The sequence below is a fragment of the Mesorhizobium sp. AR07 genome, assembly GCF_024746815.1.
Classification (GTDB): Bacteria; Pseudomonadota; Alphaproteobacteria; order Rhizobiales; family Rhizobiaceae; genus Mesorhizobium.
Map to the genome: position 1 here is coordinate 6,384,257 of NZ_CP080525.1, position 55,754 is coordinate 6,440,010.

Sequence of the window (55,754 nt, forward strand, 5' to 3'; positions counted from 1 at the left end):
CGGCACTTCAGTTTGTCCGCAAACTGAGCGGAACGACGCGGCCCTCGAAACAGAACCAGCACGCGTTCGACCATGCCGTCGAGGCCATCGCGGCGTCGGCGCGCGAGCTTCTCGATTCCCTCGAGACCCATCAGCATCCTCGCAATCGCGAGGAGGTGGCAGCCAAGTTGCGGGCAAAAGCGGCGGTCCGTTTTGCCTAATGCGGCTAAGCAGGCACGGCCGCTGACAAGGAGAGTCCATGAGCTTCTTCCCTGGGAAAGACCCTGAAGTCGGCGATGCTTTTGCCAGCGACCAGATCGAGCTGATGGTCATACCGAACGCCAAGGACATTGGCGGTTTCCAGGTGCGCCGCGCTCTGCCGACCGCCAAGAGGCGGCTGGTCGGGCCTTTCATCTTCTTCGACCGCATGGGTCCGGCGATCCTGCGCGCCGGCCAGGCGCTCGATGTCCGTCCGCATCCGCATATCGGGCTGTCGACGGTGACCTATCTGTTCGACGGCAAGATCAGACATCGCGATTCGCTCGGCACCGAAATGGTCATCCAGCCCGGTGACGTGAACCTGATGACCGCCGGCCGCGGCATCGTCCATTCCGAGCGCACGCCGGAGGAATTGCGTGGTGCGCCGATGTCGATCTCCGGCCTGCAGACATGGTTGGCATTGCCGGATGGCAAGGAAGAAGTGGCGCCGGTGTTCGAGAACACCGCGGCACTTCGGCTTCCCGAGATCGATGCCGAAGGTGTCAGTGGGCGCGTTGTCATCGGGGACTTCCAGGGATTGCGGTCCCCGGTGAGAGCCGACTCCGAGACGCTCTACGCCGACCTGAGACTGGCGCCTGGGGCCAGCGTGAAAATCCCGGCCGATGCGGAAGAACGCGCCATCTATACGCTGGAAGGCGAGGTCTCGATTTCAGGTGATGTATTTCCGGCTGAGCGCTTGTTGGTGTTCCGGCCCGGTGACGAGATCGTCGTATCGTCGCAGGCAGGGGCACATTTCATGCTGTTTGGCGGCGCTTCGCTTGGCTCGCAACGCTACATCTGGTGGAATTTCGTCTCGTCCTCCAAGGAGCGTATCGAACAGGCCAAGCAAGAATGGAAGACGGGCCGCTTCGATATCGTTCCCGGCGATGAGGAAGAGTTCATCCCATTGCCGGAAAGCTAAGCCCGATCCGCGTCACTGACACGCATTTACATTCGTTGGCCGGCGGCCTATTTCGCCCTTGAACAGAAAGCCCGAGCAGGCCTACCCGTGAACGCAACGCCGCATACGCCGCTTCTCGACAGGGTCCGCATCCCGGCCGACCTGCGCACGCTTGCCGAGAGCGAGCTGCCGCAACTGGCATCCGAGCTTCGTGCCGAACTGATCGACGCGGTGTCCCACACCGGTGGCCATCTTGGCGCCGGCCTTGGCGTGGTCGAGCTGACGGTGGCACTGCACTATGTCTTCAACACCCCGGATGACCGGCTGATCTGGGATGTCGGCCATCAGGCCTATCCGCACAAGATCCTGACCGGCCGCCGCGACCGCATCCGCACATTGCGCCAGGAAGGCGGCCTGTCCGGTTTCACCCGTCGCGCCGAGAGCGAATACGATCCCTTCGGCGCCGCCCACTCCTCGACATCGATATCGGCGGGTCTCGGCATGGCCGCCGCCCGCGACCTCTCCGGCGGCCGCAACAATGTCATCGCCGTCATTGGCGACGGCGCGATGTCGGCCGGCATGGCCTACGAGGCGATGAACAATGCCGGCGCGCTCGACGCTCGCCTGATCGTCATCCTCAACGACAACGACATGTCGATCGCGCCGCCTACCGGCGCCATGAGCGCCTATCTGGCGCGCCTGGCCTCGGGCAAGACCTATGTGGGCCTGCGCGACTTCGGCAAGAAACTGACCTCCCATCTCGGCAAGCGGGCAGATCGCGCGATTACCCGGGCGGTCGAACATGCACGCGGCTACGTCACCGGCGGCACGCTGTTCGAAGAGCTCGGCTTCTATCATATCGGCCCGATCGACGGTCACAATCTGGAACACCTGATCCCGGTCCTCAGGAATGTCCGCGACAATGGCGAAGGCCCGGTGCTGATCCATGTCGTCACCCAGAAGGGCAAGGGCTATGCGCCGGCGGAAGCCGCCGCCGACAAATATCACGGCGTCAACAAGTTCGATGTCATCACCGGCGCGCAGGCCAAGGCGCCGGCCAACGCACCGGCCTACACCAAGGTGTTCGCCGAAAGCCTGGTTAGGGAAGGCCGCGAGGACGACCGCATCGTCGCCGTCACCGCCGCCATGCCGAGCGGCACCGGTCTCGATCTGTTCGGCGAAGCGTTTCCGTCAAGGACCTTCGATGTCGGCATCGCCGAACAGCACGCGGTGACCTTCGCCGCCGGCCTTGCCACGGAAGGCTACAAGCCGTTCGCGGCGATCTATTCGACCTTCCTGCAGCGCGCCTACGACCAGGTCGTCCACGACGTCGCTATCCAGAAATTGCCGGTGCGTTTTCCCATCGATCGCGCCGGCTTCGTCGGCGCCGATGGCGCCACCCATTGCGGCGCCTTCGACACCACTTTTCTGGCGACCTTGCCGGGTTTCGTCGTCATGGCGGCGGCCGACGAGGCGGAACTGCGCCACATGGTGCGCACCGCGGCAAGCTACGATGACGGCCCGATCGCCTTCCGCTATCCGCGCGGCAACGGTGTCGGCGTCGACATGCCCGAGCGCGGCTCGGTTCTCGAAATCGGCAAGGGCCGCATCGTCAAGGAAGGCACCAAGGTGGCACTCCTGTCCTTCGGCACGCGGCTGCAGGATTGCCTCATCGCCGCCGAGGAGCTTGCCGCTGCCGGGCTTTCCACCACGGTCGCGGACGCGCGTTTTGCCAAGCCGCTTGACGAGGATCTGATCCGCCGGCTGGCCCGCTCGCACGAGGTCCTGGTGACGGTGGAAGAGGGCGCCATCGGCGGCTTCGCTAGCCATGTGCTGCAATTCCTCGCTCATGAGGGCCTGCTGGAAAGCGGCCTGAAGGTGCGCCCGCTGGTGCTGCCCGACGCGTTCACCGACCACGCCAAGCCGGAGAAGATGTATGCCGATGCCGGGCTCGACGCCGCCGGCATCGTGCGCACCGTATTCGTCGCCCTTGGCCATACAGCCCGCGCCCAGCGCGCCTGAATCAAAATCTCAACGACTTGAACCGGTTCGCCGGCTTGATGCCTTAACGCATTGTTAACGCTTTCCTTTGGCGCTTTGCTTACCGCGTCTCTTGGCCGTTTTTCAACGGCGCCCTGCTAGATCGTGATCAGGCAGGGAGACAATAACAATGAAGACGCTTCTGTGCGGCGTGGCGCTTTCAGCGGTCATTGTTGCGGCGGCCGCTGCCGAAACGCGCTATGATCGCAGCCTTGAAAAGGCGGCCATGGGCATCATCGCCGGCAAGATGGGCGATCTCCGCGGCGCCTTTTCCTACAAGCAGGTGCCGCAACTGGTAGTCGTGCCAGACCCTGGTGCGGCGCCTGCGGTCCCGCCCGAGCACCCACGCGAGCAGGCCTCGGGGGATCGGGACGACGGTTTGTCTCCAGCCATAGAGCGCCAGGTTTCGCGAACCATCTTCTAGCGCCCTTGCCATCGTCGTCGGCTTTCGCCATGAAGACCGATGAATTCGCCTCTGCCAGCCAGCATCCGCCAGCGGCTCGACGACCTGCTCGTCCAGCGCGGCCTGTTTGTCAGCCGCTCGCGTGCGCGCGACGCTGTCGAACGCGGCACGGTGACGGTCGACGGCGTCATTGCCCGCAAGCCCGGTCAGAACGTCTCGCCGCAATGCCTGATTGCCATCGATGATCCCGCGCAGGGCTATGTGTCGCGCGCGGCGCTCAAGCTGATCGGCGGGCTCGACCATTTCGGCCTCGATCCCGCCGGCCGCGAAGCGCTCGACATCGGCGCCTCGACCGGCGGCTTCACCCAGGTCCTGCTCGAGCGCGGCGCTGCCCATGTCACCGCCATTGATGTCGGTCATGGCCAGATGCATCCCGATATCGGCGGCGATCCGCGTGTAACTGTTATCGAGGGCCTGAACGCTCGCGATCTTATCGTCGCCGATCTTGGCGGCCGTATCCCGGATTTCATCGTTTCCGATGTCAGCTTCATTTCGCTGAAACTGGCGCTGCCGCCGGCGCTTGCCATTGCCAAGGCTGGCGCCGCCGCCATGTTTCTGGTCAAGCCACAGTTCGAGGCGGGCCGCGAAGCGATCGGCAAGGGCGGCCTGTTGAAAGACCCCTACGATGCCGCCCGTGTCGCCGGCCTGGTGCAGGATTGGCTCGACGCGGTTCCCGGCTGGCGCTCGCTCGGGCTGCATCTGTCGCCCATCGAAGGCGGCGACGGCAATCGCGAATTCCTGCTCGGTGGGATCAAGGATCGATGAGCGCGCGCTTCAGCATCAGGAAACTCGGCGCCCAGGGCGACGGCATCGCCGAGACCGAGAGCGGCGATCTGTTCATTCCCTTCACATTGCCCGGCGAAACCGTCACCGCCGCGCGCGAAAAAGACCGCGCGATGCTGATGGCGGTGCTTGAGGCTTCGCCGCTGCGCATCGATCCCGCCTGCCGCCATTTCACCGAATGCGGCGGTTGCGCGCTCCAGCATTTCGAAGCCGAAGCCTATCGCCAGTGGAAACGCGAGAAGGTGGTGCACGCCCTGAAAGGCAAGGGCATCGATGGCGACATCGGCGAACTGGTCGCCTGCGCCCCGCACACGCGCCGCCGTGTCGTGCTCGCCGCGCGGCGCACCGATACGGGCATGCTGCTCGGCTTCAATCGCCATCTGTCGCCGGAGATCATCTCCATATCGGAATGCCCGATCTCACTGCCCGAGATCGTCAGCGCATTCGATAGGCTGAAGGCGCTCGCCGAATTGATCTGCGCCACCACCAAATCGTTCCGGCTGGCGGTCACCGTGACCGGTTCGGGCCTCGATGTCGCGGTCTACGAGTCAGGAAAACTGGGTGAGAACCAGCGTCGGGTCGCCTCCAACTTCGTCTTGGCTCAGGGATTTGCCAGGCTGTCCATCGATGACGAGATCATCATCGAGCCACGGAAGCCCGTGGTCACGTTTGGCGGTGTTGCCGTTGCCATTCCGCCCGGCGCCTTCCTGCAGGCAACCGAGGCCGCCGAACAGGCGATGGCCGATATCGTCGTCGGCCATTTGAAGCGTGCCAAGAAGGTCGCGGATCTTTTCGCCGGTTGCGGCAGCTTTGCCTTGCGGCTTGCGGCCAAATCGGAAGTCCATGCAGTCGAAGGCGACGCGGCCGCCCTTTCGGCGCTTGACCGGGGATCGCGCTTCGCGACCGGCCTGAAGCGGGTGACGGGCGAACGCCGCGACCTGTTCCGCCGCCCACTGACGTTCAAGGAATTGAACGCCTTCGACGGCCTCGTGTTCGACCCGCCGCGGGCAGGCGCCGAGGACCAATCTAAGCAGATCGCCCGCTCGGATGTTCCCTTCGTTGCCGCTGTATCCTGCAATCCGGTGACGCTGGCGCGCGACCTGCGCATCTTGCTGGACGGCGGCTACACCTTGAAAAGCGTCACGCCGATCGACCAGTTCCTGTGGTCGCCGCATGTCGAGGCGGTCGCCCTTCTGGAGAAGCCGAAACGCAGGCGTGCCTGAAGCCGGACAATGATCACGTTTGGTTGAGACCGGAATAGCGCCGCAAAGCCGCCTTGTTGCGCCCGCCTAGTTGGAGTTCCCGCGCGGAGGAGGCCCTTCCGCGCTGTCGTTGCTCTCACCTGACGGTTGATCGTAATGCGGACGGTCTCGAAGTATCTTGCTTTCTTCCTCGCTCTCTCCATCTTTGCGCTCGGGTCGACGGTCGGCGCTGTCGCGCAGAGCGAAAAACGCCTTGCCTTCGTCATCGGCAACGCAGCCTATCCGTCCGGAGCACTGGCGACGCCGGCCAACGACGCCGGCCTAATCGCGCAGACATTGCAGGCGGCGGGGTTCGACGTTGTCGGCGCGCGCGACGTCGACCAGGAATCGCTGCGTGGCGCCTACCGCGATTTCCTCGCCAAGGTGACGGCAGCCGGTCCCGACGCGGTGGTGGTTGTCTATCTCGCCGGCGAAGGGTTGCAGTTCGAGGGCGAGAACTATTTCGCACCGGTCGATGCTCAGATAGCGAATGCCGCCGACGTGCCGATGGCGGCGGTGCGGGTTTCCGATCTGACCAAACCGCTCACCGCATTGCCGACGAGGGTCAACATCGTCGTGCTCGATGCGGCGCGGCCAAATTCCTTCGCGCAGTCCAACCAGCCGCTTGCCGGCGGCCTGGCGCTGGTCGATCCCGACCCGAATATGATGATCGCCTTCAATGCCGCCCCGGGCACGGTAGCGCCTGAAGGCAAGGGGCCGTACGGTGCCTATGCCCAGGCGCTCGCCGAGATGATCCGCGATGGCGGCCTGCAGCTGGGCGACGTTTTCGACCGGACCCGGCTGCGGGTCAACGAAGTGACTGATGGCGCGGAGGTGCCCTGGAACGCCTCCAAGATCACGCAGCCCTTTGTCTTCTTCGACCGCGGTCCGGACGCGCCTGCGCAGCAGGTTTCGGCAGCGGAAGTCAGGACCACGCGGGCCAAGGCGATCCGCGACTTCGACGCGCATGACGCCTATGTCGCCGCCCTCGACCGCGACACGATGCGCGGCTACGAAGACTTCCTGGTGGCCTATCCCCACGATCCGATGGCCAAGCGCGTGCGTGCGATCCTGGCGGCGCGGCGTGAAGCCATCACATGGCGCCAGACCTGGCTGCGGGATACGTCCGAAGCCTACTGGTCCTATCTCGAGCGCTACCCGCACGGCCCCCACTCCTGGGATGCCCGCCGGCGGCTGGAGCATTTCGAAGCTGACCTGGAGCCGCCGCAGAGCTTTACCGTCTATGACTATGATGTGCCGCCGCCGCCGCCGGAAGAGATCGTCTACGTCGACCGGCCCGTGCTCTATTTCGATGATCCCGAGTTTGGCTTCGATCCGCCGCCGCCCGTGGCCGTGATCTTCCTGCCGCCGCGGCCGCGCGACTTCATTGAATTGCCGCCACCGCCGCCGCCGGTTGGAATATTCCTTTTGCCGACGCCTGTCTTTGTGCCGGTGCCGGCCTGGGTGAACCCGCCGCAGGACATCTTGCCGCCGCCGAACAATGTCATCTTCAACAACATCCACAACACCACCATCGTCAACAACAACACGACGATCAACGAGAACCAGGGTGGCCTCACCACCGGCCAGAAACTGACCGCTGGCGCCGTCGGCCTCGGTGCGGCGGCACTGGCGGCCAAGGTGGCGCTGCCGGCCTTCCTGCAGAAAAAGGAAGCCACGCTGGCCAAGGTCAATCCGGGCGGCCCGCCTTTGAAGCTTGTCCCTAAGGGACAACAGACCGGAAGCCCGCCGCTGTCCAAAACAGCGCCGGCGGACAAGCTGGCCGGTCACGCCTTGCCCGGCGCCGACGGCAAGACGCTGCCGCTCGTCAACGGCAAGCCGGTTCTCAATGGCAAGCCGGCCCTCAATGGCCAGCCGGTCCTTAATGGCAAGCCGGTCCTCAATGGTCAGAACCTGCCAAACGACAAATCCGGGAAGCGCAAGCAAGGTGTTGCCGCCGCAAACGCCGCGGCGAGCGCCAATGGAGCATCTCCGGCGACGAATGGACCGGGCAATGGACAAGGCAAGGGCGCCAAGTTGCGCAAGCTCCCGGCTGGCGGCGGCACGCCCGTTGGCACCGGACAGAACGCCCAACCGAAACAGAACGCCCAACAGAAACTGAAGGCCAGCAGCGGTCAGGTCGCGGCCGGCGGCAAATTCAAGAAACCTCACGGCCAGGATGTGAGCAATCCAGGCTCGACGAACGGTTCGGTCAACGGGCAGGGGAAGGCACCCAAGTTCCGCAAGCCGCCGACCGATGCCGGGCCGGCGGCCAACAAGGTCCCGAACAGCAATCCGCAGCGTCAGCTGAAGCTGCAGGACAAGCCGAAGGTACAGGTGCTGTCAAAACCGCAGAAGCCGCAATTCCAGGCGCAGCGGCAGCCATCGATACAGCAAAAGCCGCAGCCGCAGCCGCAGCCTGGAAAGAAGCCGCCATGCGGACATCCCAACGAACCTGCCTGCAAAAAATAGGCGGGCGCTCATCACAACTGCGTGGTCGGCCACTGCCAAGATTGCGCGGTGTCCAGACTCGCTGATACCAGTCAAATCTGGGCAGGGGGCGCTCAAGGAGAGACTATAATGAGGATTGCAAGCGTTCTGACGTCTATCGCCCTGGCGGGGTTCATCGCGACGGGAGCCGCCGCGGCAGCGACGACAGCGGCCACCACGACCACAACGGCGCCAGCCACAACCACGACCGCACCGACGAAGAAGTCGGCGCCTGCTATGACACCTCAGAAAACCGCGATTTCGAAGCAATGTTCCGCACTTGCGGACGCCCAGAAGCTGCACGGCAAGGCACGCGAAAAGTTCCGGGCTGACTGCAAGAAGAACGGCGGCAAAGCCGGCTGATTATCGGCTATCCCCGGCGAAGGTGTCGCGCCCGCGTGCCTTGCCGGGGAGGCTCGGAGCAATTCTGGAAACGGCAATGGTCAGACCTCGCGGACGCTGTCTTGCCCCGCGGCCCGCGCGGCTTTGATGAACTTGCGGTCGAAAGTCGCAAGTCCGACGCAGTGCGCGGATTTGCCCAGATGCAAGGCATCCGCGAAATCCATTCCCGTTTGGGCCAGATCGAGCGCGGAGGAGACGGTGGCGGCATCCTCCATCTCAACGGTGGGGAGCCCACCGAACGCCCGCAGGCCCCGAACGATTTCGGCCTGGCCGTAGCCATAGGCGCTGCGCAGCACCCATTCGGCCTCCAGGATCACCGTAGTGGCTACAAAGACCGGTTGGCCGTCGATCAACTGACGAGCGCGCGGTGACTGCTCGGGGTGATCGCCTGTAAGGTAACGAACGATGACGTTGGTATCAATCGCGAGCATGGCGACGCCGCGCCTCGGCGAGCACGCCCGCGTCCATTTCTTCCAGCGTCTTGGGTTCGCCGCTATGTGGCAGGGAACCAAACACGTCTTCTGGCCGCGTCTCGGCAAAAGCCGGAGCCGGCTTCAAAAGCACGCCCTCCGGTGTGTCCTCGACCTGCAGGCGTGTGCCTGCGCCCCATTCCCTGCGTTTCCGGATGACGCTGGGCAGGATGACCTGCCCCTTGGTCGAGACGGTAGTTACGAGCTTTTCCGGAGCAGCCATGGCAGTTCAGCCTTGATGTAAGACAACTGTAAGATAGCCGGAGATTACGCCGGCTTCAAGGCTATGAAGCCTCGACGGCCGATCAATCAAACCCGCGTGCCGCCCACCGTCATCTGGTTCATGCGCAAATGCGGCTGTCCAACGCCGACCGGGACGCCCTGTCCGGCCTTGCCGCACATGCCGATGCCGGTGTCGAGCTTCATATCGTTGCCGATCATGGAAACGCGGTGCATGGCATCCGGCCCGTTGCCGATCAGCATCGCGCCCTTGATCGGCTGCGTCACCTTGCCGTTCTCGATCATGTAGGCCTCGGTGCAGCCGAACACGAATTTTCCCGAGGTGATGTCGACCTGGCCGCCGCCGAAGGAGACGGCATAGATGCCGTTCTTGACCGAAGCGATGATTTCGTCAGGCTCCATGTCGCCCGCCGTCATGTAGGTGTTGGTCATGCGCGGCATCGGTTGGTGGGCATAACCTTCGCGCCGGCCGTTGCCCGTCGCCTTCATGCCCATCAGCCGGGCGTTCTGGCGATCCTGCATGTAGCCGACCAGCTTGCCGTCCTCGATCAGCACGTTGCGGGCGGAAGGCGTCCCTTCATCATCGACAGTCAGGGAACCGCGCCGCTCGGGCATGGTGCCGTCGTCGACGATCGTCACCCCCTTGGCGGCGACCTGCTGGCCCAGCAGGCCGGCGAAGGCCGAGGTCTTCTTGCGGTTGAAATCGCCTTCCAGCCCATGGCCGACGGCTTCGTGCAGCATGACGCCCGGCCAGCCGCTGGACAGGACGATATCGAAGGTGCCGGCCGGCGCCGGTATGGCCTCGAGATTGACCAGCGCTTGCCTCAGCGCCTCCCTGGCGGCGTGCTTCCAGCTGTCCTCGACGAGAAAATCGCCAAAGGCCTTGCGTCCGCCCATGCCATAGGAGCCGCTCTCCTGGCGGTCGCCGTCGCCGACGACGACCGAAACGCTGACCCTGACCAGCGGGCGGATGTCGCGCACCACCTGGCCGTCGGCGCGCACGATCTCGACGTGCTGCCACGATGAGGTCAGCGAGGCCGAAACCTGGCGCACGCGCGGATCCTCGGCGCGCAGCCAGGCATCGATTTCCTGCAGCAGCTTTGCCTTGGCCTCGAAGGAGGGCGAGGGGATCGGATTCTCGTCGCCATAGAGATGGCGGTTGGTGCGGGCGGGTGCCGCGGCCAGTGTGCCGGAATAGCCGCCCTTGACGGTTGAAACGGCGTCGGCCGCGCGCAGCAGAGAGGCCTCGGACAGGTCGCTGGAATGGGCGTAGCCGCTGGCCTCACCGGCAACGGCACGCAGGCCGAACCCCTGGTCGGTGTTGAAGTTGGCGGTTTTCAGCCGGCCATTGTCGAACATCAGCGCTTCGCTTTCGCTGTATTCGAGGAACAACTCGCCATCGTCGGCGCCGTTGATGGTCTCAGTGACGATCTGCTTGATGCGATCGTCTGAAATGTCGAATTGGCCGATCAGGCTGTTCATGGCGCGTCCGTTCACAGGAGGAATAGTTCTTTGCCACGATGTAGGCGCGAAGGCGCGCCGAGACAATCGTCCCGCCGCGTTGTGAAGACAAATGCGACCGCAGACCGTCAGGACCGGGTCTTTGGCAAGCGCCTGACGGTCAGGGCAGGGCGGCGAAGCCGTCGGCGAAACCCTTGAGGTCGACTGGGATGCCGATGCCTTCTTCCGGGGTCTGGAAGACGATGAAGGTGGCCGACGTGCCGGTCTTCAGCGTGTCGAGCAAGGGCTTTTCGAGAATGACCTCGGCATAGCAGCCGTCCTGGAAACAGCGCACGAAATAGGCGCGGCCAATGTCCTTGCCGTCGACATTGAGGCCGAGCCCGTTGGGCAAAAGCACGCCGAGCGGCGCCAGCACGCGCAGGATTTCCGCCTTGTTGTCGGCGGTGCGCAGCACGACGACCGACAGCCCCATCTCGGGCCGGTCCTCGGCGACGACGTTCTGCATCATCACGCATTGCTCTGATGTGGCGCCGGCCGGCGTGTCGCAGATGATCGACCACGCGCCATGCGTCGAGCGGACAGTGCCGCTCGGCTGCACGGCATTGGCCGTACCGTAGAAGCCTGTCGCGGACAAGACGGCGAGAAAGATGACCTTCGCCAAGGTTCTCGAAAGCCCAAGTCTCGAAAGCCAAGAGTTCATGACGGCTCCATTGCGAATCACGGCACTTTAAGCCGCGCCAAAGCCAAGTAAAGGACGAGACCGCAGCCGGTCTGCCCCGAAAAAGCCAATACGGCGCTTTTCCCTGCCAATTTCGCCCGAATTGCGACGCTTGGCACGCCCAGCCGGCGGGAAGGTGCGGTTGCCCGAATATACGCGATTCGGGGCCGTTGCCGTTGCCTTCAAAGGCACATCCGGGCTTGCGCGCAAAAATGCCGCACGGTTTCGTCCGCTCCTTTCTTGCGGAGGGAAAAAGAGTATGGTTTGAACCAGCTTGAGACGGTCGGGATTCCCCTCCCGGCATGGTTCGATATTCTCGTGGGCACAGCCGCGAGAAACTGGGAGACGATGAGGGCGATGAGAAAATTCCTAGCAGGCGCAATTGCCGCTGCCGCGTTTTTCGCCGGCGCATCCGCCCATGCAGATCAGCCCAGGGACTGGGAGACCGGCTTCCAGGCACCGGCGACCGATATGATGCGGCAGATCGAGTGGTTCGGAAACTACACGATGTGGTTCATCATCCCGATCACTGTCCTGGTGCTTTTTCTGCTCGCCTACTGCATCATCAAGTTCCGGGCGAGCGTGAACCCAGTGCCTTCCAAGACCAGCCATAACACGCTGATCGAAATTATCTGGACGGTTGGACCGGTCGTCGTGCTGCTTTGCATCGCCATTCCTTCGTTCCAGTTGCTGACCGCGCAATACACACCGCCGGAAGAAGCCAAGCTGACGATCAAGGCCACCGCCAACCAGTGGAACTGGGACTACGAGTACCAGCTCGACAAGACGCTTTCGTTCAATTCCGCGATCCTGCAGGAGGCCGACCGGGCCAAGGCCGGCAAGCAAGACCGCGCGGTCTATCCGCGGCTGCTCGCCGTCGACAACGAGATGGTCGTGCCGGTCAACACCATGACCCGCGTGCTGGTGACCGCGGCGGACGTCATCCACTCCTTCGCCATGCCTGCCTTCGGCATCAAGATGGATGCGGTTCCCGGACGGACCAACGAGACCTGGTTCAAGGCCAACAAGGAAGGCCTTTACTACGGCCAGTGCTCGCAGCTCTGCGGCAAGGACCATGCCTTCATGCCGATCGCCATCCGCGTCGTCTCCGACGCGCAGTACAACAGCTGGCTGGCAGCAGCCAAGACCGACCTGCCTGGGGCCAACAAGGCGCTGATGGCCGAGGTCGACGGCGTGAACAAGGTAGCGGCCGCCGGCAACTGATGCCGCGGCCAGAAAAAGATTAGGGAACGGAGCGGAACATGGCAGACGCTGCAGCTCACGACGACCACGACCACAAGCCGTATCACGGCTGGGTCCGGTGGGTGTATTCCACCAACCACAAGGACATCGGCACGCTCTATCTGATCTTTGCGATCTTCGCCGGCATCGTCGGCGGTGCCTTGTCGGTCGCCATTCGCATGGAGCTGCAGGAGCCGGGGATCCAGATTTTCAGTGGCCTCGCGCAGATGGTCTACGGCATGAACGGCGACGCCGCGATCGACGGCGGCAAGAGCATGTACAACGCCTTCGCCACCGCGCACGCGCTGATCATGATCTTCTTCATGGTCATGCCGGCCCTGATCGGTGGGTTTGCCAACTGGATGGTGCCGATCATGATCGGTGCGCCTGACATGGCTTTCCCGCGCATGAACAACATCTCCTTCTGGCTGCTGCCGCCGGCCTTCATCCTGCTGCTCACCTCGATGTTCATGCCGAGTGCTCCGGGCGCCTACGGCGTCGGTGGTGGCTGGACGCTCTATCCGCCGCTGTCGACTTCGGGCCAGCCCGGACCGGCGATGGATCTGGCCATCCTGTCGATTCACATTGCCGGCGCTTCGTCGATCCTCGGCGCCATCAACTTCATCACCACCATATTCAACATGCGCGCGCCGGGCATGACGATGCACAAGATGCCGCTGTTCGCCTGGTCGGTGCTGGTCACCGCCTTCCTGCTGCTGCTGTCGCTTCCGGTGCTGGCCGGCGCCATCACGATGCTGCTCACCGACCGTAATTTCGGCACGACCTTCTTTGCGCCGGACGGCGGCGGCGACCCGATCCTGTTCCAGCACCTGTTCTGGTTCTTCGGTCACCCGGAAGTCTACATCCTGATCCTGCCGGGCTTCGGCATCATCAGCCACATTGTCTCGACCTTTTCGAAGAAGCCGGTGTTCGGCTATCTCGGCATGGCTTACGCGATGGTGGCGATCGGCGCGGTCGGCTTCATCGTCTGGGCCCACCACATGTATACGACCGGCCTGTCGCTCGACACGCAGCGCTATTTCGTCTTCGCCACGATGGTCATCGCGGTCCCGACGGGCGTGAAGATCTTCTCCTGGATCGCCACGATGTGGGGCGGGTCGATTTCGCTCAAGCCGCCGATGCTGTGGGCCTTGGGCTTCATCTTCCTGTTCACGATTGGCGGCGTCACCGGCGTCCAGCTGGCCAATGCCGGTCTCGACCGCTCGCTGCACGACACCTATTTCGTGATCGCTCACTTCCACTACGTGCTGTCGCTGGGCGCGGTCTTCGCCATCTTCGCCGGCTGGTACTACTGGTTCCCGAAGATGACCGGCTACATGTATTCATTTGCCATCGCCAACACCCACTTCTGGGTCACCTTCATCGGCGTCAACCTGATCTTCTTCCCGCAGCATTTCCTCGGTCTTGCCGGCATGCCGCGCCGCACCATCGACTATCCGGACGCATTTGCCGGCTGGAACATGGTGTCGTCCTACGGCTCGTATATCTCGGCCGTTGGTGTGGCGATCTTCCTCTACGGCGTGTTCGAGGCTTTCCAGAAGAAGCGGGTGGCCGGTGCCAATCCGTGGGGCGAAGGCGCCACGACACTGGAATGGCAGCTGCCTTCGCCGCCGCCCTTCCACCAATGGGAGCAGTTGCCGAAGATCAAATAAGGCGGCAGCCTGCATGGAATCGAAACCGCCGGTCTGCCGGCGGTTTTGGCCAAACGGAATGATGGACTTGAGTACGCATGGCCCTAGTCGACAAAACCAGGATTGACGAAGCGGGCTTCCGCATGTCGGAAGCGACGGCGGGCGATTTCTTCGCCCTGCTGAAGCCGCGCGTCATGTCGCTGGTGGTGTTCACGGCTTTTGTCGGGATGGTCGCCGCACCGGTGACCGTCAATCCGCTGCTGGCGGTGATCGCGATCCTGTCGATCGCCATTGGTGCTGGCGCCTCCGGTGCGCTCAACATGTGGTACGACGCCGACATCGACGCGGTGATGACGCGCACCGCGTCCCGTCCCGTGCCGGCCGGTCGCATCCTTCCCGGTGAGGCGCTGGGCTTCGGGCTGGTCCTGTCGGTGCTGTCGGTGATGACGCTCGGCGTGCTCGCCAACTGGCTGGCGGCGACGCTGCTGGCCTTCACCATCTTCTTCTATGCCGTCGTCTATACGATGTGGCTGAAGCGCTGGACGCCGCAGAACATCGTCATCGGCGGTGCGGCCGGCGCCATCCCGCCGGTCATCGGCTGGGCCGCGGTAACCGGCAGCGTCAGCCTGGAAAGCTTTGTCCTGTTCCTGATCATCTTCCTGTGGACGCCGCCGCATTTCTGGGCGCTGGCGCTGTTCAAGTCCGAGGACTACGCCCGCGCCGGCATTCCAATGATGCCGAATGTCGCCGGTCATGCTTCGACCCGCCGTCAGATTTTCGCCTATGCTCTGGTGCTGGCGCCGGTCGGCGTGCTGCCATGGCTGCTGGGCTACACCACGCCGATCTATGGTGTCGCCGCCGTACTGCTTGGTTTGGGTTTTGTCTGGTACGCGTGGAAGGTCCTTGATATGGCCGACGACGACCGAGTGATGAAGCCGGCCAAGGCCTTGTTCGCCTATTCGCTGCTCTATCTCTTCGCCATCTTCGCTGCCTATCTCGCCGACAGCGTTGTCGAGCGCGCGCTTGCCATGGGTGGAGCATGACCATGATCGAAGAAAAACTCGAACTGGTCACGCTGACCGAGCGACAGAGGAAAGCCAGACGCAACCGCTCCGTCGGTATCGGTCTGGCGCTAGCGGTGCTGGTCATCATTTTCTACATCGCGACGATCGTGAAGTTCGGCCATCACGTCTCCGGATCGATGTGAGGACGACGATGAGCAGCGCGACAGTCACCGATCCGACGAAGAAGAACACAAACCGCATCGTCGCGTTCGTCTGCCTTGTCTTCTTCGGTGGCATGATCGGCATGGCCTATGCCGCGGTGCCGCTCTACAAGATGTTCTGCCAGGCGACGGGCTATGGCGGCACGACGCAACGTGCCGAGAAGCAGTATGCCGGCCGCGTGCTCGACCGCGAGATTACCGTCCGCTTCGATGCCAACATCGCCGGTGTGCCGTGGGATTTCCAGCCTGTCCAGCGCTCGATGACGATGAAGATCGGCGAGACGGTGCAGGCGCACTATCAGGCCACCAACAAGTTCGATCACCCCGTTACCGGCCGCGCCACATTCAATGTACAGCCGGAACTGGCGGGTCCCTACTTCAACAAGGTCGAGTGCTTCTGCTTCACCGATACGACGCTGAAGCCCGGCGAGACCCTGGACATGCCGGTCCTGTTCTATGTGGACCCCGACATCGTGAACGTACCGGAACTGAAGGACGTGAAGACGATCACCCTGTCCTATACGATGTTCCCGGTCGAGAAGAGCAAGCCGGTGGCATTGTCGGAGCCGGTCCAGGGCAACAGCAAGACAATTTCGAATACCGAAGCAAATCTCGGGGGTTGATATGGCAGACGCGCACGCAAAACCACACCATGACTATCATCTCGTCGACCCGAGCCCATGGCCTTTCCTGGGGTCGATCGGCGCGCTGGTGACCGCGATCGGCGGCGTCTGCCTGATGCAGTATCTCAAGGCCGGCAACTTCCCGATCTTCGGCTTCAACATCGCCAATCCGTGGCTGTTCTTCATCGGCATGGCGATCGTCCTCTACACCATGTTCGCCTGGTGGTCGGACACGATCAAGGAAGCGCATGAGGGCCACCACACGCGCGTCGTGTCGCTCCATTTGCGCTACGGCATGATCATGTTCATCGCTTCCGAGGTGATGTTCTTCGTCGCCTGGTTCTGGGCTTATTTCGACGCCAGCCTGTTTCCGAGCGAGGTCCAGAATTACGCCCGCACCGCTTTCACCGGCGGTGTCTGGCCACCGAAGGGCATCGAGGTTCTCGATCCCTTCCATCTGCCGCTCTACAACACCGTGATCCTGCTGCTGTCGGGCACCACGGTCACATGGGCGCACCATTCGCTCATCCATGGCGATCGCAAGGGGCTGATCAACGGCCTGGTGCTGACCGTCGGCCTCGGCATGCTGTTCACCATGGTGCAGGCCTACGAGTACATGCATGCTCCGTTCGCCTTCAAGGATTCCATCTACGGCGCCACCTTCTTCATGGCGACCGGCTTCCACGGCTTCCATGTCATCATCGGCACCATCTTCCTGCTGGTCTGCCTGATCCGGGCGATGAAGGGCGATTTCACGCCCAAGCAGCATTTCGGCTTCGAGGCTGCTGCCTGGTATTGGCATTTCGTCGACGTGGTCTGGCTGTTCCTGTTCTCATCGATCTACGTCTGGGGATCGGTCGGCGCGGTGATCGAAGGCCACTGATAGAGCCCCATCTCGATTCGTCGGGATGGAAGAGGCTCCAGGATTTCGGGGAGGCGGCCGCGGCGAAGTGGCCGCCTTCTTCTTTTCGGCGCAATGATCGCCGATCGATGCCCGATGCGGCTGACAATTTGCCATCTGCACATGCATGATCGCGATAGTTCCGACCTTTGCCGACGGTGGCATGATCATGATCCACGGCCAGCCAAATGGTTTCGGCTGGTGGGGCTGGCTGCTTCAATTGGTCGACTGGACCGACGGCTGCATTGCGGTTACGGACTCCGACATGGACGAAATCTGGGCAATGGTGGCCGATGGCACACCGATCGAGATCGAGCGGTAAGCAATGAGCGACGACAAGGCGATTTGGCCACCGATCGATCCGATTTCGGCCGGCCTGCACGGCCGCTGCCCGCGCTGCGGCGAGGGGCGGCTGTTTTCCGGTTTCCTCACCGTCGGCAAGCGCTGCACCAATTGCGGGCTCGACTATTCCTATGCCGATGCCGGCGACGGGCCGGCAGTCTTCGTCATCCTGATCATCGGCTTCATCATCGTCGGCCTGGCGCTCTGGGTTGAAGTCACGTTGAGCCCGCCGCTCTGGCTGCATCTGCTGATCTGGATCCCGCTGGCTGTTGTGCTGTGCCTGACGGCGCTCCGGCTGATCAAGGGCGTGCTGCTGACGCTGCAATACCGCAACAAGGCGGCCGAGGGCCGGCTGGATCGCGGCGAATGAGCGAGGCATCCGCCAGAGCTGGTGGCCGTTCGCGGCCAAGAACGGCATTGCTGCTCGGCCTTGGCCTGGTCCTACTGCTGATCCTGCTGGCGCTCGGCACCTGGCAGGTCCAGCGCCTGTACTGGAAGGAGGGTCTTCTGCAGACCATCGACCAGCGCACGCATTCGGCGCCGCGGCCGTTGGCCGAAGTCGAAAAGGAGTCCGCCTCGACCGGAGACGTCGACTATACGCCCGTCACCGTCAGCGGCACTTTCCTGCATTCCGGCGAGCGGCATTTCTACGCGACCTGGGAAGGTGAAGCCGGTTTCAACGTCTACACACCGCTTGCCCTCGACGACGGCCGCTTCGTGCTGATCAATCGCGGCTTTGTGCCCTACGACCTGAAAGACGCCGCCAAGCGTGCTCAGGGGCAGGTGACGGGCAAGGTGACGGTCACCGGGCTCGCCCGCAATCCGCTGCCGGCAAAGCCGTCGATGATGCTTCCCGACAACGACGTGGCGAAGAACATCTTCTACTGGAAGGACCGCGACGTGATGGCGGCGAGCGCCGGGCTGCCGGCGGGCGCAGCGCTGGTGCCGATCTTCATCGACGCCGACAAGACGCCAAATCCGGGCGGATTGCCCGTCGGCGGCGTCACCATCATCGACCTGCCGAACAGCCATCTGGAATATGCGATGACTTGGTATGGGCTTGCCGCCGCACTCGCCGCCGTGCTCATCTTGCGGCTTCGCCGTCCCGCGAAAGAGGAATGAAGGCGACCGACGCCCCCCTTTCTACCGATGCACTTGACAGGGCAGGGGTAGGCACCGCATTTCGGCGCTGACAAACCGGCCAGGATTTAATGCTTCAGACAACCACCAAGCCTCCGCTGACGATCCGGCTCTGCCAGCCGCGCGGTTTTTGCGCCGGCGTCGATCGCGCCATCCAGATCGTGGTGCTGGCGCTGAAGAAATATGGCGCGCCGGTCTATGTCCGCCATGAGATCGTGCACAACCGCTACGTCGTCGAGGGGCTGCAAAGCCTTGGCGCCGTCTTCATCGAAGAGCTCTCCGAGATCCCGCCCGAGCACCGCCAGAGCCCGGTCGTGTTTTCGGCGCATGGTGTGCCGAAATCGGTGCCGGCGGACGCGCAGGCGCGCAACCTGTTCTATCTCGATGCCACCTGCCCGCTGGTGTCGAAGGTCCACAAGCAGGCGATGCGCCATCAGCGGCTTGGCCGCCATGTGCTGCTGATCGGTCATGCCGGACATCCCGAGGTGATCGGCACCATGGGCCAGCTACCGGACGGCGCGGTGACGCTGGTCGAGACCGAGGCCGACGCGGCCAGGCTTGAGTCTGCAGATTCGCAGGCGCTCGGCTTCGTCACCCAGACCACGCTGTCGGTCGAGGACACTGCCGGCATCATCCGCGCCTTGCAGGATCGCTTTCCGCAATTGCATGCCCCGGCAGCGGAATCGATCTGCTACGCCACCACGAACCGCCAGGAGGCGGTCAAGGAGACCGCGGCCGGCGCTGACCTCTATTTGATCGTCGGCGCGCCCAACTCGTCCAATTCGCGGCGTCTTGTCGAAGTGGCGGAGCGCGCCGGCGCCTCGATGTCGCTTCTCGTACAGCGTGCCTCCGAGATTCCGTGGAATGACATCGCCGGCATCTCGACGCTCGGCCTGTCGGCAGGGGCATCGGCGCCTGAGATCATCGTCGAAGAGATCATCGACGCGTTCCGCCAGCGCTTCGATGTCACGATCGACCTGGCCATCACGGCCACGGAAACGGAGGATTTTCCGGTCATGCGGGTACTGCGCGATGTCGAACTGACGCGAGCTGACATGGCTTTCGTCAATGGAGCCGCGTAAGGCACATGGCGGTCTACACCGACGTTGCCGAAGGTGAACTCGGCGCATTCCTGAAGCACTATCCGGTCGGCGATCTCCTGTCCTACAAGGGCATCGCTGAAGGCACCGAGAACTCGAATTTCCTGCTGCACACCTCCACCGGCTCCTACATCTTGACGCTCTATGAAAAGCGCGTCGAGAAGGCGGATCTGCCATTCTTCCTGGGTCTGATGGGCCATCTCGCCAAAAAAGGCGTCTCTTGCCCGCTGCCGGTGACCGCGGATGACGGCAGCGTCATCGGCACGCTGGCCGGCCGACCGGCGGTCATCATCACCTTCCTCGAAGGACTTTCGCTGCGGCGGCCGACGGCAACGCATTGCGGCGAGGTCGGCAAGGCCCTGGCGGCCCTGCATCTGGCCGGAGCCGATTTTTCGATGACGCGTCCGAATGCACTCGGCATCGATGGCTGGCGCAAGCTTTGGGATGCCTCACGCGACCGCGCCGACGAGGTTGAGCCGGGCCTGGCGGCGGAGGTCGATGCCGACTTCGCCGACCTTGAGCGGAACTGGCCGAAGGACCTTCCCCAAGGCATCATCCATGCCGACCTTTTCCCGGACAACGTGTTCTTCCTCGGCGAAAGGCTGTCCGGCCTGATCGACTTCTATTTCGCCTGCGACGACCTCTACGCCTATGATGTCGCCACTTGCCTCAACGCCTGGTGCTTCGAAAAGGATTTTTCCTTCAACCTCACCAAGGGCAAGGCATTGCTCGCCAGCTATCAGAGCGTGCGTCCGCTGAGCGACCAGGAAAAGGCGGCGCTGCCGATGCTGGCGCGCGGCTCGGCGCTGCGCTTCATGCTGACCCGGCTCTACGACTGGTTAACCGTGCCCGATGGCGGGCTGGTGATGAAACGAGACCCGACCGAATACATCCGCAGGATGCGTTTTCATCGGGCGATCAAATCTCCTTCGGAATATGGATTGGCATGAGCAAACAGGTTGAGATCTTCACCGACGGTGCCTGTTCGGGCAATCCCGGCCCCGGCGGTTGGGGCGCGATCCTGCGCTTCAACGGCACCACCAAGGAGCTTTCCGGCGGCGAGGCGGAGACCACCAACAACCGCATGGAACTGCTCGCCGCCATCTCGGCGCTGAATGCGCTCAAGGAACCTTGCACGGTCGACCTGCACACCGACAGCAAATACGTCATGGACGGCATTTCCAAGTGGATCCACGGCTGGAAGAAGAACGGTTGGAAGACCGCTGACAAGAAGCCGGTGAAGAATGGCGAACTCTGGCAAGCGCTGGATGAGGCCAACAGGCGTCACAAGGTGACCTGGAACTGGGTCAAGGGCCATGCCGGCCATGCCGAGAACGAACGCGCCGACGAACTCGCGCGCGAAGGCATGGCGCCGTTCAAGAAAGGCCCGGTCAAGCCTGCGGCAGCGCCAAAGCCAGTCGAGCAGTCAAAGCAGCCGGCGGCCGCGAAGGCACGGCGCTCGACCCAGAGTTACTGAGTTCCGGGAGAAGGGCGGCTCTTTAGGCGGGAAGACCTCTATCGTGCCGGTCCTCTACTATGTCACCCATCCCCAGGTTCAGGTCGATGCCAACATTCCGGTGCCGGATTGGGGGCTGTCCGACATTGGGCGAGCGAGAGCGATTGCGATGCTCGATCAGCCATGGGTCGGGCCGATCCTGCGTATCGTGTCGTCGGCTGAGCGCAAGGCGGTGGAAACAGCCGAGATCCTCGCAACGCATCTGCGCCTTGCCATCGAGGTGAGGGCACGGATGCATGAGAATGACCGGTCGGCAACAGGCTTTTTGCCGCCGCCGGAGTTCGAAGCGGTCGCGCACCAGTTCTTCGCCAATCCGCACAAAAGCATTCGCGGATGGGAGCGGGCTATCGATGCCCAGCATCGCATCGTGAGCGAAGTCGAGGCTGTGCTCGGTACCGCTGACGGCGACGACATCGCTGTCATCGGCCATGGCGGCGTGGGAACGCTTCTGCTGCTGTCTCTCAGTGGCCGGGAAATCAGTCGCGAGGCGGATCAGCCAGCGGGCGGTGGCAACTACTTCGCGTACGATATTCGTGCGCGCCACGTTGTCCACGAATGGCAGCCGATCGACGCGCCGGAGCGCCGCGACGGTTAACTTCTCTAGCGGGTGAGCAGCGCCGTGCCGTAAAGCCCGAGCGCGAACACCGTGTGCGATACCAGGTTGAGGGCGCGGATCTGCATCGGGTTGGGCCGCTTCGAGGCAGCCCAGCCGGCGCCCATGCCGGGCGCCAGCAGAAACCAGCCGGCGCCAACGGTGACGATGCCGAGGATGAAGGCCGGCAGGAAGGTCGGCGCCGCCAGCCAGGCCGCTCCCGCCAGCGCCACCAGGATGATGCCGTAGACGATGCCGACGAAATAATGAAAGGCCCAGCCTAGCGCCACTTCATGCGCGTAGGGCGTCGCGTCGCCGATATCGTCGTGAAAAACCTTGTCGCCGAGATGCCAGACCCAGCGGCCAACCGGCCCCCAGTTGGGCCGGGGTTGACCAAATGCCTTGTGCAAGAAAATGGCCCAGATATCCATCAGCGCCGTGGCGCCAATGCCAATCGCCACGGCACGCCAGACGACATCGAACGTCACGGTCAGAGCTGTCCCAGAATATGAGCCGCACCGGACTCGTCGACACCGGGCTTGGTTTCGACATTGAGCGCCGTGACCTTGCCGTCGTCGACAATCATCGAAAACCGCTTCGAGCGCAGCCCCATGCCGCCGCCGGAATAATCGGCGTCGAGGCCGATCGCCTTGGCGAAATCGCCATTACCGTCGGCGAGGAACAGGATTTTGCCTTCACCGCCGGTGAAACGCGCCCAGGCGCCCATGACGTGGACGTCGTTGACCGAAACGACGGCGATGGTGTCGACGCCGCGTGCCAGGATGGCGTCATGGTTCTCGAGATAGCCGGGCAAATGGTTGTTGCTGCAGGTCGGCGTGAAGGCGCCGGGAACTCCAAACAGCACGACCTTCTTTCCCGAGAAAATCTCGGCTCCCGTGATCGGCTTCGCGCCATCGGCGGTCATCTCCTTGAAAGTCGCATCGGGCAGCTTGTCGCCAACGGAAATGGTCATGAGTTCCTCGCTTGGGAAAATGGGGAAGGACGTATTCCTGCGTAGCGAACTCGGCCGCCTCCTGCAACCATCGAGGCGGCTTCAGTAGATGTCGTCCAAAGTGCGCAGCGGTTTTGGCACAACGACATGGACAAAGAGAGGACCTTAAAGCGTGTCGTTTGAATCCGCTTAGCGCGACCCGCTCTAAGGAAATGGCAAAAGCCCTTCGACCGCACCGGCCGAACTCGTCAGCGTATAGTGAAGCCCGCCATCGGTGGGCGTTGTCGAAGGGCGGTCGAGGATCGGCACGGTGAAGATCAGCTTGCCGTCCTTATCGCTGCGAACTGGAGCACCGAACATGTAATCCCGCTCGCCAGCGACAAAGAAATCCGCCGCCTCAGGGACGCCGGGAAAGCTCGCTTGGACAATCAGCGTCTCATGATCGCCCGGCAGGACGTTGATCCCGAAATCGGGTCTTGCCGGCGTCGGCAGCGCTGCGAGGCTCGCCTTGACCAGGGCTGCGTCCTCGGCATTGTCGGGGTCCGAGCCGGGATCGACTGTCAGCCTCGTCTGCACCGGAATGCAGATCGTTTCGCAGATGCCGAGAAAGATATCGGCATCGATCATCGCCGGCTGGTTCGGCGTCGCCAGCGTGAATGTCACCGGCAGTGAAACCGGATAGTTGTAGCCGGCCCATTTCCCATAGCCGTCATCATGGCGCTGCGGTGCCGGGAAGGAAAGCTGGGCGTCGGCGATGTTTGTGCTGGCCGAAATGTCGAGCTGCGGCGGCACGCCCGCGTCGCCCGGGTCGCGCCAGTAGGTCTTCCATCCGGGCTTGAGCGCTATGTCGAGAACGCCCAGGATGCGGCCGGCGGCATCGGCTTTGCCGCTCGTCACCAACCGGACCTTGCCGCCTTCGCTGTTGTACCACGCCGATGAGGAGGCCGCAGCGGGGAGAGCGGTTGCCGATCCGATGGCGGCGCCGAGCAGCAGGATTTTCAAGCTTTGCATGGCGGTGATTTGAGCGTCCGTTCGTGGCCGTGCAATGTTTTCATGACCTTGCCGGTATCATATTTGCGTGACCTCGAGGAGAGGAGTGCTGGCGGCCGGTGGCATGGGCTTTGGTCGAATCCCGCACAGTGCATCTTTTCGGCGCTTTGGAAACGCGATACCTTCATCGTCATGGACTTGTTGCGCCACAAGAAGACTGCCGCCGGCCGCGGCTTTCTCGACGATCAGTTCCTGATTGCCATGCCCGGCATGAAGGACGACCGTTTCACGCGCTCGGTCATCTACGTCTGCGCCCACAGCGATGAAGGCGCCATGGGGCTGATCATCAACCAGACGCAGCAGATGCTGTTTCCGGACCTGCTCGTGCAACTGGGCATCATGAACGAACAGGAGGCGATCCGCTTGCCGGCGCAGGCCCGCGACTTCGTCGTTCGCAATGGCGGCCCTGTAGATCGCAGCCGGGGCTTCGTCCTGCATTCGGGCGACTACCGGGTGGAATCGTCGCTGACCGTTTCGGACGACATCTGCCTGACCGCGACCGTCGACATATTGCGCGCCATATCGTCTGGCCGCGGCCCCCGTCACGCGCTGATGGCGCTCGGCTATTCGGGCTGGGGCGCCGGCCAGTTGGAGACCGAGATCGCCGAGAATGGCTGGCTGACATGCCCGGCCAACGCCGAGCTTCTGTTCGACACCGACATCGAGCGCAAATACGACCGGATCCTCGCCTCGATTGGCATCGATCTCGCGCATCTCAGCCTCGCCGCCGGACACGCGTAAGTGGCGCAACCAGATTCAATTTCGGGCGGCCCAGACTATGCTCGACGTGCCTTTCCGGTTTCCGGCGCGCCAAGCCCTTGGATGTCACTCGTCCTCCCCCGGTAGCTCCAGCGTCCGGCCGGCATGGAGAATCCTGAGGATGGCCACCGTATCCTGCCGCACGGTGAAGGCTATGGTGGCCCGGCGACGCCAGCCGACCGTGCGCAGACCCGGCGCTAGGTCGTCATGGCGCATGCCGCGCTCAGGGAACGTCGAGAATCCCAGGCAGTAGTCTACGATGCGGTCGACAAACCGGTTAGCGACTGTGGCGCCGGCCGCCTGCGCAAGGTGCGTCAGCAACTCGTCGAGGTCACGCTCGGCCGCTGGGTGGAACTTGACCGTATATTTCATGCACTGGGGGATGACTTGGCTGTCAATACCGAGACCCGCGCCTTGAGGCGGTGACGGACGTCCTCCGCGTCAGCAAGGTTTTCAGGGTGGGCGTCGAAATCCTTCAAGGTCGGCACGACTTCCTCGACGAGCCAGCGTTCCAGAGCCTTGTCTCGCGCTGCCAAAGCCCTCAGGCCGTCGCGGATGACTTCGCTCTCGGTGGCGTACTCCCCCGAGGCGACCTTCGCCTTGACCATCTGCGCCATCTCGGGCGGCAGGGTGATGCTCATCTGTTGCGTCGTACGCATTGTGGAAGTCCTCTCACTGTCTCACTATAGAAAAGTGTAGGATTAAATCCTACACTTTTCCATGTGCCGCTTGATGCAGCCGAACAGAATTCTGCACCATGGCGGCGCTCTGAGGGATGACGAAGCGATGGGAGTTTCGGCCAATCTCCCAGGCAGATCCAACTAGGCCTGCGTCAGCGGATACTGTTCCTTCAGCTGCTTCAGCACCTGGTCGCCCGGCATCGGTGCGCCGAACATGAAGCTCTGCACATACTCGCAGCCCATCTGGCGCAGTTCCAGCGCATCGCTTTCGTCCGAAATGCCCTCGGCGACGACTGACAGGCCGAGTTCATGCGCCATGTTGACCATGGATTTGAGCAGCACCGCGCGTTTGGGCGTGTTGTCGTCGACGAAGCTCTTGTCGATCTTGATCGTGTCGAAGGGGAAGCGCGTCAGATAGGCCAGCGAGGAATAGCCGGTGCCGAAATCGTCCAGCGACAGGCCGATGCCTAGCTGCTTCAGCTTGGTCAGCACATGGGCGGTCTGTTCGGGATTGTCCATCACCAGCGATTCGGTGAGCTCGAGCCGGAAGCAGCGCGGCTTCAGATTGGCGCGTGCGATGACCGAGCGGACGTCGCTGACCAGATCGCGGCGGATGAGCTGGCGGCTGGACAGGTTGACCGAGACCGACAGCGGCGCGTCGCCGATCTGCTTTTGCCATCCGGCGAGGTCTTCCGCCGCCTGTTGCATGGCGAACAGGCCGAGTTGCACGATCAGCCCGCAGCTCTCGGCGACCGGGATGAAGTCCGCCGGCGGGATCATGCCGCGGCGCGGGTGATCCCAGCGCAGCAGGGCTTCGAAACCGGCGACGCTGCCATCCTCCAGCCGCACGATCGGCTGGTAGGCGAGCGTGAATTCGCGCCGTTCGATGGCGCGCCGCAGGTCGGACTCGAACTGCAACCTGTCGGTGCCGACAGTGCGGAAGGCCGGACGGAACGGCTCGATCCTGTCACCACCGAAGCGCTTGGCCTGGTGCATGGCAAGCTCGGCATCCTTGACCATGTCCTCGGCCGACATCTGCGGCGAGTTCCAGGTGATCAAGCCGATCGACGCGGTCAGCACGATCTCGCGCTTGGCGAAGGTGATCGGATTGTTGATCGCGTGCTTGATGGCGTCGGCGACGGCGGCGATGCGGGCCGGGTCCTGTTCGGAAAGCAGCATCAGCGCGAACTGGTCGCCGGCAAAGCGCGACAGCGAATCCTTTGGCTTGAGCAGCCGGTGCAGCCGGCGTGCAATGGTCAGCAGAATGGTATCGCCGGCCGAGATGCCGAGCCCGTCATTGACCTGCTTGAAACGGTCGATGTCGATGACGAAGACGGTCGGCCGCACTTTTTCTTCGGTGCGGGCGATCGAGATGATCGCTTCCAGCCGGTTCATCAACAATTCGCGGTTCGGCAGGCCGGTCAGATTGTCGTGCACGGCGTCGTGCAGCAGCCGCTCCTCGGACTTCTTCTGCTCGGTCACGTCGACCATGGTGCCGACGCAGCGAATGACCTCGCCGTCCGATCCGATGACCGGGCGCGCGCGCAGCAAAAACCAGTGGTAGTGGCCGTCGGCGCCGCGCAGGCGGAAGTTCTGCGACACCCGGCCGCGCCGGTGTTCGAGCACCACGTCGAGCGTCGTGCGGAAGGTGTCGCGGTCGTCGGCGTGCAGCACCGGCAGCCAGTTGCGCGCCGCACCGCCAAGACTGTTGGGCGCCAGTCCAAGCTGGATGCTGACGTCGGGCTTGGTGACGACGCGGTCGCGCAGCACGTCCCAGTCCCACACCGTATCGCCCGATCCGGCAACCGCCAGCGCCTGCCGCTCGAGGTCGGAGAACAGGCCCTGGTGTAGCGCGCCGCCGGCAAAGGCATGCTGCATGACCGTAAAGCCGATCAGAAGGATGATCAGGATCAGCCCGCCACCCAATGCAGGCTGGGCGATATCGTTGTCGAGCATGCCGGTGATCGCCATCCACGACCCGCATAGCCACAGCAGCACCATGACCCAACTGGGCACCAGCATGATGGCGCGGTCATATCCGCGTATGCCGAGGAAGATGATCAGGCCGAGCCCGGTCAGCGCGGTGGCGGCGAAGGACAGCCTGGCGATGCCGGCAGCGACCGCCGGATCGACGATGGCGACACCGGCGATCAGCACCAGCCCGAGGATCCAGACCAGCGCGCCATAGCTGAAATGGCCGTGCCATCGGTTGAGGTTGAGATAGGCGAACAGGAAGACCACGAAGGTTCCCGCCAGCGCCACCTCCGTTCCCGCTCGCCACATCTGCTCATTGCCGGGCGAGATCTCGATGATCTTGTTGAGGAAGCCGAAATCGACGCAGATATAGGCAAGCACCGCCCAGGCAAGTGCCGCTGTCGCCGGGAACATCGAGGTTCCCTTGACCACGAAAAGGATGGTCAGGAACAGCGCCAGCAGGCCGGCGATGCCGATGACGATGCCGCGAAACAGCGTGTAGGAATTGACCGAGTCCTTGTAGGATTCGGGATCCCACAGATAGACCTGCGGCAGCTTGGGCGAGGCCAGTTCGGCGATGAAGGTGATCACCGTGCCGGGGTTCAGCGTCACCCGGAACACGTCGGCGTCCGGGCTGGTCTGGCGGTCGAGGGCGAAGCCCTCGCTGGGCGTGATGGCGGCGATGCGGGTCGAGCCGAGATCGGGCCAGAAGATGCCGGAATTCACCAGCCGGAAATGCGGCGCGACGATCAGCCGGTCGAGCTGCTGGTCGGTGGTGTTGGCCAGCGCGAACACCGCCCAGTCGCCGGTCGAACGCGCGTCATTGGCCTCGACCTCGATGCGCCGCACGATGCCGTCCGGTCCGGGAGCGGTCGACACCTGGAAATTCTCGCCCTGGTTCCGGTAAATCTCGACGGCGCCCGAAAGGTCGAGCGCGACGTCGTCGCGGGCAATCTTGATCGGCTCGACGGCGTAAGCCGACGATGCCGCGCACAACGCCAGGATTGTCGCGACGACAAAGGCGAACAGCGGCCCGTTTCGCAGGAAATTCGTCAAAAATCAGTCCTTCGTTCCAGCGCCCGGCGGATCGTCCGCGATCCGGGCGTAGAGGTAGTGGTCCTGCCAGATGCCGTTGATCCGGAGATAGGATCGCAGCAGTCCTTCGCGCCGGAATCCGGCTTTTTCAAGCACGCGGATCGACCTGATATTGTCGGGAATACAGGCCGCTTCGATCCGGTGCAACCTCAGCGTATCGAAGGCGAAGCGCGCCACCACCTTGACCGCGTCGGTCATCAGGCCGCGACCGCCAAAGCGCTCGCCGATCCAGTAGCCGACATGGCCGCTTTGCGAGACGCCATGGCGTATGTTGCCGAGCGTGATGCCGCCAGCCAGTCTGCCGCTGCTCCTCTCGAAGATGAAGAAGGCGATCGCTGTTCCCTGGGCATAGTCTTCGCGGTAGCGGCTGATGCGCAGCCGCCACGCGGTGCGGTCGAGTTCATCGGGGGTCCAGCGTGGTTCCCATGGTTCGAGGAAGGCACGGCTTTCGCCGCGCACCGCCGCCCATTCGCGGTAATCATTCGTGAATGGCACGCGCAACGTGACGCGGTCGCCCTTCAGTGCCGGCAGGTCACGGCGAAAGAAAGGGAGCGCGAACACGACGCTTTGGGGCTTAGACGGCGAGCTTGCGGGCCGTGGTCTGCGCTCCGCCAAGCGAATCGAGGATCGCCTCGTATGGCGCCAGCGTACCCACGGGCCCGACAGCGGTAAGCGTCGGCTTGGTCGAGAACAGCCGTGACGACAGGTCGGTCAGCCGCTCGATCGTCAGCGCCGACAGCCGCTCCATCAGTTCCTCCTTGGCGATCGGCCGGCCGAACAGAAGCAGCTGCCGGGCGATCTGCGAGGCGCGGCTGGCCGGGCTTTCGGCGGACATGATCAGCCCGGCGCGATATTGGGCGCGGGCCCGGTCGAGTTCTTCCTGCAGGATCTTCTCGCCGGCCTTCTGCAATTCGTCGATGATGACCGGCACCAGTTCGGCAATGTCGCTCTGGCCGGTCGCGGCATGGACGCCGAAGATGCCAGTGTCGGAAAAGCCCCAGTGGAAGGCATAGACCGAGTAGCACAGGCCGCGCTTTTCACGGACTTCCTGGAAAAGACGCGACGACATGCCGCCGCCAAGGATCATCGACAGCACCTGCGAGGCGTAGAAGTCGCGCACATGATAGGCGCGGCCCTCGAAGCCCAGCACGATCTGCGCATCCATCAGGTCGCGGTCCTCGCGGAAGTCGCCGCCGACATATTGCGCATATTGCGGGATGGTGCTGTCGGCCTTGCTGCGGAAGCCGCCGAGATGCTTTTCGACCTCGCGCACGAAATTGTCGTGCTTGATGTCGCCGGCAGCGACGATCACCATGCGTTCGGCGCCGTATTGCCGTTCGATGAAATCGTGCAGCTGCTTCGAGGTGAAGGATTTGACGGTTTCCGGCGTGCCCAGGATCGAGCGGCCGATGGTCTGGTGGCGAAATGCCGTCTCGGTGAAACGGTCGAAGACGATGTCGTCGGGCGTGTCGTGCGCGGCGCCGATCTCTTGCAGGATCACATGCTGCTCGCGTTCCAGCTCCTGCGGGTCGAATTCGGACTCCTGCAGGATGTCGGCAAGAATGTCGACGGCCAGCGGCACGTCGTCGGACAGCACCCTGGCATAGTAGGAGGTGGTCTCGACGCTGGTGGCGGCGTTGATCTCGCCACCGACGTCCTCGATCTCCGAGGCGATTTCGAAGGCGGTTCGCCGTTTCGTGCCCTTGAACGCCATGTGCTCGAGCAGATGGGCCATGCCATGCTCTTCGTCACGTTCATTGCGGGCACCTGACTTGACCCAGGCACCAAGGGCAACCGATTCGATGCTTTGAAGGGTTTCGGTGGCGACTGTCAGGCCGTTCGACAGACGGCTTACCTCAACACCCATATGGCTAGTACTCCCTAACGCGCCGCCCGCGCGCGGCGGCCGACGTAATCTTCCACCATTTTCAGGTCGGATGGAAGTACCGTGTATTTTTCCTCTGATGTCATCAACCCACCTAGCCATGCGGGCAGCGCGGGCGACACACCGCTGGCGGCTTCGACGGCGGCCGGGAACTTTGCCGGATGGGCGGTGCCAAGCACCACCATCGGCACCGCACCCGCCCTGCCTGCCGCGACATGGACGGCTGCCGCGGTGTGCGGATCGAGCAGGTAATTGCTGGCGGCCAGCGTCGAGCGGATGGTGGCGGCGACCTCGTCCATATCAGCGCGGCCGGCATCGAATTCCGATCGCATCCTGGCGATTTCCTGGGTTTCGATGGTGAAGGCGCCGGACTGCTTCAGGCTTCCCATGTAGCGCCGCACGGTCGCCGCGTCACGGCCTGAGGCCTCGAACAGCAAGCGCTCGAAATTTGACGACACCTGGATGTCCATCGACGGCGAAGTGGTCGCGAACACGCCCTTGGTACGGTATTCGCCGGTCGAAAAGGTGCGCGCCAGGATGTCGTTGTCGTTGGTGGCGATGACCAGCCGCTCGATCGGCAGGCCCATCTTCTTGGCGGCGTAGCCGGCGAAGATATCGCCGAAATTGCCGGTCGGCACCGTGAAGGAGACCGGCCTGTCCGGCGCGCCGAGCGACAGCGCCGAGGAGAAATAATAGACGATCTGGGCCATGATGCGGGCCCAGTTGATCGAGTTGACGCCCGACAGCGCAACCCGGTCGCGAAAGCCGTGATCGTTGAACATATCCTTGAGCAGGCCCTGGCAATCGTCGAAATTGCCTTCGATCGCCAGCGCATGGACATTTTGCGCGGTCGATGTCGTCATCTGCCGCTGCTGCACCGGCGAGACGCGGCCATGCGGGAAAAGGATGAAGATGTCGGTGCGGCTGCGGCCGGCAAAGGCATCGATTGCCGCCCCGCCGGTATCGCCCGAGGTGGCGCCGACGATGGTGGCGTGCTGATCGCGTTCGGCCAGCACATGGTCCATCAGCCGGGCGAGAAGCTGCATCGCCACGTCCTTGAAGGCGAGCGTCGGCCCGTGGAAGAGTTCCAGGATGAAGGTGTTGGGCCCGGTCTGCACCAGCGGGCAGACGGCATCGTGGCGGAAGGTGGCATAGGCTTCGCGAACCAGGCGTTCGAACACGGGCGCCGGGATTTCATCGCCAAGGAACGGCGACAGCACGCGGATGGCAAGATCGGGATAGGCGAGGCCGCGCATGGCACGGATCTCGGCCGCGGAAAACTGCGGCCACTCGCGCGGCACATAGAGCCCGCCATCGCGCGCCAGGCCAGCCAGCACGGCATCGGAAAATCCAAGCACGGGCGCTTCCCCGCGGGTACTCACATAGTGCATGTCACAATTCCATTGCCGCTTGGCTTTTCCATACACCGCAAGGTGGTTAATTTCTGCGCTGGCTCAGTCGCATTTTTGCCGCGCGGTTGCTATACGTCACCAGCTTTGCGAGAGGGAAGTGCAGTTTCATGGCGTTTCGTACATTCAGTGGTCGCTTTTTGGCGGGTCTTGTGCTCACCGGCTTTATGCTCGCCGCCGCCGGCTGCCAATCGGGCGACAATGGCATCATGAGCCTTGGTTTCGGCAAGAAGGATCCGACGGCGCCACCGCCGCCACAGGATCCCAAGGTCCTGGCCAGCCAGTTGCAGGCCTATTGCCCGAGAGTGACGGTGCGAGATGGCACAGCCTTCTTCAACACCTATGCCAAGGGCGGCCAGAAGCCAAAGCCGAAGTCCATGCGCAAGCCGAGGAACAAGGCCGAGGCTGAGCAGCAGGCGCAGGAGGCGCAGGCCGCCGCCGACGCCGCTGCGACACCACCCGACGAGTCTGCGAACATCATCTATCAGGCTTCGATCAGCGACGTGACCCGTGACTGCTTGCGCGCCAACGGGCAACTGACGATGAAGATCGCGGTCGCCGGCAAGGTTGTGCCCGGACCGAAGTTTTCTCCCGGCACCATCACCATGCCGATCCGTGTCGCGGTGATGCATGGGACGGATGTGCTTTATTCGCAAATCCACCCGTATCAGATCCAGGTAACCGACCCTTCGGTCGCGACGCAGTTCGTCTTCACCGATTCCAATGTTGTCGTGCCTGAGCCGACGGCGAAGGACTACCAAGCCTTTGCCGGCTATGACGAAACCGCGCCGAAGGCAACGACGGACAAGCCGAAGAAGAAAACCCACAGGAAGAAAGCCGCCGTGACAAATTAGCCTCGGCAAGCGCGTCGCGACGCACGCTTCTCAGGCGTCCGACCATTCCGACAGTGCCGCGATCACGCTTTTCAGCTCCGCCCAGCGGCGGATGACCGTTTCGGCGCCGGCCTCCGTCAACGCGTCGGCATGGCCGGGATAGCTGTGGCCGGCACCGGTGAAGCCGATCACCCGCATGCCGGCCGCCCGGGCGCCGTGGACGCCGTGCACGGAATCCTCGATGACGAAAGTGTTCGCCGGGTTGGCGTTGAGTTTTTCCGCTGCGAACAGGAACACGTCAGGGGCAGGCTTGGTCTTCTTGCTTGGTATCTCCAGGGCCGAAAAGATCCGGCCGGCGAAAAACGGCAGCAGGTGCACTTTCTCCAGCATGAATTCGATGCGCTCCGAGCGCGAATTCGAGCAGACGCAGTGCGGCACCGTGACCGCGGCGACCGCCTCGCGCACGCCGTCGATGGCGCGGACGTCGCTGCGCAATTTGCGGTCGACCAGGTCTTCGGCGCGGTCGATCAGCGAGGCCTGGAACGGGATGCTCGACTTCTCCTCGACCCGCATCATGATGTCCTTGAAGGTCAGTCCGGCATAGGTTTCCGCGATTTCCTCAGCCGATATTTCGTAGCCGGCCAGGGTCAGCAGCTCCGCCTCGACCCGTGCGGCGACAATTTCGGAATCGACGAGCACGCCGTCGCAATCGAAGATGACAAGGTCTGGCTGGGGCATGGTGATCCGGACAATGGGAGAAATGGGAGGGATGAAGGGGCCGGGAAGGCTCAGGCGGCGCGGCATACACCAACAGGGCCACCTTCGCAATTCGGATACCCGCAGCTTTGGCCTTCACCGAATATTTACGCTGATCGGTAACCATAACAGAGAGTAAAACTGTAACGCGTGCCTTGGGTGTCAGAATGTCTGCCGTGCGTCTTCTCGACGAGCTTTCCCACGCTCCCCAACAATCCGAATGGCTGGACACGATCCTCAAGGGCGACTGCGTCGCGGCGCTCGATCGGCTGCCCGAAAAGTCCATCGACGTCATTTTCGCCGATCCGCCCTACAATCTGCAGCTCGATGGCGACCTGCACCGGCCCGACCAGTCCAAGGTCGACGCGGTCGACGACGATTGGGACCAGTTCGAGAGCTTCGAGGCCTACGACGCCTTCACCCGTGCCTGGCTACTGGCGGCATGGCGGGTGCTGAAGCCGAACGGCACCATCTGGGTCATCGGCTCCTACCACAACATCTTCCGGGTCGGCGCCAAGATGCAGGATCTCGGCTTCTGGATCCTCAACGACGTCGTCTGGCGCAAGACCAACCCGATGCCGAATTTCCGTGGCCGCCGTTTCCAGAATGCGCATGAGACGATGATCTGGGCGTCCCGCGACCAGAAGGGCAAGGGCTACACCTTCAACTACGAAGCCATGAAGGCATCGAACGACGACATCCAGATGCGCTCCGACTGGCTGTTTCCGATCTGCACCGGCGGCGAGCGGCTGAAGAACGACAATGGCGACAAGCTGCACCCGACGCAGAAGCCGGAAGCACTGCTTGCCCGCATCATGATGGCCTCGACCAAACCGGGCGACATCGTGCTCGATCCCTTCTTCGGCTCCGGCACCACCGGCGCCGTGGCCAAGCGTCTCGGCCGCCATTTCGTCGGCATAGAGCGCGAGCAGGCCTATATCGACGCCGCCAACGAGCGCATCGACGCGGTGCGGCCGCTGGATGGCGCCGATCTGACCGTGCTCACCGGCAAGCGCGCCGAGCCGCGCGTCGCCTTCGTCAGCCTCATCGACACCGGGTTGGTGATGCCGGGTGCCACGCTCTACGACGCCAAGAAGCGCTGGGCGGCCAAGGTGCGCGCCGATGGCACCGTGGCGATCGGCGACAGCGCCGGTTCGATCCACAAGATCGGCGCCGAAGTGCAGGGACTGGATGCCTGCAACGGCTGGACCTTCTGGCACTATGAGCGCAGCGGCGGCCTGACCCCTATTGACGAGCTTCGCCGCATTGCACGGCTCGGCATGGAGCGGGCAGGGGCCTGAACCCCCGCCATTGCCGCGCATTCCCGTTGATTCAAAGTCGCAACGGATCGCCGGAAGCGATTCAAATCAGGCCTTTATGCCGAAGCGTTCAAGGTCTGCTTGAAGCGTCTTGGCATCGGTGAACAGCACCGCTTGCCAGCCGGCCGCCTTGGCGCCGTCGACATTCTTCTGGCTGTCGTCGATGAACAGCGTGGCCGACGGCTCGAGCCCGAACGCGGCGACGTGATGGTCATAGATGTTGCGATCCGGCTTGATCATGCCGATCTCGCCGGAGATGGTGACGCCGCGCGGCCGTTCGAGAAAATCGAAGCGTTTGCGCGCCTCGGCCAGCGTGTCGCTGGCAAAATTGGTCAGCATGGTGACGTCGTGACCGCTGTCGATCAGGCCGACCATGATGGCGACGCTGTCGTCATAGGCGTGCGGCACCATGTCGTGCCAGTAGCGGCGGAAATTGCGGATGTTTTCCGCGTGATCGGGATGGTCTGAAATCAGCAGCGCCTCGGCTTCTTCCCATGTCCGGCCACGGTCCTGCTCGATGTTCCAGTCATGCGTGCAGACATTGTCGAAGAACCACTTTCTCTCTTCGGCATCCGGAATGAGGCGGCTGAACGGGATAGTCGGATCATAGTGGATCAACACCCTGCCGATGTCGAAAACGATATGGCGGATTTCAGTCATGCAGGCCTCTTTGCAGTGTGTGGCGACGGCTTTTTCGTCGCGCCCGGTATCGCAGCCTCGATTGCCTTTTTCATGACAGTGGGCAGCGCTTCGCCCGAAATGTCCGATGGCAGCGACCAGAAATGCCCCACCGGCGCGGCGCCGCTCACCTCGGCACGGAAAACATCGAGTTCAAGCGCGAAATGCGTGAAGACATGGGCTATCTGGCCGGCACGCCGCCAGTTGGCAGGGAATGGCGCCGCCGCTGCGGTGGTTGCGCCATCGATCCGCGCGGTCCAGCCGGTCGTCGGCACCTCGGTCATGCCGCCGAGAAGGCCCTTTTCCTGGCGCTTGCGCAAAAGAATGGCGCCGTCGCTTCGCACGGCAACGAAGGCCGCGCCGCGCCGCATAGGCTTGTCGGCTTTTGGCAGCCGCACGGGGAAATGTTCGGGATCGCCTGAGACGACAGCGCTGCAATCGTCGCGCACAGGGCACAGCATGCAGCGCGGCCGGCGCGGCGTGCAGATCGTGGCGCCGAGGTCCATCATCGCCTGAGCGAAGTCGCCCGGCCTTCTCTCCGGTACCATGCGCTCGACATGGGCACGTATCTCGGCCTTAGCTTCGCTCAGCGGCGTTGTGATCGAAAACAGCCGGGAGATGACGCGCTCGACATTGCCGTCGACAACGGCGGCGGGGCGGTCGAAGGCGATCGCCGTGATGGCGGCCGACGTATAGGCGCCGATGCCGGGCAGTTCCCTTAAGGCCGCCTCGGTGTCGGGAAACCGGCCGCCTTGTTGAGCGACCAGATCGGCGCAGGCCTTGAGATTGCGCGCGCGGGAATAGTAGCCGAGCCCAGCCCAAGCCTTCATCACGTCCTCGGTCGGCGCCGCCGCCAATGCCTCGACATCGGGCCATTTCTCGACGAACACGCGAAAATAGGATTTCACCGCTTCGACCGTGGTTTGCTGCAGCATGACTTCGGAAAGCCAGATGCGGTAGGGGTCGGGTCGTACCCCCCGCGCATGCTCGCGCGGCGTGATCCGCCACGGCAACTCGCGATGATGCACATCGTACCAGCCGAGCAGGCGGGATGCGATGTCGTTGCTATCTCGGGATGCGGCTAAGCCGCTATCTCCAGATGCAGCTACGCGGCTATCTCGGGGTGTGGCCTTGCGGGTCTGGTCTCGTGGTGGCATTGATCGGGAATTGGCCTTGGCCGATAGTGATGAAGGTCGTGGCTGGAGAATGTACATGGCAGGGAGAACGCCCTACGGCAATCCCGTCCCGGTCAGCGATCTGGCGACCAAGATCCTCGATCCGGTGCTGCGCAAGCGTGCCGGCATTTCGATCGGCCTCGTCCAGTCATGGGAAGAGATTGCCGGGCCGCGGCTGGCCAGCCGCTCGCGCCCCGAAAAAATCCAGTGGCCGCGCCGCATGCATGAGGACGATCCGTTCGAGCCGGCGGTGCTGGTCATCGCCTGCGAAGGCATGGCGGCGCTGCACCTGCAGCATGAGACCAGCGAGATCATCAACCGGGTCAACGCCTTCCTCGGATTCACCGCCATCAACCGGATCAGGATCCTGCAGAAGCCGGTGACAGAGGACAAAGGAAAGCGCAAACCGACCTTCAGGGCGCTGACCGCGGCCGAGAAGACGAAATTGTCCGGCACCGTCCGTCTGGTTGACGATGATGGGCTGCGCGCCTCTCTGGAACGGCTCGGCGCCACCATTCTGGGGGAAAGGAAGTCCCCTTGAAGAAAGTCATGGTTTCGTCGTCAACATCTCGGATTTGTCTTCAATATCTCGCATTCGTGATTGCCTTTGTCAGGTTTCGCGATTGGATTGGGGACGGAGATGCCTTAATTCGCGCCAACTCTCGCCTTTTCGTGCATTTGCATTGCAAAATCCAACCCTTGTCAGGTGATTCGTATGAACCGTGCCCCGTTTGGCCAAAGCTTGTCTCGCAGAAACGTCCTGTCTTCGCTGGCCGCCATTCCGGCGGTCGCCCTGCTCGCCGCCTGCAGCGATTCCGGCCAGGAAGCCAAGGCAGCGGATGTGAAGCCCGCGGATCCGGCCACACCTGCGAAGCCGGCCACGCCGGCCGCCGCGACCGCGCCGGAAGCCCAGGGCACCGTGAATATGGCGGACCTGCTGAAGCCAGGGGCACTGCCCGACAAGCAGCTTGGCAAGGACGACGCCAAGGTCGTCATCGTCGAATACGCCTCGATGACCTGCCCGCATTGCGCGCATTTCGCCGAGACCACCTTTCCGGATATGAAGACCAAGTACATCGACACCGGCAAGGCGCGCTACATCCTGCGCGAATTTCCGTTCGACCCGAGTGCCGAGGCCGGTTTCATGCTGGCGCGCTGCGCCAAGGATAACTATTTCCCGATGGTCGATGTCCTGTTCAGGCAGCAGGCGAACTGGGTTGGCGTGCCCAATACCAAGGATGCGCTGCTGCAAATCTCGAAGCTCGCCGGTTTTACACAGGAGTCCTTCGAGGCGTGCTTGACGGACCAGAAACTTCTGGACGATGTGAGATCGGTCCAGAAGCGCGGCGCCAATGAATTCAAGGTCGACTCGACACCGACCTTCTTCATCAACGGTAAGACCTACAAAGGGGCGATGTCGATTGAGGAAATGTCGGCCATCATCGACCCTCTGCTCTGACGTCCAGGCAGCGCCGAGGCGGCAGCGCTTCGGCGCGCGCGCGCCCTTGTCTTGCCGTGGATTCTCCTCGCAAAACCACAGGACACCTTTGCTAGACCCGCTTAGTGGGCGGCGCGAATGAAGTTTTCGCGCCTTCGCCTCCTCGGCTTCAAGTCCTTCGTCGAGCCCGGCGAGTTTGTCATCGAACGCGGCCTGACGGGTATTGTCGGGCCGAATGGCTGCGGCAAGTCGAACCTGGTCGAGGCGCTGCGCTGGGTGATGGGCGAAAGCTCCTACAAGAACATGCGCGCGTCCGGCATGGACGACGTCATCTTCTCCGGCTCGGGCACGCGCCCGGCACGCAACACCGCCGAAGTCACGCTCTTTCTCGACAACAGCGACCGCTCGGCGCCCGCCGCCTTCAACGATGCCGATGAGTTGCAGGTGTCGCGCCGCATCGAGCGTGAGGCCGGCTCGCTCTACCGCATCAACGGCAAGGAGGCGCGCGCCAAGGATGTGCAGCTTCTGTTCGCCGACCAGTCGACCGGCGCGCGTTCGCCGTCGATGGTCGGGCAGGGCCGCATCGGCGAGCTGATCCAGGCCAAGCCGCAGGCGCGCCGCGCCCTGCTGGAAGAGGCCGCCGGCATTTCCGGCCTGCACACCCGTCGCCATGAGGCCGAACTGCGGCTGAAGGCGGCCGAGCAGAACCTGGAGCGGCTGGACGACGTCGTCGGCGAGCTGGAAAGCCAGATCGAAAGCCTGAAGCGCCAGGCGCGCCAGGCATCCCGCTTCAAGAACCTGTCGGCGGATATCCGCAAGGCCGAAGCGACGCTGCTGCATCTGCGCTGGACACTGGCCAAGACACAGGAAGGCGAGGCGCGTTCGGCGCTGGCGGTTGCGACAGCACTTGTTGGCGACCGCGCCGCCGCCCAGATGGCCGCCGCCAGGGAGCAAGGCATTGGCGCCCACCGCCTGCCGGACCTGCGCGACGCGGAAGCCGCCGCTGCCGCCGCCTTCCAGCGCCTGTCGATCGCTAAGTCGCAGATCGAGGAGGAAGCCGGCCGCATGCGCGCCCGTCAGGCCGAGCTCGAGCGCCGGCTGCAGCAGCTCGACGGCGATATTGCGCGCGAGGAGCGCATGGTCCGCGACAACGCGGATATCCTCGAACGCCTGCGCACCGAAGAAGCCGCGCTCAATTCGGAAAACGCCGGCGCCGCCGAGCGCGAGGCCAGCACCCGCGCTGCCTTCGAGCAGGCGGCGTCGACGCTGTCGCAGAGCGAAGCCAAACTCGCCGCGCTGACCGCCGAACGGGCCGAGGCTGCCGCCTCGCGCAACCAGATCGAACGCACGCTGCGCGACACCGCCGAGCGCCGCGACCGTTTCGCGCGTCAGCTTGCCGATGTCGACCGTGAATTGTCGGAGATACTCTCCAAGGTCGCGGGCCTGCCGGATCCGGCCGAGAAGCGCGTGCTGGTCGAACAGGCGATGGCGCTGCTGGAGGAGGCTGAGGCCGCCGTGGCGGAGGCCGAGCAGTCGGTCATCGACGCCCGCGCCACCGAAAGCGCGGCCCGGCCGCCGCTGCAGGATGCCAGGGCCGAACTGGCGCGCATCGAGACCGAAGCGCGCACGCTGGCCAAGATCCTCAACGCCGCCAGCGGCGATCTCTTTCCGGCCGTGCTGGAACAGATCAGCGTCGATCGTGGCTTCGAGACGGCGCTGGGAGCGGCCCTTGGCGAAGACCTGGACGTGCCGCTCGACCGCAGCGCGCCGGTGCATTGGGGCGAAAGCGAAATCCAGCCCGGCGACGCGGCTTTGCCGGAAGGCGTCAAGAGCCTTGCCAGCGTCGTTCACGCGCCTGCACAGCTCGCCCGCCGTCTGGCACAGATCGGCATCGTCGAGGCCGGCGATGGCCGCCGATTGCAGGCGCTCCTTGCGCCCGGCCAGCGACTGGTCAGCCGCGAGGGCGCGCTCTGGCGCTGGGACGGCTTTACCGCCAGCGCCGATGCGCCGACCGCCGCCGCGCAACGGCTGGCGCAGAAGAACCGGCTGGCCGAGCTCGATGCCGAGGCGGTCCAGGCAACGCTCCTCCTGCGCCAGGCCGAGGACGCGCTGGCACAGGCCGAACAGGCGCTTCGCCTGGCGAGCGAGACCGAGCGCAGCGCGCGCCAGGCCGGACGTGACGCCCAGCATCGGCTGGACGCCGCCCGCAATGCGCTGGCCGAGGCCGAAAAGGCCGGCGGTGAATTGTCGAGCCGGCGCGCGGCCCTCGATGAGGCACGCGCCCGCATCGTCGATAGCCATGAAGAGACCTCGGCGGCCTTCGCCGAGGCGGAAATGCTGCTGCAGGACGCGCCCGATCTCGGCGACCTGCAATTGCAGCTCGAACAGTCCTCGGCCAATGTCGCCCGCGATCGCGCCGCGCTTGCCGATGCGCGCGCGGTGCATGAGGGTTTGCGGCGCGAAGCCGAGGCACGCACGCGCCGGCTCGACGCCATTGGTGCCGAGCGCAGCAATTGGCTCGAGCGGGCTGAAAACGCCTCGACGCAGATCGAATCGCTTGGCGAACGCAAGGCCGAGGCGGAGGCCGAGCGCGAGCGACTGGCGGATGCTCCCGACGAAATCGACGCCAAACGGCGCGCCTTGCTGTCGCAACTCACCGAGGCCGAGACCTTGCGCAAGACGGCCGCCGATCGTTTGCAGGAAGCCGAAAACAGGCAATCCGAAATGGACAAGGCGGCCACCGGCGCCATCCAGTCGCTGGCCGAGGCGCGCGAAACCCGTGTTCGCGCCGAAGAACGGCTGACGGCGGCAGACGAACGCCGGCTGGAAGTCGAAGCGCGCATCCAGGAAACGCTGAACACGCCGCCGCATCTGGTCATCCGCCACACCGGTCTGGAGGCCGACAGCCCGATGCCGGAGATGGCCGAGATCGAGCGCCAGCTCGACCGGCTGAAGATCGAGCGCGAGCGGCTTGGCGCCGTCAATCTGCGCGCCGAGGAAGAGCAGAAGGAGCTTTCCGACCGGCTGGAGACGATCGTCTCCGAGCGCGAGGACATCATCGAGGCAATCCGCAAGCTCAGGCAAGCGATCCAGAGCCTTAACCGCGAGGGCCGCGAGCGGCTTCTCGCCGCCTTCGATGTGGTCAACGGCCATTTCCAGCGGCTGTTCTCGCATCTGTTCGGTGGCGGCACGGCGGAACTGCAGCTGATCGAATCCGACGATCCGCTCGAGGCTGGGCTCGAAATCCTGGCCCGCCCGCCCGGCAAGAAGCCGCAGACGATGACACTGCTGTCCGGCGGCGAGCAGGCCCTGACGGCGATGTCGCTGATCTTTGCCGTGTTCCTGACCAATCCGGCGCCGATCTGCGTGCTCGACGAAGTCGACGCGCCGCTCGACGATCACAATGTCGAACGCTTCTGCAATCTGATGGACGAGATGGCCGCCACCACGGAGACGCGTTTCGTCATCATCACCCACAACCCGATCACCATGGCGCGCATGAACCGGTTGTTCGGCGTGACCATGGCCGAGCAGGGTGTCAGCCAGCTTGTTTCGGTCGACCTGCAGGCGGCAGAGGCGATGCGCGAAGCGAGCTGAGCCGCCGGCCACAGATAGCCGCAATTCCGAGTTTCGACATGGCGCTGAACTGGCCGATTGAGCCCGATCGGATCACGATTTGAGCGTGGACGGCCTTGTTGCCTCTACGCGTCTTCGGAGCCGCGGGTGGCGACATGCCGCTCCGTCTAAAGATAAGTTCTCGGCGCGACAAGGTTCTTCTGCTGGCGCAGATAGAAACAATAGAAGCCGAATGCGGCGGCGAACCACATGAAGGCCTCGCCCATCGCCAGCCGGTTGTTCGAATTGCTGAGGATGGTGATGGCGAAGAAGACCAGCGTTGAGATGTAGCAGGGCCATGCGGCCGGAGCGATGAGCCGGGCCCGCACGGCCAACAGGACCTGTCTGGACGACCAGGTGTAGAGCAAGGCAAAGAACGCCAGCCCGACCACGCCGTAGCGCACGGCTATCTCGAGATAGCCATTGTGGAAGACGGCGAAGATCGTGGGATGATAGGTCCTGTTTTGCCATTCGGTGAGCCAGCTGGAACTGGCTCCGAAGATCGGGTGGCGTTTCCAGACCTCGATCGCATCGGCCCACAGCATCAGCCGTTCCTTGGCTGCAAACGGAACCGTGGTGCTCGCGATGGCGCGATCGAAGGCCGGAAGGACGCCATGGCTCAAAACATCCGCAACCAGGCTCTTGACGAAGATCATCGTGTCGCCGGCGGTGGACCAGAAAATGCCTTGTGCGGCGACAACGCCGGCTGCCACGATCGCCAGCACGCCGCCCCCGACCATCAGCTCGCGGCGATGGCCTCTCGCCAGGGTCATGACCGCCAACAGGAGCAGGGCGAGCGCCAGCGCAAGCCAGACGCCCTTTGACCGCAGCGCGATGATGTTGGCGAGAGCAAACAGCAGGACCGCTGTCGACAGCGCCCAGTGCAGGCTCCTGGCTGCCTTGTTCAGGTCCGTTCTTTGGGCCGTGTGTGCCATGAATTGCAGCGTGCAAAGGAAGATGAAACCAGCCGCCACCGACGCGTGAATGGGATTGTTGAAAAGCCACGGCACCGGTCTGGTGCCATGAAGCATGTCCGAATAACCGGTGTCCGCGGCCATGAAGACAAGGCTGAGGATCATGAACCAGAGGACGAGCCGCGCGGGCTGCCTGACAAACAGCAGAAACGCGAATCCGGTCGTCGCGTAAAACAGCGGAAACAGGTAGATGCCTTCGGCGCCGCCCAGCTGGTGGGTGCCGAAATAGACGATCGCCAGTCGGATGAAGACATAGAGCGACCAACCCAGGCACAGCCAGCCGACCCATCCGATCAGCGGTTTGCTGTAGGTCCACAGGTCCACTCTGAACCACCGGATGGCCGCGACCGCTGCGAGCGTCAGCCCCGCATAGCGGTAGGTGTGAGCCTCGTGCCAGACCGCGGAGGTCAAAGCGAGAATGCCGAGTGCCGCAAGGAACAGAAACAGGGTGTTGCGCGGCGCGTCGTCCCTGGCGTAATCAGGCGTTTCCCAGGGCAAGGGCGGCCGCAGGAGGACGTGATGCAGGCGGCACAGCTCGTCCCTGGCCCGGAACGCCGCCGCGCCCAGTCGGTTCGGCCAGGCAAACCTTGCGAATTTGTAGCTGCCCGAGGGGCCCGCTATGCCGGAAATCTTGCTGCTCTTGGCGAAGCCAAGCACGTTTTGGTGGACCGAATAGACTTTCAGGCCGGTGTCCCAAAACCGTTCGAGCGCGACGTCCCACGGCATTTTCATCACCGCGAGCGCCGACAATAGCCCCTGCGCGCCCTCCCGCGTCACCAGATAGGCGGCGGCCGAGCCTTGCGGGCCATGCAGCGCGCGACCGATCTCGTCGCCTTCCGTCGTCTCGACGGCGCGCATGAAGAAGCTCATGCGATGGTTGGTCAGCTTGATGACGTCGAAATCCGGCACCGCAGCGATGATGGCCTCGATGCGCCGTTTGGTGTCTTCGCTGAAAAGGACGTCGTCCTCGACAATCAGACCATAGGCGCTGCCACCGGCCAGGAACGTTTCCAGTGCCTGGATATGACTGCGGTAACAGGCGTATTCGCCGGGCAGAATGTCGCGACCGCTCAGCTTGCGCGCGGTTGGAAGATCGATCTCCGTCCATTCCTCTTTGGCAAGCGCACGGCCGTCGACGGCGGCAATGCGCTGTAAGGTCAGCCCCACCGCTTCGGCGCTGGCGAGCAATTCGCTCCAGCGACCGGTCTCGCGGTCGAGGTTGATGGCGAAGATAGAAAGGTTCATTGAAGTTCCATCTGGACCGCCACCCCTCTTGGTCGAATCTTCGATGACCTTGTATGGAAAGAGGGAGATGTTCAAGGCGATACTGTTCAGACCATGTGCATGCTTTCGGACGACCAGCCTGAGGAGATCGTCGGGGCTCGCGTGACCGGCAGAGATTGTGCAACTTGGAGTCGAGGACGTGCGCGAGCAGCACGGCCGCGCTGAACAGCTCGATGAGCAGTTCGGATTTCTGGTTGGCCACAAAGCCAAGTCCATGAGGTATGCTTCGTCAATGTTTCGAGAGGATTGAGGCGGTGCCCTACCTGAGCCCGGACCTCAAACACCGATGCCACTGGCGATCTGATCGCCTGACAAAGGAATCTTCCGTATTGGCCCACGGCGGCAGGGCAACGGCCGCCGGCGCGTCCGCTTGCGGGGTTGGGGGGCGCGCGGCGCGGACGCGCCGACGTCACCGACAACGCCAAGCCATCTTGCCGACGCACACGACTGAGGTTGGGGTTACACAGGCAGTCATGCCGTTGCCGCAGACGGTCTTGGGTTGCGGGTGCGGTCCGGAGAGTGGGACCGCCCTAGAATCTAACATAGGTGCAAGTGGCTTGGCTGTTCCATACAGAACAGGTCCTCAACGGTCCCTGTCCTTGAGGTGAGGATTGTCGTGCAGGACCACATTCAGGAGAGAGTTGTGAACCTCCAAATCTCCGTTGTATTGGATGAACCCGAGCTTGCGGAACTTGTTCATGAACGTGCTCACGCGCGACCTGGTGGTGCCGACCATCTCCGCGAGCGTCTCCTGGCTTATTTTTGGTATGACAGGCTGAGGGCTTCCCTCCTTGCCAAAGTTTGCCATCAGAAGGAGCAACCGCGCAAGCCGCTTCTCGCTCGAATTGAAAAGCTGGTCTACCAAGTCCTCTTCAACGCGGGCGTTCCTCGCAAGCAAATATGATATGAACATCTCTGAGAACTTCGGCTCCTCTCGGAGCACCCGCGTGATTGATGCCTTATCAAGCCGCGTAACTACGCTGTCCATCATCGCAGAAACTGTAGCCAATCGTAGCGGCTGGCCGGACAAGCAGCCTTCGCCGAAGAAATCCCCGCTCTCGTGGAGAGCGACGATCGCTTCTTTGCCCTGCTCCGACAGGATGCAGACTTTGACCTTGCCCTTCTGGATGTAGAAGACGGAATCCGCCGGGTCGCCTTGCGAATAGACAGTCTCATTCTTGCGAAACGTCGCTACAGTCCTTCCGCCGTCCACGGTATTGAGGAAGACGTTCACGTTGAATGGGCGCTTGTTGGTCTTGGCCACGACGGGTCTCAAGTTCTGCAAGATGATATTCTAACGCAAGCCGAGCGTCAGGAAGATCATTTAGATTAATGACGGCAGCTCGCCTCGGCGAATGTCATGGGAAGTTGCTGCAGGATATTGATTTTGTTATAAAATCTGTAGATGGCTGGGGTTCCTGGAAGCTTTTCGAACTTTCTGGGTCGCGCCTCAGCCCGAATTGCGTATGCTTATGGGGCAAATTGGGACATTAGAGTCGGTTTTGGAAAAGTTCTGAGGAGTCATCGACATTGTGGCGCGCGTGCCTTTCTGGTCGTGCGCGAAACTCCTCATTCTGCTTTCTGACAGCAGCGACGCGCCTGATCTCGATCGAGCAGATTCCCTTCGCGCTTCCCGAAAAAGGACAGCCCGCTAGCGGCCCACGAGCGCAAACGGCAGGCTTAGGCTTTTTTGGCAAATGCCCAAACCATCAGAGGGTATTCTTCGTCATTACTGAGGTCTCTCCAAAGCCCATAAGCCCGCACCGGTCCGCCGATATGAGCCCTGGCGCAGGCCTTGTTGCCCCACCCGAAGGTCTGCACGTCGTCTTCGCCGAATCCGCCTTCGATCATTAGCTGCTTCAGCCCAGCGGGCGTCCAACGGTTGTAGTCATGGGGGCGCGCATGCACGCGAAACAGGAAGGGCGTCGCCACCAGCGCCCAACCACCGGGCTTGGTCATGGCGTGGATGTTGGCGACCGCCGCCTGCGGGCGCTGCACATGCTCCAGCACCTGGTCAGCGATGACGATTGAATATTGCTCCTCGGTGCGATCTTGGCAGATGTCGAAATCCGGAAAGTCGACCGAGCGGTAGTCCGGGCAAAGCGCCCGCCAATAGCGATTCCACCCGGGCGAAATCTCGATCACGTCGCGCGACTTGCGGTTGGCCATTTCGAGGAACATTGTGAAAGCTTCGATCTGGCGGATGCGCAGCCAGTTGCGGCTGTCGTAACGAAGTAGCCGCTTCACGGTTTGTTTGCCACGGTTCGTGAGCGCGCCGGCAAGGCTTGTCATCCTCGACCTCCTCCTGCCCGCCGCAAAATCCCTTTATCTCGCAAACCGTACAAAAGAATGACGGCGCGAAGGAGCCGGCGCTGAAGGCGCCGGTCTCCGCTTGTTCACAACCCAATCAATAATTGCCGTTGTAATACCGATCGTCGCAGGGCGCGGTGTAGATGCGGCCGTAGCGGTCCTGATAGCGGCAGAGCTGATCGCCGCGACGCTGCGGCGTGGTGGCGCTGCCGACCACGGCGCCGAGCAGCGCGCCGCTCGCTGCACCAATCACTGTGCTCTTGGTGTTGCCGCCGATCGCCTGGCCGACCAGCGCGCCGCCGGCGCCGCCGATCAGCGCGCCGGTGGTGGCCCGCTGCTGGCCTTCGGTCTGCGTCTCGCAGCCGGCGAGCGCGGCGGTCATGAGCACGGCCAGAATGGCCTTCTTGATGATCATCACTAGAACTCCTCTGAAGCCCCAGGGATTGAAAACGGGGGCGGAATGGCCAAGTGCGGTCGCATTGCGGCGGAACGGCGGCGCGCCGGCTCACGAAGTGAATCACGGTTTCCCGGCAGTTGAACGCCATGGTTTCCAAAGGAGAAAGGCGGCTCTCCTGGCAGTAATCTTTTCAGTGGGTTCTCAATGGAACCATGATGGTTGTGAGCTCCCGACGGTCGGCGCCTGCCATGACCTGTTCAAGGGAGGCAGGTTCTGTAACGGCCTCGCCATCGTCAATCAGACCTTCAACGTGAAAGGCAAGCGCCTGTTCAGCAAGCTCACGCGCCTCGTCGATGCTTGCGCCGGCGGTGACCACGCCGGGGAAGTCAGGGAAGGACACTCCGTAATCGCTGGCGTGCTCTTTGTGGATCAGCCCGACGTACTGGCGCATTCCGTTCCTCTTGCCGCACGGTCATCGACCGCTAGTTTAAAGCGCCAGCACGACGGTGCAAGGCGATGGACAAGTTTGCAACGGCCCACAACCCGCCTCAAGAGAGGCGAAGGGGCCGCGCGGCTCAATATCTTCGAATGTCCACCGATCAGCAAATCTACTCGCTTGAGAACCAGAAGGATGCAATCCGCAGTTATGCGGACATCATGGGGTACGACATCGTTGCCACATATGAAGATCCTGGCCGAAGCGGGTTGAACATAGAGGGGCGGCCCGGCCTGCAGAAGCTGCTGTTCGATGTTGAAAACGGACTCGCCGATTTTGAGACAGTCGTCGTCTACGACGTGAGCCGATGGGGCCGATTTCAAAACATCGATGAAAGCGCCTCCTACGAATACCGTTGCCAGATGGCAGGGATACGCATCGAGTTCTGCGCAGAGCAATTTGCGAATGATGGCAGCGTAGGTTCTGATGTGCTTAAGGTCATCAAACGAAGCATGGCCGCCGAGGCAAGCCGCATGCTCTCGCAGAAGGTCTTTCTCGGCCAGAGTAGGATAGTCAAGCTGGGTTTCCGGGGAGGCGGATACGCAGGATATGGCTTTCGACGCATGCTGATAGATGAAGTGGGCAAGCCCAAGGCTATCTTGAAGCCGAGGGAATGGAAAAGCCTGTCATCCGACCGAGTTATCCTCGTGCCCGGGCCGGCAGATGAGATTGCTACCGTCCGTTGGATCTTCAATCAATTTGTGAACAGGGGCAAAACCGAGTTCCAGATCGCGAATGCGCTGAACGAGCGGGGCGTCCCCGCGGAAATGAATCGCACCTGGACAACCACTTCGGTGCGCAACCTCCTCACCAATGAAAAATACATCGGCAACAATGTTTGGAATAAAACCTGCACCACGCTGCATAGCAAGCGGAAACCTAACCCCCCGAGTGCGTGGGTCCGCGCTGAGAACGTGAACGAGCCGCTCGTCAGCCGCGACCTGTTCCGCCGTGCGCAAGCTGTTGTGGCCGAGGAGAAAAACGGTGCTGTGCGCATCAGCAACGAGCAGTTGCTGATTAACCTTGCCAAGCTCCTTGAAAAACGAGGCTGGTTGTCGGGCTCAATCATCAATGCCGCGCCCGGCCGCGCGACGAAAAGCCTGTACATCCATCGCTTCGGAACCCTCCAGGCTGCCTACAAGTTGATCGGTTTTGAGGCCTCGCTGAACTACCGGTATTTCGACCAAAACACCCGGCTTCAGCGGCGCCGGCTGGAGATCATCGGCGAACTTGTAGCGGCAATCGAAAGGGTCGGCGGAGAGGCCCACTACGACACTGAGACTGCGCTTGTGCGGGTCAACGGTGAGTTCACTGTCGCGCTATGGACCGCGCGCTACCGTGCCACGAGCTACGGCTATCCTCGTTGGCCAGTCAGGAGGCGGCGGCAGGCCGTCTCCGATATCACGGTTTTGGTCAGGATGAGGCCCGACAATGTCACGGTCCGCGACTTCCTGATTGCGCCAACAGCCGACTTAAGACGAGCTCCGGCCATGATGAGAGCAAACAGCGGCATGCGCTTCGATCCCTTTCTTTTCCAATCGCTGGCCCCGGTGGTGGTAATGGCAAGGCGGATGCCGATCGAGCCAGGTCTAGGGACATGACCCAAACCACGGTCCAGCGCATCCTGCAGACTAGCCGCCATGCAATTCATCTGACTGAGGGCTTGCAGGAGCCGCAGAAGCCTCTTCACCCCTATTTGCTGTGCAGGACTTACAGGCGTCATTGCGAGCGGATGCGGCGCTTCATCCGCGAGACGAACGCGACGCGTGAGCGAATAGAAGTCATTGTTGAGGTTCTTCGCCAGTTGATGGCGGTCGATATGTTCAGAGCCGTGCTGAAAGCGGAAGGCTTGGTAAATATGCCGGCAGAGCTGGCCGAAAGAATCTCGGGCGGCCGGGGGTTCAGCGCCCAGGGAAAGCCTGATCAAACCGTGGAGCCAGGCGAACCGCTGGTCGCCGGGATTTGCCCTGAAGCGATCGAGCATCTGGAAGATTTCGGTGTCCACCCGAAAATCTTTGGCTTGCTGAAGAAGGGCACGCCGGGCCGACAGGTCGAAGCGGCGAAACTCATGGTCGCTTTGGACAGGGTGACGTTCATCAGCGCCAGAGTCATCATCGCGCTCACGCCGCAGTCGCAGCTCGCGGATCCTTCAATTCCCAGGAAACAGTTCTTCGGCATTGATACCGATACGTTCGCGGGGATGGAAATCGAGTTTGCCGCTTTAAGCCACGAGTTCTTGGATGCCAACGAGTGCGGCGGTATCTGGAGTCTGGAGCTTGTTGTAGCCCGAGGGTACCTCCATCGACTTATGGATAATCTCAAGGTGGTGCGCTATCTCGCTGGGAACTATCCGAGCCAGTTTGAGACGTTTCACCGGTTTTTGGAGCCCGGATTTTGAGAGGCCGGCTGGAGTGTAATCAAACAGGATCGCCCTGCGCCGTTTGGCTGCGAATGGGGCGACCCGTGCCCAAAGGCGGTCGTTGGTGGTTCTACAATTCACCGTCGACTGGGGTTCTTGGAAGCTTTTCGAACTTTCTGTCTTGCTCCTCCAGCCGAATTGCGTGTGCTTATGAAAGAGATTGGGACTTCAGGTCACATTCTGCGACACACTTGATCGTCTGAGATGTTCGCTCGCCATCGGGGGGTATTGACCTTGACGCAGATGTCAGCGTCTCGTCCCGTATCACGCCATCCTCGCGCTCTTGACAGAGGTGTTCGATCGCCATCTGTACCTGCTATGAATAGTCCAGTGCGGCAACGGCAGGAGGATCATTCGGCTCAAGCCGCTGCATCATTCAAATCAACCGGATTCCTGCCTGGCCTGGCAATACCCACCGATGTGAGCGGCAGCTTGGCCGCCGCATGGCAGGACATGCAGGATGGGTTGCGGTTGTCGGCCGGGCCGTTGGCAGAGAGAATGATCTATTTGTCCCTTCTTTAGTCTTGGGCAAGCTGGCCGGCTGATGCCAGACAATGCCGACCGTGTTTGTGAGAAGGCGCGTGATCTATGTGGGGCTCAGATCCGGCTTGAGATGCGCGAGGTACGCTGACGCCGCCCCTGAACGAGGGAGATGTACAGGGCATACCCGCTCATGGGGCTAGCGTCGCGAGGGACACATCATATTATCTAGAGATAATGTTTCGGCGATCTTATCAACAGCATTTCTGCAACACTATTTCTTTTTCTTGGCATATTGCTTGCTCTGTGTTTGGAGGCGGATAAGGCATGGCAAGGGTAATTTCCCTTACTAGCCGGGGGGCATTTGAACACCGTCACGCCGATAGTAGCCAGGCTGTACAGCGGCGTCATTTGCTTGACGCTGTTGACGCAATATTTGCGGCAGCCTGCCGATCCGGATGCCATTCGCCACGACCTTGGGCTGGGCGAACGGGCCGCCGACCGTGTCGACATTGTCAGGGCGGCAAAGAGGCTGAAGCTCAAGGCTAGGATAGTGCAGCCCTCAGTCAAGCGACTGGACCGCCTGCCGCTGCCCGCCATCGTCGAAAAGGCGGATGGCAGCTTCGCACTCTTGGCGGCGCTTTCATCGGGCAAGGTGCTGCTGCAGGACCCGCAGACTGGAGCGCCACAAGAACTGACGCGCGCGGATTTCGAAACGCTGTGGGGCGGCTACGTTATTCTCGTCACCAGCCGGGCCTTCTCGCAAGGCTTTTCGCGGCGCTTTGATTTCTCGTGGTTCATTCCCGAAATCATCCGCTACCGCAGGATATTCGCCGAGGTGCTGCTGGCGTCATTCTTCGTGCAGCTGCTTGGTCTCATCTCACCGATCTTCTTCCAACTGGTGATCGACAAGGTCCTCGTCCACAACGGCCTGACCACGCTCGAAGTGCTGGTCATCGGTCTGTCGGCGGTGTCGATGTTCGAGGTGCTGCTCACTGCCCTGCGCACCTATACGACGATCCACACCACCAGCCGCATCGACGTGGCGTTGGGCGCCAAGCTCTTCCATTATCTGCTGGGATTGCCGATCGCCTATTTCGAGGCCCGCCAGACCGGCCAGACGGTGGCGCGCGTTCACGAGCTTGAGAACATCCGCGCCTTCCTCACCGGCTCGGCGCTCACCGTATTGCTCGACGTGCTGTTCCTGTTCGTGTTCCTCGCGGTGATGTATCTCTACAGCCCGTGGCTGACGCTGATCGTCATCTGCTCGATCCCCGCCTATGTGGCGCTGTCGATGTCGGTGACGCCGGAGTTCCGCCGTCGCATCGAGGAGAAATTCAATCGGGGCGCCGAAAACCAGACGTTCCTGATCAATAGTCGGCGTCGAAACGCTGAAGGCGATGGCGGTCGAGCCGCAGATGCAGCGGCGCTGGGAAGACCAGCTTGCCGGCTATGTCGGCGCCGGCTTCCGCACCGCTAGGCTCTCCAATTTCGCCAGCAACACCGCCCAGCTCATCTCCAAGGCGGTCATCGTGCTGACCATGTGGTTCGGCGCGAGGGCGGTGCTTGCCGGCGACATGACGGTCGGCCAGCTGGTTGCCTTCAACATCATGGCCGGCCGCGTTTCCGGCCCGGTGTTGCGATTGGCGCAGCTCTGGCAGGATCTGCAGCAGGTGCGGATTTCCGTCGATCGGTTGGGCGACATCCTGAACGCGCCGCTCGAGCTTTCCGGCGGCGCCGGGCAGGGCTCCTTGCGCAAGATCACCGGCCATGCCGCCTTTGATCACGTTACCTTCCGCTACCGCCCTGGTGAGCGCGAGATCCTGAGCGACGTTTCGTTTCAGGTCGAACCCGGCGAGATCATCGGCATTGTCGGGCCGTCCGGTTCCGGCAAGAGCACTGTCGCCAAGCTGTTGCAGCGGTTGCATGTACCGGAACGCGGCCGCGTGCTGGTCGACGGCGTCGACCTGGCGCTGATCGATCCGCGCAGCCTGCGCCGGCAGATCGGCGTTGTCTTGCAGGAGAACATCCTGTTTCGCCGCACCATGCGCGAAAACATTGCGCTGGCCGATCCCTCGCTGCCGCTGGAACTGCAAATGGGATCGCGGCGAAGTTCGCGCAAACTTCAGGCAACCTTTTGACTTACTTGCAGAATCAGCGGCTGCAGCGTCTTCGGGCAATGCCACCAGGGCAAAATTATCCACAGGGCATCCAGTTTGGCTGGGGCGCCAGGATTCGAACCTGGGAATGTCGGTACCAAAAACCGATGCCTTACCACTTGGCGACGCCCCAATTGCCGTCAGAGTCGCTTGTGCGGCGCGTTATTAGCAGAGCAGCCGAAAAGCACAATCCTTATGAGCGACAGTGAGAACGCTCAAATAGGGCGGGCAAATGCGGTGGCGCCAGATGACATACAGCGGGCTATTCAGACCACACCGCCATCTCGTTTCCGGCCGGATCGACAAAGTGGAAGCGCCGGCCGCCGGGAAATGAAAAGATCGGCTTGACGATCGTGCCGCCGGCGCCTTCGACGGCGTCGAGGGTTGCCTCCAGATCCCTGCTGTAGAGCACGGGCAGCGGCTTGGCGGGCGCTTCTTCGGCGTCGGCCTGGAAGCCTCCGTCCAGGCCTTCGGCAAAGGCCGAATAGGTCGGTCCATAGTCGGTGAACGACCATGCAAAGGCAGCGCTGTAGAAAGCCTTGAGCCGGTCCAGCGTTCCGCCGGTCGCCGGCATTTCCAGATAGTCGAGTTTTCCGGGCAGTTTCATGGGGCACCTCTTTGTTCCCTTTATGTTCTATTCCGAGAGCTCCGGGGTGGCAAGTCTTTTTGCCGCATCTCTGGACAGAGCTTTTGCTTAATCGATTGTAGCGGCCGGATGGCTTTGCCAACGCCTTGCCTTTCGCACTGCAGCATCATATCGCTCCACAGTCGGACACGGCGGAACTTTCCGTTTCGCCAATCTTTCCAATCTCCTGCAACCGGAGAGCAAAGCATGACCAAATGGGTTTTCACCTTTGGCGACGGTGCGGCGGAAGGCCGTGCCGGCGACAAGAATCTGCTGGGCGGCAAGGGCGCCAATCTGGCCGAGATGTGCAGCCTGGGCCTGCCGGTGCCGCCGGGCTTCACCATCACATCGGAGGTCTGCAACGCCTATTATGCCAATGGCCGTACCTATCCGGCAGGGTTGGAGGCCGATGTCGCGGTTGCGCTCGATCACATCGGGCGGCTGACCGGCCGCCGGTTCGGCGACCCGTCGAAACTGCTTCTGGTGTCGGTGCGTTCCGGGGCCCGCGCGTCGATGCCCGGCATGATGGATACCGTGCTCAATCTCGGGCTGAACGACGAGACGGTCGAGTCGCTGGCCGCCGATTCCGGTGACGCGCGCTTTGCCTATGACAGCTACCGCCGCTTCATCCAGATGTATTCCGACGTCGTCATGGGCCTCGACCATGAGGTGTTCGAGGAAATCCTCGAGGACCAGAAGGGCGGGCTCGGCCATGAGCTCGACACCGAACTGACGGCCTTGGAATGGCAGGGCGTCATTGCGCTCTACAAGGCCAAGGTCGAGGAAGAGCTTGGCAGGCCGTTTCCGCAGGATCCGCATGAGCAGCTCTGGGGCGCGATCGGCGCGGTGTTTTCGAGCTGGATGAACAACCGCGCCATCACCTACCGGCGCCTGCACGACATTCCCGAAAGCTGGGGCACGGCGGTCAATATCCAGGCCATGGTGTTCGGCAACATGGGCGAGACCTCGGCCACCGGCGTTGCCTTCACCCGCAATCCGTCGACCGGCGAAAGGATGCTCTATGGCGAGTTCCTGGTGAACGCACAGGGCGAGGACGTCGTTGCCGGCATCCGCACGCCGCAGAACATCACCGAGGCGGCGCGCATTGCCGCGGGCTCCGACAAGCCGTCGCTGCAGAAGTTGATGCCCGACGCCTTCCAGTCCTTCGTCACCATCTCCGACAGCCTGGAAAAACACTACCGCGACATGCAAGATCTCGAATTCACCATCGAGCGCGGCAAATTGTGGATGCTGCAGACCCGCTCCGGCAAGCGCACCGCCAAGGCGGCGTTGAAAATCGCCGTCGAAATGGCCAGGGACGGCCTGATCACCAAGGAGGAGGCGGTCGCCCGCATCGACCCGGCCTCGCTCGACCAGCTGCTGCACCCGACCATCGACCCGAAGGCCGCTCGCGATGTGATCGGCATCGGCCTGCCGGCCTCTCCCGGTGCCGCCACCGGCGAGATCGTCTTTTCCTCGGCAGACGCCGAGGAACTGAAGACGCAAGGCCGCAAGGCGATCCTGGTGCGCATCGAAACCAGTCCCGAGGACATCCACGGCATGCATGCGGCGGAAGGCATCCTGACCACGCGCGGTGGCATGACCAGCCACGCCGCGGTGGTGGCGCGCGGCATGGGCAAGCCTTGCGTGTCGGGCGCCGGCTCGCTGCGCGTCGACTACAAGGCCGGCACGCTGATGGCGATGGGCTCGACCTTCCGCAAGGGCGACATCATCACCATCGACGGCGGCAACGGCCAGGTGCTGAAAGGCGCCGTGCCGATGCTGCAGCCCGAACTTTCCGGCGATTTCGCCGCCATCATGGAATGGGCTGACGCGGTGCGCCGTATGAAGGTGCGCACCAACGCCGAAACCCCGCTCGACGCGCGCATGGCGCGCTCCTTCGGCGCCGAAGGCATCGGGCTTTGCCGCACGGAGCATATGTTCTTCGACGGCGATCGCATCGTCGCCATGCGCGAGATGATCCTGGCCGACACTGAAAAGGACCGGCGCACGGCACTCGCCAAGCTGCTGCCGATGCAGCGCTCAGATTTCCTCGAACTGTTCGAGATCATGGCCGGCCTGCCGGTGACGATCCGCCTGCTCGACCCGCCGCTGCACGAATTCCTGCCCAAGACCGAGGAGGAGGTGGCCGAGGTCGCCGCCGCCATGAATGTGTCGCCCGACAAGCTCCGCCAGCGCACCGAGGCGCTGCACGAGTTCAACCCGATGCTCGGCCATCGCGGCTGCCGCCTGGCCGTCTCTTATCCCGAGATCGCCGAGATGCAGGCGCGCGCCATTTTCGAGGCCGCCGTCGAGGCCGGCAAGAAGGCCGGCGCGCTGGTGGTTCCCGAGATCATGGTGCCGCTGGTCGGCCTGGTGAAGGAACTCGATTACGTTAAGGCATGTATCGACGCCGTCGCCAAAAGCGTTATGGAGGAAACTGGCGTCAAGATCGACTATCTCACCGGCACGATGATCGAACTGCCGCGCGCCGCCATCCGCGCCCATGTCATTGCGGCGACGGCCGAGTTCTTCTCTTTCGGCACCAACGACCTGACCCAGACCACATTCGGCATCTCGCGCGACGATGCGGCCTCGTTCCTGGAGACCTATCGCCAGAAGGGCATCATCGACCAGGATCCGTTCGTCTCGCTCGACATCGACGGCGTCGGCGAACTGGTGCGCATGGCAGCCGAAAAGGGTAGGGCGACGCGGCCCGACATCAAGCTCGGCATCTGCGGCGAACATGGCGGGGACCCGGCTTCGATCCGCTTTTGCGAAGAGGTCGGCCTCGACTACGTGTCCTGCTCGCCCTATCGCGTCCCGATAGCCAGGCTCGCCGCCGCACAGGCGGCGGTGCTGGTTGCGAAGGCAGGCCGCCGATAGGATCCATTCGAGCCGAGCTTACGGATTTGTAAGGTAAGTCACACGAACGTGCTGACGACTTTGCGCAATTTCGACCCCGTTCCCGCCCAGTTTGCGGACTTCCCGCCAATTGCCCCCGGAAACAGATGTTGCAGAGCTCACCCGCGCCGTTCCGCTCGATCCTGATCATTCAAACGAAGTACATAGGAGATCTCGTCCTCGCCTCGGCACTCGCCGAAAACCTGCGGCTCGAATTCCCCGACGCCAGGCTCGTGTTTCTGTGCGAGGCGCGCTTCGCGAACTTCGTGATCGCCCACGGCATCGCTTCCGAGGTCGTCACGTTCAGGC

General features: G+C 62.8%; 53 protein-coding genes, 1 tRNA gene and 2 pseudogenes (2 of these 56 running past the window's edge). 33 read left to right on the forward strand and 23 right to left on the reverse strand.

The window, feature by feature from the left end:
* The 8 genes from BPNPMPFG_RS31425 to BPNPMPFG_RS31460 all read left to right on the forward strand — a co-directional run.
* On the forward strand, window positions 1–200 hold the 3' portion of the coding sequence (locus tag BPNPMPFG_RS31425; RefSeq protein WP_258592423.1) for a DUF2277 domain-containing protein. It extends 67 nt beyond the left edge of the window; 200 of the gene's 267 nt are visible here — the last part of the coding sequence; the start codon falls outside the window, past its left edge; it ends in the stop codon at window positions 198–200.
* A gap of 38 nt (window positions 201–238) precedes the next feature.
* Window positions 239–1,159 (forward strand): pirin family protein, encoded by a 921-nt coding sequence (locus BPNPMPFG_RS31430; RefSeq protein WP_258592424.1) that lies wholly within the window; start codon window positions 239–241, stop codon window positions 1,157–1,159.
* Between the two features lie 87 nt (window positions 1,160–1,246).
* Window positions 1,247–3,160: a 1-deoxy-D-xylulose-5-phosphate synthase gene (gene dxs / locus BPNPMPFG_RS31435; RefSeq protein WP_258592425.1), complete on the forward strand. Its 1,914-nt coding sequence runs from the start codon at window positions 1,247–1,249 to the stop codon at window positions 3,158–3,160.
* Between the two features lie 148 nt (window positions 3,161–3,308).
* Entirely contained in the window at window positions 3,309–3,602 is a 294-nt protein-coding gene (locus BPNPMPFG_RS31440; protein WP_258592426.1) for a hypothetical protein, read from the forward strand.
* A gap of 39 nt (window positions 3,603–3,641) precedes the next feature.
* Complete coding sequence (locus BPNPMPFG_RS31445) at window positions 3,642–4,406, forward strand: TlyA family RNA methyltransferase (RefSeq protein WP_258592427.1); 765 nt, start codon at window positions 3,642–3,644, stop codon at window positions 4,404–4,406.
* Complete coding sequence (locus tag BPNPMPFG_RS31450) at window positions 4,403–5,647, forward strand: class I SAM-dependent RNA methyltransferase (RefSeq protein WP_258592428.1); 1,245 nt, start codon at window positions 4,403–4,405, stop codon at window positions 5,645–5,647. The genes BPNPMPFG_RS31445 and BPNPMPFG_RS31450 overlap by 4 nt, the downstream gene beginning before the upstream one ends.
* 135 nt (window positions 5,648–5,782) lie before the next feature.
* A complete protein-coding gene (locus BPNPMPFG_RS31455; protein ID WP_258592429.1) occupies window positions 5,783–8,137 on the forward strand; it encodes a caspase family protein in 2,355 nt (784 codons plus the stop codon).
* Window positions 8,138–8,245: 108 nt separating this feature from the next.
* On the forward strand, window positions 8,246–8,518 hold the full coding sequence (locus BPNPMPFG_RS31460) for a hypothetical protein (RefSeq protein WP_258592430.1): 273 nt from the start codon (window positions 8,246–8,248) through the stop codon (window positions 8,516–8,518).
* An 80-nt stretch (window positions 8,519–8,598) separates the two neighbouring features.
* Here BPNPMPFG_RS31460 and BPNPMPFG_RS31465 read toward each other — a convergent pair whose 3' ends face one another.
* From BPNPMPFG_RS31465 to BPNPMPFG_RS31480, 4 genes are all read right to left on the reverse strand, one after another.
* A complete protein-coding gene (locus BPNPMPFG_RS31465; protein ID WP_258592431.1) occupies window positions 8,599–8,988 on the reverse strand; it encodes a type II toxin-antitoxin system VapC family toxin in 390 nt (129 codons plus the stop codon).
* Window positions 8,975–9,250: an AbrB/MazE/SpoVT family DNA-binding domain-containing protein gene (locus tag BPNPMPFG_RS31470; protein WP_258592432.1), complete on the reverse strand. Its 276-nt coding sequence runs from the start codon at window positions 9,248–9,250 to the stop codon at window positions 8,975–8,977. Before BPNPMPFG_RS31470 ends, BPNPMPFG_RS31465 begins: the two co-directional genes overlap by 14 nt.
* An 86-nt stretch (window positions 9,251–9,336) precedes the next feature.
* Window positions 9,337–10,749: a metalloprotease TldD gene (tldD, locus tag BPNPMPFG_RS31475; protein WP_258592433.1), complete on the reverse strand. Its 1,413-nt coding sequence runs from the start codon at window positions 10,747–10,749 to the stop codon at window positions 9,337–9,339.
* Between the two features lie 139 nt (window positions 10,750–10,888).
* Entirely contained in the window at window positions 10,889–11,428 is a 540-nt protein-coding gene (locus BPNPMPFG_RS31480) for an invasion associated locus B family protein (RefSeq protein ID WP_258592434.1), read from the reverse strand.
* 375 nt (window positions 11,429–11,803) lie between these two features.
* Between BPNPMPFG_RS31480 and coxB the strand changes: the two genes are divergently transcribed.
* The 13 genes and pseudogenes from coxB (at window position 11,804) to BPNPMPFG_RS31545 (ending at window position 21,782) form a co-directional block, all read left to right on the forward strand.
* A complete protein-coding gene (coxB, locus tag BPNPMPFG_RS31485) occupies window positions 11,804–12,670 on the forward strand; it encodes a cytochrome c oxidase subunit II (RefSeq protein WP_258592435.1) in 867 nt (288 codons plus the stop codon).
* A 38-nt stretch (window positions 12,671–12,708) separates the two neighbouring features.
* Window positions 12,709–14,361 (forward strand): cytochrome c oxidase subunit I, encoded by a 1,653-nt coding sequence (gene ctaD, locus BPNPMPFG_RS31490; protein ID WP_258592436.1) that lies wholly within the window; start codon window positions 12,709–12,711, stop codon window positions 14,359–14,361.
* A gap of 77 nt (window positions 14,362–14,438) precedes the next feature.
* Window positions 14,439–15,383, forward strand: a complete 945-nt coding sequence (locus tag BPNPMPFG_RS31495; RefSeq protein ID WP_258592437.1) for a heme o synthase — start codon at window positions 14,439–14,441, stop codon at window positions 15,381–15,383.
* Window positions 15,380–15,547 carry a cytochrome c oxidase system small membrane protein gene (locus BPNPMPFG_RS31500; protein ID WP_495885004.1) on the forward strand — a complete coding sequence of 56 codons (168 nt, stop codon included), beginning with the start codon at window positions 15,380–15,382 and terminating at the stop codon, window positions 15,545–15,547. The genes BPNPMPFG_RS31495 and BPNPMPFG_RS31500 overlap by 4 nt, the downstream gene beginning before the upstream one ends.
* Before the next feature lie 8 nt (window positions 15,548–15,555).
* The gene (locus BPNPMPFG_RS31505) at window positions 15,556–16,188 is read left to right on the forward strand and encodes a cytochrome c oxidase assembly protein (protein ID WP_258592438.1); all 633 of its coding nucleotides are present in this window, start codon (window positions 15,556–15,558) and stop codon (window positions 16,186–16,188) included.
* 1 nt (window position 16,189) lies between these two features.
* On the forward strand, window positions 16,190–17,071 hold the full coding sequence (locus BPNPMPFG_RS31510; RefSeq protein ID WP_258592439.1) for a cytochrome c oxidase subunit 3: 882 nt from the start codon (window positions 16,190–16,192) through the stop codon (window positions 17,069–17,071).
* Between the two features lie 175 nt (window positions 17,072–17,246).
* A pseudogene (locus BPNPMPFG_RS31515) lies at window positions 17,247–17,411 on the forward strand (L,D-transpeptidase family protein); the annotation flags it as partial.
* 3 nt (window positions 17,412–17,414) lie between these two features.
* Window positions 17,415–17,801 (forward strand): DUF983 domain-containing protein, encoded by a 387-nt coding sequence (locus BPNPMPFG_RS31520; protein ID WP_258592440.1) that lies wholly within the window; start codon window positions 17,415–17,417, stop codon window positions 17,799–17,801.
* A complete protein-coding gene (locus BPNPMPFG_RS31525; protein WP_258592441.1) occupies window positions 17,798–18,553 on the forward strand; it encodes an SURF1 family protein in 756 nt (251 codons plus the stop codon). The genes BPNPMPFG_RS31520 and BPNPMPFG_RS31525 overlap by 4 nt, the downstream gene beginning before the upstream one ends.
* Window positions 18,554–18,642: 89 nt before the next feature.
* Complete coding sequence (ispH, locus tag BPNPMPFG_RS31530) at window positions 18,643–19,653, forward strand: 4-hydroxy-3-methylbut-2-enyl diphosphate reductase (RefSeq protein WP_258592442.1); 1,011 nt, start codon at window positions 18,643–18,645, stop codon at window positions 19,651–19,653.
* 5 nt (window positions 19,654–19,658) lie between these two features.
* The gene (locus tag BPNPMPFG_RS31535; RefSeq protein WP_258592443.1) at window positions 19,659–20,621 is read left to right on the forward strand and encodes a homoserine kinase; all 963 of its coding nucleotides are present in this window, start codon (window positions 19,659–19,661) and stop codon (window positions 20,619–20,621) included.
* Complete coding sequence (gene rnhA / locus BPNPMPFG_RS31540) at window positions 20,618–21,148, forward strand: ribonuclease HI (protein ID WP_258592444.1); 531 nt, start codon at window positions 20,618–20,620, stop codon at window positions 21,146–21,148. Before BPNPMPFG_RS31535 ends, rnhA begins: the two co-directional genes overlap by 4 nt.
* A gap of 43 nt (window positions 21,149–21,191) precedes the next feature.
* Window positions 21,192–21,782: a histidine phosphatase family protein gene (locus BPNPMPFG_RS31545; protein WP_258592445.1), complete on the forward strand. Its 591-nt coding sequence runs from the start codon at window positions 21,192–21,194 to the stop codon at window positions 21,780–21,782.
* A gap of 5 nt (window positions 21,783–21,787) precedes the next feature.
* On the opposite strand, the gene BPNPMPFG_RS31550 is transcribed toward BPNPMPFG_RS31545, so the two are convergent.
* The 3 genes from BPNPMPFG_RS31550 to BPNPMPFG_RS31560 all read right to left on the reverse strand — a co-directional run bounded on the left by BPNPMPFG_RS31550 (window position 21,788) and on the right by BPNPMPFG_RS31560 (window position 23,742).
* A complete protein-coding gene (locus BPNPMPFG_RS31550) occupies window positions 21,788–22,210 on the reverse strand; it encodes a DUF2938 domain-containing protein (protein ID WP_258597006.1) in 423 nt (140 codons plus the stop codon).
* Between the two features lie 59 nt (window positions 22,211–22,269).
* Complete coding sequence (locus BPNPMPFG_RS31555) at window positions 22,270–22,752, reverse strand: peroxiredoxin (RefSeq protein WP_258592446.1); 483 nt, start codon at window positions 22,750–22,752, stop codon at window positions 22,270–22,272.
* Between the two features lie 183 nt (window positions 22,753–22,935).
* Window positions 22,936–23,742 carry a protein-disulfide reductase DsbD domain-containing protein gene (locus tag BPNPMPFG_RS31560; RefSeq protein WP_258592447.1) on the reverse strand — a complete coding sequence of 269 codons (807 nt, stop codon included), beginning with the start codon at window positions 23,740–23,742 and terminating at the stop codon, window positions 22,936–22,938.
* A 171-nt stretch (window positions 23,743–23,913) separates the two neighbouring features.
* Here BPNPMPFG_RS31560 and BPNPMPFG_RS31565 point away from each other — a divergent pair, with 171 nt between their 5' ends.
* On the forward strand, window positions 23,914–24,522 hold the full coding sequence (locus BPNPMPFG_RS31565; protein ID WP_258592448.1) for a YqgE/AlgH family protein: 609 nt from the start codon (window positions 23,914–23,916) through the stop codon (window positions 24,520–24,522).
* Window positions 24,523–24,606: 84 nt separating this feature from the next.
* On the opposite strand, the gene BPNPMPFG_RS31570 is transcribed toward BPNPMPFG_RS31565, so the two are convergent.
* The 6 genes from BPNPMPFG_RS31570 to thrC all read right to left on the reverse strand — a co-directional run bounded on the left by BPNPMPFG_RS31570 (window position 24,607) and on the right by thrC (window position 31,565).
* On the reverse strand, window positions 24,607–24,912 hold the full coding sequence (locus BPNPMPFG_RS31570) for a type II toxin-antitoxin system RelE/ParE family toxin (protein WP_258592449.1): 306 nt from the start codon (window positions 24,910–24,912) through the stop codon (window positions 24,607–24,609).
* A complete protein-coding gene (locus tag BPNPMPFG_RS31575; RefSeq protein ID WP_258592450.1) occupies window positions 24,909–25,199 on the reverse strand; it encodes a type II toxin-antitoxin system ParD family antitoxin in 291 nt (96 codons plus the stop codon). Before BPNPMPFG_RS31575 ends, BPNPMPFG_RS31570 begins: the two co-directional genes overlap by 4 nt.
* A gap of 162 nt (window positions 25,200–25,361) precedes the next feature.
* Complete coding sequence (locus BPNPMPFG_RS31580) at window positions 25,362–28,250, reverse strand: EAL domain-containing protein (RefSeq protein ID WP_319945965.1); 2,889 nt, start codon at window positions 28,248–28,250, stop codon at window positions 25,362–25,364.
* A gap of 3 nt (window positions 28,251–28,253) precedes the next feature.
* A complete protein-coding gene (locus BPNPMPFG_RS31585) occupies window positions 28,254–28,850 on the reverse strand; it encodes a GNAT family N-acetyltransferase (RefSeq protein WP_258592451.1) in 597 nt (198 codons plus the stop codon).
* A 13-nt stretch (window positions 28,851–28,863) separates the two neighbouring features.
* Window positions 28,864–30,156: a M16 family metallopeptidase gene (locus BPNPMPFG_RS31590; RefSeq protein WP_258592452.1), complete on the reverse strand. Its 1,293-nt coding sequence runs from the start codon at window positions 30,154–30,156 to the stop codon at window positions 28,864–28,866.
* Between the two features lie 14 nt (window positions 30,157–30,170).
* A complete protein-coding gene (thrC, locus tag BPNPMPFG_RS31595) occupies window positions 30,171–31,565 on the reverse strand; it encodes a threonine synthase (protein ID WP_258592453.1) in 1,395 nt (464 codons plus the stop codon).
* Between the two features lie 128 nt (window positions 31,566–31,693).
* Here thrC and BPNPMPFG_RS31600 point away from each other — a divergent pair, with 128 nt between their 5' ends.
* Window positions 31,694–32,437, forward strand: a complete 744-nt coding sequence (locus BPNPMPFG_RS31600; protein WP_258592454.1) for a hypothetical protein — start codon at window positions 31,694–31,696, stop codon at window positions 32,435–32,437.
* A gap of 30 nt (window positions 32,438–32,467) precedes the next feature.
* Here the strand turns inward: BPNPMPFG_RS31600 and BPNPMPFG_RS31605 are convergent, their stop codons facing one another.
* On the reverse strand, window positions 32,468–33,154 hold the full coding sequence (locus BPNPMPFG_RS31605) for an HAD family hydrolase (protein ID WP_258592455.1): 687 nt from the start codon (window positions 33,152–33,154) through the stop codon (window positions 32,468–32,470).
* 185 nt (window positions 33,155–33,339) lie between these two features.
* Here BPNPMPFG_RS31605 and BPNPMPFG_RS31610 point away from each other — a divergent pair, with 185 nt between their 5' ends.
* On the forward strand, window positions 33,340–34,473 hold the full coding sequence (locus tag BPNPMPFG_RS31610; protein ID WP_258592456.1) for a site-specific DNA-methyltransferase: 1,134 nt from the start codon (window positions 33,340–33,342) through the stop codon (window positions 34,471–34,473).
* A 66-nt stretch (window positions 34,474–34,539) separates the two neighbouring features.
* On the opposite strand, the gene BPNPMPFG_RS31615 is transcribed toward BPNPMPFG_RS31610, so the two are convergent.
* The gene (locus BPNPMPFG_RS31615) at window positions 34,540–35,151 is read right to left on the reverse strand and encodes an HAD family hydrolase (RefSeq protein ID WP_258592457.1); all 612 of its coding nucleotides are present in this window, start codon (window positions 35,149–35,151) and stop codon (window positions 34,540–34,542) included.
* Window positions 35,148–36,326: an A/G-specific adenine glycosylase gene (gene mutY / locus BPNPMPFG_RS31620; protein ID WP_258592458.1), complete on the reverse strand. Its 1,179-nt coding sequence runs from the start codon at window positions 36,324–36,326 to the stop codon at window positions 35,148–35,150. Before mutY ends, BPNPMPFG_RS31615 begins: the two co-directional genes overlap by 4 nt.
* Before the next feature lie 55 nt (window positions 36,327–36,381).
* On the opposite strand from mutY, the gene BPNPMPFG_RS31625 reads away from it, so the two are divergent.
* The 3 genes from BPNPMPFG_RS31625 to smc all read left to right on the forward strand — a co-directional run bounded on the left by BPNPMPFG_RS31625 (window position 36,382) and on the right by smc (window position 41,379).
* Window positions 36,382–36,885 carry a DUF721 domain-containing protein gene (locus tag BPNPMPFG_RS31625; RefSeq protein ID WP_258592459.1) on the forward strand — a complete coding sequence of 168 codons (504 nt, stop codon included), beginning with the start codon at window positions 36,382–36,384 and terminating at the stop codon, window positions 36,883–36,885.
* 174 nt (window positions 36,886–37,059) lie between these two features.
* Window positions 37,060–37,803 carry a DsbA family protein gene (locus BPNPMPFG_RS31630; RefSeq protein WP_258592460.1) on the forward strand — a complete coding sequence of 248 codons (744 nt, stop codon included), beginning with the start codon at window positions 37,060–37,062 and terminating at the stop codon, window positions 37,801–37,803.
* Between the two features lie 117 nt (window positions 37,804–37,920).
* Window positions 37,921–41,379 carry a chromosome segregation protein SMC gene (gene smc / locus BPNPMPFG_RS31635; protein ID WP_258592461.1) on the forward strand — a complete coding sequence of 1,153 codons (3,459 nt, stop codon included), beginning with the start codon at window positions 37,921–37,923 and terminating at the stop codon, window positions 41,377–41,379.
* A 146-nt stretch (window positions 41,380–41,525) separates the two neighbouring features.
* Here the strand turns inward: smc and BPNPMPFG_RS31640 are convergent, their stop codons facing one another.
* The 5 genes and pseudogenes from BPNPMPFG_RS31640 to BPNPMPFG_RS31660 form a co-directional block, all read right to left on the reverse strand.
* Window positions 41,526–43,616 (reverse strand): O-antigen ligase family protein, encoded by a 2,091-nt coding sequence (locus BPNPMPFG_RS31640; protein ID WP_258592462.1) that lies wholly within the window; start codon window positions 43,614–43,616, stop codon window positions 41,526–41,528.
* A gap of 622 nt (window positions 43,617–44,238) precedes the next feature.
* Window positions 44,239–44,919, reverse strand: coding sequence for a Crp/Fnr family transcriptional regulator (locus tag BPNPMPFG_RS31645; RefSeq protein ID WP_258592463.1), 681 nt, complete (start codon window positions 44,917–44,919; stop codon window positions 44,239–44,241).
* Between the two features lie 416 nt (window positions 44,920–45,335).
* A complete protein-coding gene (locus tag BPNPMPFG_RS31650; protein ID WP_258592464.1) occupies window positions 45,336–45,947 on the reverse strand; it encodes a class I SAM-dependent methyltransferase in 612 nt (203 codons plus the stop codon).
* A gap of 115 nt (window positions 45,948–46,062) precedes the next feature.
* Window positions 46,063–46,380, reverse strand: coding sequence for a YMGG-like glycine zipper-containing protein (locus BPNPMPFG_RS31655; protein ID WP_127234358.1), 318 nt, complete (start codon window positions 46,378–46,380; stop codon window positions 46,063–46,065).
* 178 nt (window positions 46,381–46,558) lie between these two features.
* A pseudogene (locus BPNPMPFG_RS31660) lies at window positions 46,559–46,813 on the reverse strand (type II toxin-antitoxin system HicB family antitoxin); the annotation flags it as partial.
* 65 nt (window positions 46,814–46,878) lie between these two features.
* On the opposite strand from BPNPMPFG_RS31660, the gene BPNPMPFG_RS31665 reads away from it, so the two are divergent.
* The 4 genes from BPNPMPFG_RS31665 to BPNPMPFG_RS31680 all read left to right on the forward strand — a co-directional run bounded on the left by BPNPMPFG_RS31665 (window position 46,879) and on the right by BPNPMPFG_RS31680 (window position 51,898).
* The gene (locus BPNPMPFG_RS31665; protein ID WP_258592465.1) at window positions 46,879–48,459 is read left to right on the forward strand and encodes a recombinase family protein; all 1,581 of its coding nucleotides are present in this window, start codon (window positions 46,879–46,881) and stop codon (window positions 48,457–48,459) included.
* Complete coding sequence (locus BPNPMPFG_RS31670; protein WP_258592466.1) at window positions 48,456–49,256, forward strand: plasmid partitioning protein RepB C-terminal domain-containing protein; 801 nt, start codon at window positions 48,456–48,458, stop codon at window positions 49,254–49,256. The genes BPNPMPFG_RS31665 and BPNPMPFG_RS31670 overlap by 4 nt, the downstream gene beginning before the upstream one ends.
* A 916-nt stretch (window positions 49,257–50,172) precedes the next feature.
* Window positions 50,173–51,237 (forward strand): ABC transporter transmembrane domain-containing protein, encoded by a 1,065-nt coding sequence (locus tag BPNPMPFG_RS31675; RefSeq protein WP_258592467.1) that lies wholly within the window; start codon window positions 50,173–50,175, stop codon window positions 51,235–51,237.
* On the forward strand, window positions 51,176–51,898 hold the full coding sequence (locus BPNPMPFG_RS31680) for an ATP-binding cassette domain-containing protein (RefSeq protein ID WP_258592468.1): 723 nt from the start codon (window positions 51,176–51,178) through the stop codon (window positions 51,896–51,898). The genes BPNPMPFG_RS31675 and BPNPMPFG_RS31680 overlap by 62 nt, the downstream gene beginning before the upstream one ends.
* A gap of 76 nt (window positions 51,899–51,974) precedes the next feature.
* On the opposite strand, the gene BPNPMPFG_RS31685 is transcribed toward BPNPMPFG_RS31680, so the two are convergent.
* Together BPNPMPFG_RS31685 and BPNPMPFG_RS31690 are read right to left on the reverse strand one after the other, a co-directional pair.
* Window positions 51,975–52,049: transfer RNA gene (locus BPNPMPFG_RS31685), tRNA-Gln, on the reverse strand.
* Window positions 52,050–52,178: 129 nt separating this feature from the next.
* Window positions 52,179–52,523 (reverse strand): VOC family protein, encoded by a 345-nt coding sequence (locus tag BPNPMPFG_RS31690; RefSeq protein WP_258592469.1) that lies wholly within the window; start codon window positions 52,521–52,523, stop codon window positions 52,179–52,181.
* Between the two features lie 225 nt (window positions 52,524–52,748).
* Here BPNPMPFG_RS31690 and ppdK point away from each other — a divergent pair, with 225 nt between their 5' ends.
* Both ppdK and BPNPMPFG_RS31700 read left to right on the forward strand, forming a co-directional pair.
* Window positions 52,749–55,427 (forward strand): pyruvate, phosphate dikinase, encoded by a 2,679-nt coding sequence (gene ppdK, locus BPNPMPFG_RS31695; protein WP_258592470.1) that lies wholly within the window; start codon window positions 52,749–52,751, stop codon window positions 55,425–55,427.
* Window positions 55,428–55,552: 125 nt separating this feature from the next.
* Window positions 55,553–55,754, forward strand: the start of a protein-coding gene (locus BPNPMPFG_RS31700; RefSeq protein WP_258592471.1) for a glycosyltransferase family 9 protein. 902 nt of this gene lie beyond the right edge of the window; the window shows 202 of its 1,104 coding nt (coding positions 1–202); its start codon is at window positions 55,553–55,555; its stop codon lies beyond the right edge, outside the window.

Bases quoted from the DNA above. Each gene is read 5' to 3' on its own strand.
- BPNPMPFG_RS31430 (WP_258592424.1), top strand. From the start codon at position 239: ATGAGCTTCTTCCCTGGGAAAGACCCTGAAGTCGGCGATGCTTTTGCC.
- BPNPMPFG_RS31440 (WP_258592426.1), top strand. From the start codon at position 3,309: ATGAAGACGCTTCTGTGCGGCGTGGCGCTTTCAGCGGTCATTGTTGCG.
- BPNPMPFG_RS31445 (WP_258592427.1), top strand. From the start codon at position 3,642: ATGAATTCGCCTCTGCCAGCCAGCATCCGCCAGCGGCTCGACGACCTG.
- BPNPMPFG_RS31450 (WP_258592428.1), top strand. From the start codon at position 4,403: ATGAGCGCGCGCTTCAGCATCAGGAAACTCGGCGCCCAGGGCGACGGC.
- BPNPMPFG_RS31455 (WP_258592429.1), top strand. From the start codon at position 5,783: ATGCGGACGGTCTCGAAGTATCTTGCTTTCTTCCTCGCTCTCTCCATC.
- BPNPMPFG_RS31460 (WP_258592430.1), top strand. From the start codon at position 8,246: ATGAGGATTGCAAGCGTTCTGACGTCTATCGCCCTGGCGGGGTTCATC.
- BPNPMPFG_RS31465 (WP_258592431.1), bottom strand. From the start codon at position 8,988: ATGCTCGCGATTGATACCAACGTCATCGTTCGTTACCTTACAGGCGAT.
- BPNPMPFG_RS31470 (WP_258592432.1), bottom strand. From the start codon at position 9,250: ATGGCTGCTCCGGAAAAGCTCGTAACTACCGTCTCGACCAAGGGGCAG.
- tldD (WP_258592433.1), bottom strand. From the start codon at position 10,749: ATGAACAGCCTGATCGGCCAATTCGACATTTCAGACGATCGCATCAAG.
- BPNPMPFG_RS31480 (WP_258592434.1), bottom strand. From the start codon at position 11,428: ATGAACTCTTGGCTTTCGAGACTTGGGCTTTCGAGAACCTTGGCGAAG.
- coxB (WP_258592435.1), top strand. From the start codon at position 11,804: ATGAGAAAATTCCTAGCAGGCGCAATTGCCGCTGCCGCGTTTTTCGCC.
- ctaD (WP_258592436.1), top strand. From the start codon at position 12,709: ATGGCAGACGCTGCAGCTCACGACGACCACGACCACAAGCCGTATCAC.
- BPNPMPFG_RS31495 (WP_258592437.1), top strand. From the start codon at position 14,439: ATGGCCCTAGTCGACAAAACCAGGATTGACGAAGCGGGCTTCCGCATG.
- BPNPMPFG_RS31500 (WP_495885004.1), top strand. From the start codon at position 15,380: ATGACCATGATCGAAGAAAAACTCGAACTGGTCACGCTGACCGAGCGA.
- BPNPMPFG_RS31505 (WP_258592438.1), top strand. From the start codon at position 15,556: ATGAGCAGCGCGACAGTCACCGATCCGACGAAGAAGAACACAAACCGC.
- BPNPMPFG_RS31510 (WP_258592439.1), top strand. From the start codon at position 16,190: ATGGCAGACGCGCACGCAAAACCACACCATGACTATCATCTCGTCGAC.
- BPNPMPFG_RS31520 (WP_258592440.1), top strand. From the start codon at position 17,415: ATGAGCGACGACAAGGCGATTTGGCCACCGATCGATCCGATTTCGGCC.
- BPNPMPFG_RS31525 (WP_258592441.1), top strand. From the start codon at position 17,798: ATGAGCGAGGCATCCGCCAGAGCTGGTGGCCGTTCGCGGCCAAGAACG.
- ispH (WP_258592442.1), top strand. From the start codon at position 18,643: ATGCTTCAGACAACCACCAAGCCTCCGCTGACGATCCGGCTCTGCCAG.
- BPNPMPFG_RS31535 (WP_258592443.1), top strand. From the start codon at position 19,659: ATGGCGGTCTACACCGACGTTGCCGAAGGTGAACTCGGCGCATTCCTG.
- rnhA (WP_258592444.1), top strand. From the start codon at position 20,618: ATGAGCAAACAGGTTGAGATCTTCACCGACGGTGCCTGTTCGGGCAAT.
- BPNPMPFG_RS31550 (WP_258597006.1), bottom strand. From the start codon at position 22,210: ATGGATATCTGGGCCATTTTCTTGCACAAGGCATTTGGTCAACCCCGG.
- BPNPMPFG_RS31555 (WP_258592446.1), bottom strand. From the start codon at position 22,752: ATGACCATTTCCGTTGGCGACAAGCTGCCCGATGCGACTTTCAAGGAG.
- BPNPMPFG_RS31560 (WP_258592447.1), bottom strand. From the start codon at position 23,742: ATGCAAAGCTTGAAAATCCTGCTGCTCGGCGCCGCCATCGGATCGGCA.
- BPNPMPFG_RS31565 (WP_258592448.1), top strand. From the start codon at position 23,914: ATGGACTTGTTGCGCCACAAGAAGACTGCCGCCGGCCGCGGCTTTCTC.
- BPNPMPFG_RS31570 (WP_258592449.1), bottom strand. From the start codon at position 24,912: ATGAAATATACGGTCAAGTTCCACCCAGCGGCCGAGCGTGACCTCGAC.
- BPNPMPFG_RS31575 (WP_258592450.1), bottom strand. From the start codon at position 25,199: ATGCGTACGACGCAACAGATGAGCATCACCCTGCCGCCCGAGATGGCG.
- BPNPMPFG_RS31590 (WP_258592452.1), bottom strand. From the start codon at position 30,156: ATGGGTGTTGAGGTAAGCCGTCTGTCGAACGGCCTGACAGTCGCCACC.
- thrC (WP_258592453.1), bottom strand. From the start codon at position 31,565: ATGCACTATGTGAGTACCCGCGGGGAAGCGCCCGTGCTTGGATTTTCC.
- BPNPMPFG_RS31600 (WP_258592454.1), top strand. From the start codon at position 31,694: ATGGCGTTTCGTACATTCAGTGGTCGCTTTTTGGCGGGTCTTGTGCTC.
- BPNPMPFG_RS31605 (WP_258592455.1), bottom strand. From the start codon at position 33,154: ATGCCCCAGCCAGACCTTGTCATCTTCGATTGCGACGGCGTGCTCGTC.
- BPNPMPFG_RS31610 (WP_258592456.1), top strand. From the start codon at position 33,340: ATGTCTGCCGTGCGTCTTCTCGACGAGCTTTCCCACGCTCCCCAACAA.
- BPNPMPFG_RS31615 (WP_258592457.1), bottom strand. From the start codon at position 35,151: ATGACTGAAATCCGCCATATCGTTTTCGACATCGGCAGGGTGTTGATC.
- mutY (WP_258592458.1), bottom strand. From the start codon at position 36,326: ATGCCACCACGAGACCAGACCCGCAAGGCCACACCCCGAGATAGCCGC.
- BPNPMPFG_RS31625 (WP_258592459.1), top strand. From the start codon at position 36,382: ATGGCAGGGAGAACGCCCTACGGCAATCCCGTCCCGGTCAGCGATCTG.
- BPNPMPFG_RS31630 (WP_258592460.1), top strand. From the start codon at position 37,060: ATGAACCGTGCCCCGTTTGGCCAAAGCTTGTCTCGCAGAAACGTCCTG.
- smc (WP_258592461.1), top strand. From the start codon at position 37,921: ATGAAGTTTTCGCGCCTTCGCCTCCTCGGCTTCAAGTCCTTCGTCGAG.
- BPNPMPFG_RS31640 (WP_258592462.1), bottom strand. From the start codon at position 43,616: ATGAACCTTTCTATCTTCGCCATCAACCTCGACCGCGAGACCGGTCGC.
- BPNPMPFG_RS31650 (WP_258592464.1), bottom strand. From the start codon at position 45,947: ATGACAAGCCTTGCCGGCGCGCTCACGAACCGTGGCAAACAAACCGTG.
- BPNPMPFG_RS31655 (WP_127234358.1), bottom strand. From the start codon at position 46,380: ATGATCATCAAGAAGGCCATTCTGGCCGTGCTCATGACCGCCGCGCTC.
- BPNPMPFG_RS31665 (WP_258592465.1), top strand. From the start codon at position 46,879: ATGGACAAGTTTGCAACGGCCCACAACCCGCCTCAAGAGAGGCGAAGG.
- BPNPMPFG_RS31670 (WP_258592466.1), top strand. From the start codon at position 48,456: ATGACCCAAACCACGGTCCAGCGCATCCTGCAGACTAGCCGCCATGCA.
- BPNPMPFG_RS31680 (WP_258592468.1), top strand. From the start codon at position 51,176: ATGCAGCGGCGCTGGGAAGACCAGCTTGCCGGCTATGTCGGCGCCGGC.
- BPNPMPFG_RS31690 (WP_258592469.1), bottom strand. From the start codon at position 52,523: ATGAAACTGCCCGGAAAACTCGACTATCTGGAAATGCCGGCGACCGGC.
- ppdK (WP_258592470.1), top strand. From the start codon at position 52,749: ATGACCAAATGGGTTTTCACCTTTGGCGACGGTGCGGCGGAAGGCCGT.